We start from the raw sequence: 56,069 nt of genomic DNA on the forward strand, positions 1-56,069 counted from the left end.
GCGTCGTGGAAACCGTTGGTGTAATCGAACGCCATGGCCGCGATGATCACGGCCAGCACGCCGATAAGGGTGGCGTCCACGGTGCCTAGGACTCCTTGACCGCGATGGTCTCGACGGTGTTGGCGACATGTTCGAAGGCGTCACAGGCGGCTTCGAGCTCGTCGGCGACCTCCTTCATCTTCAACACGGTCAGCGCGTCGTACTCGCCGGAGAACAGGCGGACGAGGAGCATGCGGTAGGCGCGGTCCCCGTCGTTTTCGAGACGGTTGATCTCGATCCAGTACTCTTTGAGGTTGTTCATCCCCTTGAGGCGCGGGAGTGCCTCGGCGGTGACGCGGGCCTGCGCGTTGAGGACGTCGAAGAGGTCGATCATCTCGCGCGGCGGCGCGGGGAGCTCCGAGAGGCCGTAGAGGTAGACGAGGTTTCCGGCGGCTTCGATGTGGTCGATCACGTCGTCGAGCTGCGAGCCGAGGGCGTACATGTCCTCGCGGTCGAGCGGTGTGACGAAGGTCGAGTTGATCTTGTTGTACAGATCATGGGTGAGCTGGTCGTTGTCGTGTTCGACCTCGACCAGGCGCTCGGAGACCGACTGCGTGTCGGCGCCCGCCACGGCCAGTTCGGACAGGATCTCCATGCCGCGGACCAGGTTCTGGCCCGCCTGGCTGAAGAACTGGTAGAACGCGTCGTCTTGCGGACGCAGCGAGAATCGCACCTCGTACCTCAATGGCTATAAGAACGACAGATGAACTGACACGGTTGCGCAGTCACCATACCCGCACTGAGATCAAACGGCGCATCACTCTGCTGGCCGATCGCTTCGCTCACCTTTGCTCGCCGCGCTCCCCCTCTGCTCGCCGGCGCTCGCACCTGGGGGGAGACTTCGTCTCCGCGCCGCTCCCCCCTCAGCTCGCTGGCGCTCGCGGCTGGGGGGAGACTCCGTCTCCACCCCAGACCCCCCTCTGGCCTGGGGCGCGGTAGGGAAGGTGCCCGGGGCCGGGTCCGGCCATCTGGGTGGATTCGGTTAGCCGATCCGGCGGGGTCCGTCGTCGGGCGTCGCCCACCACAGGCCGTCGGGTTCGAAATCGGGTGCGTACCCGACGACGAGCTGGGCGCCCGGTGCCGGGGCTTCGACGCCGAGGGTGAGGGCGTGTTCGGTGAGGGTGGCGGTGTCCATGCCCGGGGCGGCGGCTTCAAGGAGCTCGCGGACGTCGACGCGGGCGAGTGCGCCGGGTACTTCGGTGAGGGTCTCCTCGTCGGTCCACTCGCAGACGAGGAGCGGCGTGGCGAGAGGAGGGAGATCGACGGCGACGTGATCGTCGGGAAGCCAGCGGACGGCGGCGCGGTCGGTGTCGGGGTCGATGTCGATGCGCAGGGGAAGGTCGGCCAAGTCGGCGTCGTCGGGGCCGAGCCTGACGGTCGTGCCGCGAGTGCCGTGGGGGTTGAACATGCGCAGGTGGTCGGCGAACCACTGTTCGACTTCAGCGGGTGTGGCGGCGGTTGTGATGCTCGCGTCCCACTGCACGGTGGTCATGCGATCCCCTCTCCGGTTCCACGATACGTGCGGTGCCGCTCGGGGCCTTCGTCGCCGACGACGTAGATCGTCACCGTGGCGTCCTTGGGGATGATGTGCGGCAACGTGCGATCACATCCAAGGTCGCCCGGGCAAGGTCGCTTCGTGATGACAAGGGTCTCGTGTTGCCGCGTTCTCGGCCGGTCAGCCGTCGAGGCGGCCGGCCTTGACGTCGGTGGTGAACGCGGTCCAGGCGGTGGCGGGGACGGTGAGGGTGGGGTAGGCGCCGAAGTCGCCCGCGCAGTCCTTGGAGTCGCGGAGGACGACGGTGTCGTTCCAGGCGCCGACGTCCACACAGTTCGCGCCGGAGCCGTTGGAGTACGAGGAGCGACGGAAGACCGGCTCAGAACTCATGGTCGATTCAGTCCTTTCCCTGTTTCCTGAGATTGTCTCTCGCGTCGCCGATCATGCCAATCGAGCGCGACGGAGAGATGGCTGCGGCCCGCGTCCTACCGAAGGCGTTGACGAACTTGGCGACGTCCACGGCCTCCTCCACGAAGCTGTCCTGCCAGTGCATCTGTTCGAGGTAGACCGTGCCGGGGTCGGACGAGTCGGTGAAGCGCAGGACGGTGAACCGGGATGCCAGTCCGGCATATGCCCCTTCATCGAAGGGCAGGATCTGGATCTCGACGTTGGGACGGCTCGCCATCCGCACCAAGTGGTCGAGCTGCTCGGCCATGATGGCGGGCGTACCGACGATGCGATGAAGCACGGATTCGTCCAGGATCACCTGGATTTCAGGTGGGGCGTCGGCGCGGTCGAGGATTGCCTGGCGTTCGAGCCGAACAGCGGCACGGCGCTCCAGTTCCTCGTTCGAGGCGGCCGGCATTTCGATGCTCGCGAGGGCTCGGAAGTAGTCCGGAGTCTGGAGCAGGCCGGGCACCATCGCGGTTTCCAGGCACCAGATACCCGACGCCCCGTCCTCCAAGCCGATGTAGACGACGTTCATCAGGTCGCCGTGCCGGACCCACCACCCGCGTTTGCGACCTTGGCGGGCGAGTTCCAGGCATTGGGCGCGCTCTTCGGCGTCGGTGACCTCGTAGTAGTCGAGCAGCCTTTCCACGATCACCGGGTTGAGGGCCTGCTTGCCGGCTTCGGCGCGCGACATCGAGCTCGTCGCCATGGAGACGACCTTGGCGGCGTCGCCGAGTTTCGAGTTCTGGTGCGCCGCACGGAACTTCCGCAGCCGGAAGCCGAGTGCTCGCAGACTCGCCGTCGGGTTCATGGTGCCCATCTCGCGTGACTCCTTCGGCCAGGGGCTGGGGCTCCCAGAGGTTCGTGCTGCCCGCCCCACCCCACCGACTTTGCGAAGGGACTACTTCCCATGCCTTCTGTCAACCGCGAGTGGGCCGCCTACTGGCGCTCGCTTCTCGCCTGGCACGTCAACAACCCCCACGACGACATGTGCGCCTGCGGCGACCGCTCCACCGACTGCCGCATCCGCCGCGTCGCCGTCAAGAAAGGCATCCTGCGAGACATCACCCAAAATCTCGACCACATGAACGCCGGCCCCGGGAGCGGGCTATGACCGTCCTGACTCAATGGCAGCCGACCTACGTCCGGCCGGACGTTCGCCCCGAACCCCGCAAGCCCCGACCGGTCCCCCGGCAACGCGTCGCCTCACCGGTCGAGTTCCACCTCAACCTCGCGCTGATAAGGCACCGACGTCAGGAGTCCATCCTGCGCGAACACCGCCCCACCCGCCGACGTTTCCGCGTCGTCCGCTTCGCGGGGTTCCCTATCCCGGCCCTGGTGACCCGATGCCACTGCTGCAACGCCATCTGGCCCTGCCGCGAACTCATCACCGTCCTACGCCACCGCTACGGCTGGACCCGCAAACTCGACCGCGCCCTCGCCCTCGTCCGCAAGAACGTCGAGCTCACACCCTCGGCGCTGGACGACCACCCGTGACCCTCAGGCCTCCGACGCCGCCCGCAGCCTCTTCAGCGCGGCCTCGACCTTGTCCTTGTCCGTCGTGTACCAAAGCGGCGGCAGCGACTCGCGCAGGTACCGCCCGTACGACCTGGCGTTCTCCAGCCGCGCGTCCAGCACGGCCACGACGCCCTTGTCGGAGGTGCTCCTGATCAGCCGGCCGACGCCCTGCGCCAGCCGGATCGCCGCGTACGGCACGCTGACCTGCGCGAACCCCGACCCGCCCGAGTTGTCGGCGGCGGCACTTCGTGCGGCCATCAGCGGTTCGTCGGGCCTGGGGAAAGGCAGCCGGTCCACCACGACCAACTGGCACGAGTCCCCCGGCACGTCGACGCCCTGCCACAGGGACATGACGCCCAGCAGGCAGGTCTCGGGCTCGGCGCGGAAGCGCCGCACCAGCGGCGGCAGCGACTCCTCGCCCTGGAGCAGGATCGGCAGGTCGGTGCGCTCGCGCAGCACCTCCGCGGCGCGCTCGGCGGCCTTGCGCGACGAGAACAGTCCCAGGGTCCGCCCGCCGATGGCGTTGACCAGGCGCACCAGCTCTTCGGCGGCGGCCTCGGACAGGCCCGACATGGTCGGCTTCGGCAGATGCGAGGCGACGTAGAGGATGCCCTGCTTGCGGTAGTCGAAGGGGGAGCCGACGTCGAGGGTGTCGGCGTGGTCCTGGTCGATGCCCAGCGACCGCGCCACGGTGTCGAACTTCCCGCCCAGCGTCAGGGTCGCCGAGGTGACCACGACCGTCCGCTCGGCGAACAGCTCCTCGCCGAGGATCCCGGCGACCGACAGCGGCGCGACGGCCAGCTGGCGCCGCCTTCCTTCTCCATCCGCCCAGATGACGTCGTACTCCGACTCCTGCAACATCCTCTGCACGACGTCGCGGAGGTCGCCGACGCCGGTCTTGGCCTGCTGCTTGAGCAGCGACTCGTCGTCCTTGCCGACGGTGATCTCCGAGAACGCCTCGCGGCAGGCGCCCTCCAGCAGGGTCAGCGCCTGCCGCAGGTGATCGGGAAGCTGGACGAGGCGCGTGGCGGGGAGGTTGTCGAGGGAGGCGTCGAAGGCCGCGCCGCCGTCGGTGAACTTCTCCTTGGTCTCCCGGGAGATGAACTGCCCGGCCCGGCGCATGGTCCGCTCGATCCCGGTGACGCTCAGCTCGGCCTGGGCCGCACCCGTGGCGCGGTCGGCCAGCTCGTGGGCCTCGTCGACGATGAGGAGGTCGTGCTCGGGGAGGACCTTGCGGCCGTTGAGCAGGTCGATGGCCAGCAGGGAGTGGTTGGTGACGACGATGTCGGCCTCGCGGGCGGCGCCGCGCGCCTTCTCGGCGAAGCACATGTCCCCCTGGGGGCACTTCTGGGCGCCGACGCATTCGCGGGAGGACACCGACACGCCGCGCCAGACCGCGTCGGGGACACCGGGGTCGAGTTCGTCCCGGTCGCCCTTCTCGGTCTCGTTCGCCCACTCGTGGACGCGCTTGACGTGCTTCTCCATGCGACCGGCCTGCCCGAGCCAGGCGCCGCCGTCGAGGCTGTCCTGCTCCTCCTCGGGCTCGGGTTCGGCGAGTTTGGCGGCGCAGAGGTAGTGGTGGCGGCCCTTGAGCACGGCGAAGGTCGGCTTGCGGCCCAGCACGTCCTCGGTGGCGGTCGCCAGGCGCGGAAGGTCGGTGTCGACGAGCTGTGCCTGGAGCGCCAGGGTCGCGGTGGAGACCACGACGGGGCGGTCGGACAGCAGGGAGGGCACGAGGTAGCCCAGCGACTTTCCGGTGCCGGTGCCGGCCTGCACGAGGAGGTGTCTGCGGCTGGTGCGGGCCTTGTCGATCGCCTCGGCCATCTGCTGCTGACCGGGGCGGATCTGTCCGCCGGGGACCGCGCTGACGGCCGCGTCGAGCAGTTTCGTCACGTCTTTCTCGGCACCGGCCACGTGGCGACGCTACCGGTCCGGTGTGACAATCCGCCCGCCGCACCCCCGCCTTGTAACGCTTTCGCGCCGGGTGGCCAATAACTCTCGTAAAGCCCGAACGACAAGAAGGGAGACCGAGACTCGTGAGCTATTCAGCGCCCGTCGACAGCACGACGCGCATCGGCACCGACCCGGCCGCGTTCGAGTCCTTCTACCGGGCGCACGTCACCGCCGTGCAGCGCTTCGTCGCGCGACGCGTCGCCGAGCCTTTCCTGGCCGGCGACCTGGTCGCCGAGGTGTTCCTGGCGGCGATCGGCTCGGCCAAGAGCTACCGGCCCTCGCGGGGGACGCCCCGCAACTGGCTCTACGGCGTCGCCCGCAACGTCATCGGCGCCGAGATGAAGCGCCAGGCACGGTCCCTGGCAGGGGCGAGCCGGGCGTTCGGCATGCGCCGGCTCGACTCCGACGACCTGGCCCGCGCCGAGGAGCGCATCGACGCCGAGGCTCGCGGCCGCGAGCTGTACCGGGCCATGGACGGACTTCCGCGCGGCGAACGGGCCGTGCTGGAACTGGTCGCGCTCGAAGGCCTCGACGTGGCCGAGGCCGCGCAGGTGCTGGGTATCCGTCCCGGCACGGCGCGTGTGCGACTCCACCGGGCCCGGCGCCGTCTCGGCGTCGAGCTCTCCTCCCACGCGCCCGTCGCGGCGCACCCCTAGAAAGGCAGTGTCATGAAGGAAGAACTGGGCGGGTACGAGACCCGTCTGCTGGCCGAGCTGACCGAGGTCGTCGAGGAGCGGGCCGCCAAGCGCGCGAGCTGGTTCACGATGCCGCGACTGGCGATGGGCGGAGTCGCGCTGGCGGCGGTCGCCGTGGCCGCCGGGCTGACCATGCCGGTCTTCGGCGGGGCGAGCGAGCGCTCACCCGACGGCGGCGCGGTCGCGGTGGCCTCCGAGGACATCCAGCCGGCCGGGTTCTCGATGGCGCTGTCGAACGACGGCAAGTCGGTCACGGTGACCATCGACGACATCAGGGACGACAAGGGCCTTGAGGCGGCGCTCAAGGAGAAGGGCGTCGACTCGAACGTGGTCGTCCTCGACGGCGTCCACTGGGACTGCCAGTGGCCTGAGTACGAGCCCCTCTTCGCCAACTTCGGCGGCGGACACGACGACAACGGCGGTGCGTTGTTCACCTTGACGCCATCGGATCTCGCCGGAAAGGTCCTGCTGATCGCCGTCTACAACACCATGGACGATGACGGCAACACGGTCGAGAGGCCCCTCGTGGGCCTGTCGGTCTCGAAGAGCGACCCGGGCGACTGCGTCGGGATCGACAAGCCTTAAAGCAACTCACCACGCCGGGTCCGCATGGTGTCGCGGGCCCGGCGCCTTCGTGCGTCGGCGGTCAGGGCGTGGTCGCCCTGTTGCCGTAGCCCAGCTCGGAGACGGCGTTCTGCGCGGTGTCGCGCAGGACGGCCTTGTCGCCCTTGTCGTTCCAGATGGGCCGGTTGCTCCCGTAGGTGAATCCGCCCCACTGCGGGTGGACCTGGTTGGTGTAGATCCGGATCCGCTGGCCGGGCTGGAGGACCGTGCCCGGTGGGAAGGTGTAGTCCTGTCCGGCGTCGTCGGCGCCGAGGACCCAGCCGGAGATGTTGCCCGCGACGGTTCCCCGGTTGACGATCTCCACGTACTCGTCGGCCTGCGTGTACTTCACCTGCCCCTTGTGGCTGACGGCGGTCAGGACGATGTCGGGCTTACCGGCGCGGGCGAACATGGCGACGACCTCGGCGCTGTTCGAGCCGTTCTCGGGGCTGATGAAGGTCTGTACGACCTGGCCGCCCTGCTTGAAGCCGCTGATGACGACGCCGTACTCGTCGCCGTCGATGGTCACCGTCTGCGGCGAGACGAACATCGGCAGGTTCACGATGTCCTCGGGCGCCGGGCCGTCGTTGGGGGTCTCGTTGTGGTGGAACCGGAAGGCGAAGTCGGCCTCGGTCCCGTCCTCGAAGGCCACCCGCACGCTCAGGTCCACGTCGAACTGGGGTTGGGGCATTCCCTGGATCGGGAAGTTCTCGTGGGTGTAGGTGCCCAGCGTGAACTCGCTGCCGTCGGTCTTCACGGGGACGGTGCCGCCCTGGAAGATGTAGCCGCTCTTGCCGCCGCCGGCCGGAACCCCCCACGTGACGTGCTGGGAGCCGAGGCCGCTCAGATTGGGGGGAGTCGTGCTCATGGACGGCCAGGAGCCGGCCGTGGTCGCTGTGCTCATGGAGTCTCCTCGCGTCGAAGGGTGCTCGCGCACTTACCGAACGAATATCCGGTCGGGTGGATGCTAGGCAGCCGAGGACATTGATCGGAAGCCTCATTCGTCGACAAAGGACGTTCAACGGAGATATTCACTCGAAAGTGGTGTAACGGCCCATCAACGAGGAAAATCGCCGTTGCCCAACAGTGGGCCGCGACGATCTGTGCCGCCGACGCCTCAGCCGCTCGCGGGACCGGTCCCCCGCCGCCGGTGGTGTGCTCCTCGCATGGGTTTCCCCGGCGGCGAGCGCGAAATAGCATCGCGTCATGCCCGGAGTTCGGCCGTGACCGCCGACCGGGAGCGTTTCAGCGCCGAGGTCCCGGCGCGGATCCTCGACGTGTCGATCCAGGTCGCCCGCGGTCTCGCCCACGCTCATCGGCGCGGTTTCGCGCACCTGGACGTCAAGCCGGACAACATTCTGGTGGACCTCGACGGCGTCGCGAAGGTCGCCGACTTCGGGTTGGCCCTCGCCCAGTGCCGCGACCACGGCCCCTCGCGCTCGGGCCCGCCGCCGCTGTGGATCGGCCCGGACGGCCGGACCGCGGTCTGGGAAGTCGCGAGTGGACGGTGCCTGGGCCTGCTCGAACGCGGAGGAGCGGGCGGCCCGGCGCTGTCGGCCGACGACGGCACGGTGCTGGCCGCCGGTGGCACGGCGGCCCGGATCTGGCAACTCGACGGGAATCTCGACGTGGGAGGAGACGGCGGATGAGCACGCCCGAAGAGGAGTACGAGAAGGAGTTCTGGAAGAGCTTCGAGGAGAGTCTCGACGACGACCTCGCCTCGACCATCGTCCGGCACGGCGCCGCCGAGACCGGCGTGCGCGAGCTGGCGAAGGACCTCACCGAGCGCATCGCGCAGGAGCTGGCGCGGATCGGGCCGCAGGGCTGGGTGGCGATGTCGGCGACCTTCGCGCTGACGGTCGGCCACACGGCGGCCGAGGTGGTGTTCACCGACGGGGAGCGGTCGGTGCGCTTCGACCCGCAGGCGGTGCTGCCCCTGGCGCGGGAGCTGCGCGAACTGTCGGCGCGGCTTGCCGAGGGCCCCTGGTGGCGGCTGCTGGTGAACCTGTCGAGCGAGGGCCGCCTGGAGACCGTCTACGACTACGGCGACGAGCCCTTCCCCGAGCTGTTCCCGCCCGAGGCCTACCGCGCCGACCTCGCCGCCTACCCGCGCCGCACGCTCCCGGTGTGGCTGGCGGCCTACGTCGGCCACGGCGACCGGCAGCGCCGCACCCCGCGTCAGGCGGTCGAAGGCGCCCGCGCCGACCGTGCCGCGCGGATCCGGCCGGTCGAGTCGGAGGGCGACTTCCCGACCCCGTCGATCACCTGGGCGCGGTGGGCGACGATCGCCTCCGCCTTCGTCGCGATCGGCTCGGAATGGGGCCCGCGCATGAGCGTCTCGGTGGCCGGCTTCGAGGGCGCCAAGCGCGGCGGATCGAACCTGGCGCGACTGCCCGGCGACCGCTTCGTGCTGTCCGGCGGCGTGTGGAACGCCCCCGAACTCGACGCCGCCTACAACGGCGGCGCCGACCTGCCCGCCCTCTTCGCCGGCGCCCCCGACTGGATCGCCGACGCCGTGCTCAACCACCGGGCCGGCACCGGGATGCTCACCTTCTGCTACTGGTCGCAGGGCGACCGCTGGTACCGCGGCGAGTCGCCGCCGGCCACCGCGCTCGCCGACGCCGTGCCGGGCGTGTGGACCGCCGACACCGTCGTCGACATGATCGCCGCGATCACCGGCGACAAGGCCGACACCCGCCACCGCGACGCCGTCGCCACGCTGCTCGGCGCCGCCGAGGCGTCCGCGGTCACCCGCGAGCTGCTGGAGGTCGCCTACGGCGAGGACGCCGACCTCGACGGCGCCCACTACGAGCTGGTCCTGGCCGGTCTCACGGTGACCGCGCCGGTCGAGGAGCTGGACGAGCAGGAGGCGATCACCCGCGTCCGCGACCACATCCTCGCCGCCGGGCTCGACACCCGCGGGTACCCGCTCTCGGAACTGACCGCCGACCGCTTCAGCTGCGGCTGGCTGGTCTTCGTGCCGACCAGGCCCGGCGAGATCGCGATCGGCCGCGCGCTGTTCTACATCGGCGACGACGGCGTGCTGGAGCAGTCGTCGTCCTCGGTCGCGCCCTCGCGCCACATCGCCGACTTCGAGCGGCGCTACGCCGAACGGCACGGGGGTCAGCCGGCACCCCGCAGGTAGGCCAGGACCGCGAGGACCCGCCGGTGGTCGTCGCCGGCGGGCGGCAGTTCCAGCTTCGACAGGATCCCGCGCACGTGCTTGCCGACGCCGGCCTCGGTGAGGAACAGCCGCCGCGAGATCGCCGCGTTCGACCGGCCCTCGGCCATCAGCGCCAGGACCTCCTTCTCCCGTGCCGTCAGCCGCTGGAGGGGGTCGCGGCGCTGGGCCAGCAGCTGCCGCACGACCTCCGGGTCGACGACCGTCCCGCCCGCCGCGACGCGTTCCAGCGCGTCGCGGAACTCCGCCACGTCGCCGACGCGGTCCTTGAGCAGGTAGCCCACGCCCGCGCCGGTCGTGGAGTCGAGCAGCTCGACGGCGTAGGTCTGCTCGACGTAGAGGCTCAGCACCAGCACCGGCAGCCCGGGCGTCTCGGCGCGCAGCGCGAGGGCGCCGCGCAGGCCCTCGTCGGAGAAGCCCGGCGGCATGCGTACGTCGGTGAGGACCAGGTCGGGCCTCTCCCGGCGGGTGGCGGCGATCATCGCCTCGGCGTCACCGACGGAGGCGACGACCTCGTGGCCGAAGCGCCCGAGGATCGCGGTGATCCCCTCGCGCATCAGCACCTCGTCCTCGGCGAGGACTATTCGCAGCGGCACGGCAGCTCCACTCGCAGCAGGGTCGGGCCCCCTTCGGGGCTGGAGATCATCAGTGTGCCGTCGTGGACGGCGACGCGGTCGGCGAGCCCGGTCAGGCCCGAGCCGAGCTCGGGGTCGGCGCCGCCGCGCCCGTCGTCGCGGACCTCGATCCACAACGTGTCCTCGACGACGCGGCCGCGCACCTCCCCGCGGGTCGCACCGCTGTGCTTGGTGACGTTGGCCAGCGCCTCGCTGACGATGAAGTACGCGGTCAGCTCCACCGGCGGCGGCAGGCGCCCGGGCAGGTCGAGGTCGGTGGCGACCGGCACGACGCTGCGCCCGGCGAGGTCGCGGACCGCGGCGGCCAGGCCCCGGTCGGACAGCACCTTCGGGTGGACTCCCCGGATGAGTTCGCGCGTGTCGTCGAGGGCCAGCCGCGCCTGCGCGACCGCCTCTTCGAGGGAGTCCGACAGCGGCGTGCCGGGCGTGACGTCGAGGCGCATCAGCCCCAGCCGCATGATCAGCGCGGTGAGGTGCTGCTGGGCGCCGTCGTGGAGGTCGCGCTCGATCCGGCGGCGCTCCAGCTCGAAGTTGTCGACCAGCCGCGCCCGCGAGCGCGTCACCTGCACCAGCCGGTCGCCGAGCTCGGCGTCGCGCGGCGCCAGGACCGCGCGGGCCAGTGCCCCGCGCGCGCCAGCCCAGGCCGCCAGGACGTACAGCGAGCACACCGCCAGCCCGAGCCCGAAGGGCAGGCTGATGAGGAACATCCAGCCGGGGTTGTAGCTGTCCCACAGCCCCAGGATCGCCACCTGCACGGGCACGTAGGCGCACAGCCCGACGACGCCCAGGTCGACCCAGCACAGCACCAGCACCGACATCGCCGTGTAGGCCAGCTCCCGCCAGGTCGCCGCCTCCTTGACCCGCGTCAGCAGCCACGCCCGATAGCCCGCACGGGTGGGGCGGCGGTGCGGCGACTCGATCGGGTCGCGGTCGACGAGTCGCAGGCGCCAGCGCTCGAAACCGCCCACGAGGATCCCCGACAGCGCCACCGCCACCAGGATCGCCGCGCCCAGCAGCACCACGAGCAGCAGCAGGCCCGCCAGTACGAGTCCGGTGAACACCAGCATCAGCAGCCCGCCGACCACACCGCCCAGGAGCAGGTAGGCCGCCGACCGCCATGGCCAGGCCGAACGCAGGAACACCGAGGGGCGCTGCGTCATGGCCTGCAACGGCGTCCGGGCGATCATGCGGCAACGCTAACCGCGCGCGTTGAGGGAAACAGTAGGGCTTGCCATACCCTTTTAGTCCGGCCCGCCGCACTGTCGTTTCCCGCGTTCCGGGCTTGGGTTGGGCCATGACCATGACACCCGCGCCCCCGACCCGGCTCCGCGAAGCCGTCTCGCTGTGGGGCCTGACGAAGACCTACGGCACCGGCGAGCACGCCGTGACCGCCCTCGACCACGTCACGCTGTCCTTCCCGCGCGGGACCTTCACCGCGATCATGGGCCCCTCGGGTTCGGGGAAGTCGACCCTGCTCCAGTGCGCCGCCGGCCTCGACCGGCCCAGCGAGGGCGCCGTCCTGGTCGGCGCGACCGACCTGGCGAAGCTGCCGGAGAAGGCCCTGACCCTCCTGCGACGCGAGCGCGTCGGCTTCGTCTTCCAGGCCTTCAACCTGCTCCCGGCGTTGACCGCCGCGCAGAACGTCGGCCTCCCGCTGCGCCTGGCGGGGCAGCGGATCGAACCTGGCCGGGTCGAGTCGGCGCTGGGCGAGGTGGGCCTGCGCGACCGCGCCGGGCACCGGCCCGGCGAGATGTCGGGCGGCCAGCAGCAGCGCGTCGCCATCGCCCGCGCGCTGGTCACCCACCCCGAGGTGATCTTCGCCGACGAGCCCACCGGCGCCCTCGACACCAACACCTCACGCGAGGTCCTCGGCCTCCTGCGCCGGGTCGTCGACGCCTTCGAGCAGACGGTGATCATGGTGACCCACGACCCGATGGCCGCCGCCTACGCCGACCGCGTCGTGTTCCTCGCCGACGGCCGCATCGCCGACGACTACCTCGCCGTACGCGACGCCACGGCGACCACGCTCGGCCACCGCGCGCAGAAGATCGCCACCCGCATGGCCCACCTGGAAGGCGCGGCCTGATGCACACCTGGGCCACCATCAAGACCCGCTGGACGAGTTTCCTCGGCACCGTCGGCGCGCTCGCCCTGGGCGTGGCGATCGTGACGGCCGCGCTGCTCGTGCACGTCTCCGCCGAACCCTCCGTGCCCGCCCGCTACGCCGAGACCGGCGTGCTCGTACACGGCGCCCTTGCCGAACCGGGCTCCGACGGCTACCGGGCGCCGGTGCCGTGGCCGGCGGAGAGGACGGCCGAACTGAGCGGGAAACTCGCACGTGTCGACGGGGTTTCCCAGGTCGTCGCCGACCACTCTTTCTACGCGCAGGCCGTCCTCGACGGCGAACCCGCCGGCGACCCCCGCGCCGACCCGCAGGGCCACGGCTGGTCGAGCACGCTGCTCGGCGGCCACGGCCTCACCGAGGGCTCCGCGCCCGCCGCGCCCGGCGAGATCGCCGTCGGCGAGGACCTCGGCGTCGAGACCGGCACGGCCCTGACCGTCCTGACCGCGAGCGGCCCGGCCGTCTACGAGGTCACCGGCCTGGTCGACGGCGAGGGCTACTACCTCACCGACGCCGAGGCCGCGAAACTCGCCGACGGCGTCACCGTCCTGGGCCTGCTCACCGCGCCCGGAGCCGACACCGCGGCCGTCGACGACGCGGCGACCGCGCTGGTCGGCGGCGACGGCGCCGCCCTGCACGGCGACGAGCGCGCCGCCTTCGAGCCCGAGTCGCACACCCGCACCCGCTGGCTCGGCACGCAGCTGCTGACGGCGATGACGATGCTGTCGGCCTTCGCGGCGGTCTTCGTGGTCGCCTCGACCTTCGCCTTCGGCGTCGCCCAGCGCCGCCGCGAACTGGGCCTGATGCGCACCATCGGCGCCACGCCCGGCCAGATCCGCCGGATGCTGTTCGGCGAGGCGCTCGGCGTCGGCCTGATCGCCAGCGCCATCGGCGTCGTCCTCGGCCTCGCCCTGGCGCCGGTGCTCGGCGGGCTCCTCGTCGACGCCGAACTCGAACCGCCCGACTTCGCGATCCACGTCGAGGCGTGGCCGCTGCTGACCGCCGGCGGAGTCGGCATGGTCGTGGCCTTCCTCGGCGTGTGGGCCGCCTCCCGCCGCGCCGCCCGCGTGCGGCCCATGGAGGCGCTGCGCGAGGCCGCCGTCGACGCCAGGCCGATGACACGCGGCCGCTGGATCCTCGGCGCGCTCGCGCTGGCCGGCGGGGTCGTCTCGGGCGTCGTGGCATCCAGCGCGTCGGCCGAGGACCTGCTGAACTACTCGATGCTGTCGGCGGTGGCGCTGATCGTCGGGCTGACCCTCTACTCGCCGGTGATCATCCCGCCGGTGGTGCGGCTGGCGGCCTGGCCGTTCACCGGCGCGAAAGGCGCGACCTGGACGGTCGTGCGGGAGAGCACGCTGGTCGCGGTGCGGCGGGTGGCCTCCACTGCGGCGCCGGTGCTGGTCACGGTCGGCTTCGTGGTGCTGCTGGCGGGGATGGTGCAGACGATGAAGGGCGCCATGGGCACCGACCTGGCCGCCAAGCTGCCCGCCGAGGTCGTCGTGCAGCCCGAGGGGACGCCGGGCCTGTCCGACGCGGCGGTCGACGGTTTGCCCGGCGAGGCGCTGCCGGTGATGACCGTCGACGCCTTCCACGAGGGCGAGCCCTTCACCGTCACGGGCCTGGTGACCGACCTGCCCGCCGACGCCGTCCGGATCGCGCGGCCCTACATGGAGACGCTCGGCCTGTCGGAGGGTGACCCGGTCACGCTGACCTTCCCCGACGGGGAGGCGACCACGCTGAAGGTGGTGGCCGGCGACGACGGTGAGACCGACGGTCCCGGCGCCGAGGAGATGTACCCGACCGCGGTCGTCGTCGAGCGGGAAACCCTGCGTGAGCTGGCGCCCAACGCCCTCACGGAGGTCGTCTACCTCAACGGCGTCACCGTCGGCGACGCCGAGCCGGCCCTGTCCGGCCTGGGCGCGATCGCGCTCGACACCGAGACCTTCGCGCGGCACGCCGACGAGCGCGAGTGGGAGCTGCTGCGGGTGTTCATGCTCGTGCTGCTGATCATGGCGATCGGCTACACCGCGCTGGCGATCGCCAACACGCTGATCATGGCCAACGCCGACCGGCTCAAGGACTTCGCGGTGCTGCGCCTGTCGGGGGCGGGGAACGGGCAGGTGCTCAAGATCGTCGCGGTCGAGACGATCCTGGTCGTCGCCGTCGGCACGGGACTCGGCCTGCTGGTGGCCGTCGCCGCCCTGGAGGGCGTGCGGCGCGGGCTGGAGTCGCAGATCGGCGCCGACGTGTCGATGGCGATCCCGTGGGACTACGTCGGCGCGGTCATCGTCGCGTCACTGGTGCTCGCACTCGGCGCGAGCCTCCTGACGGCCCGCACCGCCCTGCGCGTCCCCGCGGTGAGACTGGCCGGGATGAAGGAGTGAAAGGGGGGTGGGGCCGACGTGCCGGGCCCCACCCCGACTCCACCCCACCGCGTACCCGCACGCTCACACCAGTCACAATCTCCCCTCCCGGACGGATATCGCCTGATCGACGCGTGACCCCCACCCGTCGTCGGCCGTTGAACACGGCGGAGGGATTAGACACATGCCGCGATCACGCACGCGCAGCGCCTACAGTCCACAGGAACCGCCCCCGCTGGAAGCACCGCCGCAGGTCGTCGAGGTCGTCGCCTGGCAGATCGCCTCGCGCATCTGGTGCTCGCACCTGCCCGACGCACTTCTGGGCGTCCAGTGCGACGGATGTGGCGAGCACTGGCCCTGCGACGCCTGGCACGTCGCAGACGACGTCATCACCGACTGCCTCGACCACCGACCCCAGGAGTCGGATGTTCCGCGAACGATTCCTTGAAGCCGTCGGCGAGGGCGTCATTCGTCCGGAAATCATCATATAAGGGTTGCTTCACGCGCTTTGGCCGGATAGTTCGGCCGGCGAGTGGGCACACCTGCGCGATGGCCGACTCACAGAGTTGCGCGCATCTCACTCAACTTCGCCTTGACAGTGGCCGGATGCCGAGTCAACATTGAGTCCGGTCCACTCAACTTTCATTGACTCCAACTGGGGGAGCTTCACCATGGCACGTGCGGTCGGTATCGACCTCGGGACGACGAACTCCTGTGTGGCAGTACTCGAAGGCGGCGAGCCCACGGTAATCACCAACGCCGAAGGTTCGCGCACCACCCCGTCCATCATCGCGTTCGCCAAGAACGGCGAGGTCCTGGCCGGCGAGGTCGCCAAGCGTCAGGCGGTCACCAACCCCGACCGCACGATCCGCTCGGTCAAGCGCCACATGGGCGAGGACTGGTCGGTGGACATCGACGACAAGCACTACACGCCGCAGGAGATCAGCGCGCGCACGCTGATGAAGCTCAAGCGCGACGCCGAGGCCTACCTGGGCGAGTCGATCACCGACGCCGTCATCACGGTCCCCGCGTACTTCAACGACGCGCAGCGCACCGCGACCAAGGAGGCCGGCGAGATCGCGGGCCTCAACGTCCTGCGCATCATCAACGAGCCCACCGCCGCGGCGCTGGCCTACGGCCTCGACAAGGGCGGCCAGGAGCAGACGGTCCTCGTCTTCGACCTCGGCGGCGGCACCTTCGACGTCTCCCTGCTGGAGATCGCCGACGGCGTCATCCAGGTCAAGGCCACCAACGGTGACAACCACCTCGGCGGCGACGACTGGGACGACAAGGTCATCGAGCACCTCGTCAAGACCTTCAACGGCCAGTACGGCATCGACCTCGCGGCCGACAAGATGGCCATGCAGCGTCTGCGCGAGGCCTCCGAGAAGGCCAAGATCGAGCTGTCGGCGGCGACGCAGACCTCGATCAACCTGCCCTACATCACCGCCGGCCCCGAGGGCCCGCTGCACCTCGACGTCAACCTGACCCGCGCGGAGTTCGAGCGGCTCACCGCCGACCTGCGCGAGCGCTGCCGCAAGCCCTTCGAGTCGGCCGTCAAGGACGCCGGCATCAAGCTCTCCGAGATCGACCACGTGATCATGGTCGGCGGCTCGACCCGCATGCCCGCGATCGCCGCGCTCGTCACCGAGATCCTGGGCCGCGACCCGCACAAGGGCGTCAACCCCGACGAGGTCGTCGCCGTCGGAGCCGCGCTCCAGGCCGGTGTCCTCAAGGGCGAGGTCAAGGACGTCCTCCTGCTCGACGTGACCCCGCTGTCGCTGGGCATCGAGACCAAGGGCGGCATCTTCACCAAGCTCATCGAGCGCAACACCACGATCCCGACCAAGCGCTCGGAGATCTTCACCACCGCCGACGACCACCAGCCGTCCGTGCTGATCCAGGTCTTCCAGGGCGAGCGCGAGATCGCCGCCTACAACAAGAAGCTCGGCACCTTCGAGCTGACCGGCCTGCCTCCGGCGCCGCGCGGCGTCCCGCAGGTCGAGGTCACCTTCGACATCGACGCCAACGGCATCGTGAACGTCTCGGCGAAGGACATGGCGACCGGCAAGTCCCAGGCGATGACGATCACCGGCGGCTCCTCGCTGCCGAAGGACGACATCGAGCGGATGATGCGCGACGCGCAGGACCACGCCGACGACGACCGCAAGCGCCGCGACGACGCCGAGGCCCGCAACCTCGGTGAGACCTGGCAGTTCAACACCGAGAAGCTGCTCGCCGAGTCCGGGGACAAGCTGCCCGAGGACAAGAAGGACGAGATCAACGGCGCCCTCTCGGAGCTGAAGTCGGCTCTCGGCGGTTCCGACGTCGAGGCGATCAAGACCGCGACCGACGCGCTGATCAAGGTCTCGCAGGAGGCCGGCGCGGCGATGTACGCCGCCCAGCAGGCCGCGGGCGCGCCCGACGCCGACGGCGCCGAGGCGCCCGGTGCCGAGCAGTCGAAGGCCGACAAGGGCGACGACGTCGTCGACGCCGAGATCGTCGACGAGGACGACAAGAAGTGACCGATCCGAAGCCCGACGCCGTTCCGGCGGAGGAGGAGACTCCTTCGCCGGGCACCGGCGAGAGTTCCGGCGCGCCCGGTGAGGAGGGCGCCGACGAGCTGGCCAAGCTTTCGGCCGAGCTCGACGAGCGCACCAACGACCTCAAGCGGGTGACCGCCGAGTACGCCAACTACCGCAAGCGCGTCGACCGGGACCGCAAGCTGGTCGCCGACCAGGCGACGATCTCGGTGATCACCGGGCTCCTGCCGGTTCTCGACGACCTCGACCGCGCCCGCACGCACGGCGACCTGAACGGGCCTTTCGCCTCGGTCGCCGAGCAGCTGACGGGTGCGCTGTCCCGGCACGGGCTGGTCGCGTTCGGCGAGAAGGGCGACGCCTTCGACCCCAACCGGCACGAGGCCGTCGCGCACATGCTGTCGCCGGAGGTCACCGAGCCGACGTGCATCGACGTGATGCGCCGGGGCTACGAGCTGGGCGACCGGCTCGTGCGGGCCGCGCTCGTCGCGGTCGCCGACCCGGCCGAGGCGCCGGCGGAGGCTGAGAAGGAGGCGGCTGAGGCCGTCGCCGAGCCGAAGCCGGAGACCGCGCCCGAAGCCGAGCAGGCCGAGGTGAAGGACGAGCCGGAGACCACCGGTGAGACCGAGACCGCGAAGGCCGAGGCGGCCGAGCCCGCCAAGTCCGAGCCCGAGTCGAACGGCGACGAGGAGCCCGCGGCGGGCAAGCGCAAGCCGAGCCCGCACCCCAAGCCCAAGCCGCCGCCCGAGCGGGCGAAGGACGAGGGCACCGACGCCGAGACCGAGAACGGTACCGGCGAAGCGAAGTAGGGCTCGATCGAGCACACTGGACAAAGGGAGGGGAGGCGTCCGATGGTCTCACGTGACTGGATGGAAAAGGACTTCTACAAAGTTCTCGGGGTTCCCAAGGACGCCCCCACCGCCGACATCAAGAAGGCGTACCGGCAGCTCGCCCGCGATCTCCACCCTGACCACAACCCCGGCAACACCACCGCCGAGGACCGGTTCAAGGAGGTGTCGGAGGCCTACACCGTGCTGGCCGACGACAAGAAGCGGCGCGAGTACGACGAGATGCGCTCGCTGCTGGGCGCCGGGGCCTTCCGCCGTGACGCCCGCATGGGCGGCGGCGCGACCCCCTTCGACCTGAGCGACCTGCTCAACCAGGCGCGCGGCGGCGGTGGCGGTTTCGGCGGTACGCCCACCGGGGACGCCGGCGGCTTCACCGACATCTTCGGCAACCTCTTCGGGCAGGGCCGCCGTCGCGGTCCGGCGAAGGGCCGTGACGTCGAGGCCTCGGTCGTTCTCGACTTCGCCGACGCCGTCAAGGGGACGACGATCCCGCTGACGCTTCGCGCTCCGGGCGTGTGCGACACCTGCCACGGCAACGGCGCCCGTCCCGGGACGATCCCCGAGACCTGCCAGACCTGCCACGGCCTCGGCATGGTGACCACCAACCAGGGCGCGTTCAGTTTCTCCGAGCCCTGCAAGGACTGCCAGGGCGTCGGCACGATCGTTCGCGACAAGTGCCCGGAGTGCAAGGGCAGCGGCGGGGTCACCAAGACCCGCACGCTGACCGTGCGCATCCCGCCCGGTGTCGACAATGGACAGAAGATCCGCCTGGCGGGTCGCGGTGAGCCCGGTGACCGGGGCGGCCCGACGGGCGACTTGTTCGTGCTGATCACCGTGCGCAAGCACGAGGTCTTCGACCGCAAGGGCGACAACCTCGTGCTGCGGGTTCCGATCACCTTCCCGGAGGCCGCGCTCGGCACCGACGTGCGAGTGCCCACTCTGGACGGTCCGGTGACCGTGCGGGTCCCGGCCGGCACCCCGAGCGGGCGGACGCTGCGCGTTCGCGGCCGGGGAGTCCCGCTGCGGGACGGATCGCCCGGTGGGGACCTGCTCGTCACCGTCGAGATCGAGGTTCCGCGGGATCTGTCGCCCGAGGCGCGCGAGACGCTGGAGAAGTTCGCCACGCAGGTCCCGCCGGCCGGTCGGCATCGCCTAGAGGACCGCATTCCGGACGAAACGGGTTGACGTCCACCGTCGCGGTGGGGGACATTGACCGGCGACGAGCGGATGAGGAGGTGTAGCGCTCAATGGCCGACAGACATGACATCACACCGGACTCCAAGGTTCTGGTGATCTCGGTGGCGGCCAAGATGGCGGGGATGCACCCGCAGACCCTCCGCCAGTACGACCGCCTCGGGCTCGTGCAGCCCGACCGCACGCCGGGCGGTGGACGCCGCTACAGCGTCCGGGACGTGGCGCTGCTGCGCGAGATCCAGCGCCTGTCCCAGGAGGACGGCGTGAACCTGGCCGGCATCAAGCGCATCATCGCGCTGGAGAACCAGGTCAGCGAGATGCGCGGGCAGCTCACCGAGCTCGTCGCGCACCTTGAGGAGGCACGCGCGCACCTCGACGAGCTGGAGGCCATCGCGGGCCCGTTCGCGCTGCGGCGGATGTCGCGGATGCCCGGCAACGCACTGCTTCCCTGGCCGATACGGCAGTAGGGCGCCACCCCGTCGCGCGGCCCGGCGGCGCGACGCCATACTCGGTCGTTATGAGGGCCGGTGTCTGTTCGGAGTGCGGTGCCAGGGACGGCCACGACGCGCTGTCGGTGCTGTGCGGCCGATGCGGTGCGCCGCTGGGGATCCCCGACTCCGCGCCGCTGACCGGTGGTGACTTCTACCTGCCGCCGCTGCTCGACCGCGCCCAGGCCGTCGAGGCCCTGCGCGACTGGATCGGTTCGCGCCGCTTCGCTCCCGGTGCCCTCAAGCTAGTCGAAGGCCCCGAGCACCTGCGCCTGACGATGGTTCCACATTGGAGTGTCGACGCCCGCGCGGTCGCCGCTTACCAGGGCGAGCGCGGTGAGTCGTACACCGAGACCGAGACGGTCAAGGACTCCGACGGCCGCCGTTCCACCCGCACCGTCACGAAGACGCGGTGGCACGAGGTGAGCGGCGAGGTCGAGTCCTCTTTCAGTGACCTGCTGATCGTCGCGGCCGAACCGGCCTGCCGTCCCCGCGTCGCCGGACTGGCTCCCTGGCCGCACGACGGGGCCCGGCAGGTCCGCACCGAATCGCCGCCCGAAGGGCAGATCCTGGCCCGCCATGTCGGTCCCGACGACGCCTTCGCCGAGGCGAAGGGGCTGATGAACCCCGAGATCCAGCGGGCCTGCCGCGAAGCCGTCGGCGGTGACGACCAGCGCGTGCACCGGATCGAGACGACCTATCCCACCGTCGCCCGACGCTCGCTTTCCCTGCCGGTGTGGACCGCCGCCTACCGGCACGGCGGCCGGGCGTGGCACGTCCTGATCAACGGCGCGACCGGCGAGGTCCTCGGGCGCCGCCCGTACAGCGCGTGGAAGATCCTGGCGACCGTCGGGGTCGCGGCCGCGGTGGTCGCGGCGGTGATCGTGGCGGTGACGATGGGGTAGCTGATGCCCCCGCATCCCTTTCACCCCAACACTTCCCGTCACTTCACTGACGCATATCCGACACCCCTCTTGCGATCCGAACGTTTGTCCGGGGACCTTGATTGTTTCCGGGAAGAGGGGGGAGACCGGCTCATGGACACAGTGGCCGCGTTCGCGACGGAGACCGCCGGGAGAGTCGTCGAGGCCGCCGAGGCCCCGGCCGGGCGGTGAGCGGACGCCGCGGTCTCGGCCCGCCGGACTTCTTCGGTGGGAAGGGCGAGGACGCCGACCTGGATCTCGACCGGCACCTCGGCGGGCCGCCGCGCCATCGGACCGTCCTGCACGTTCCGCACCGCGCGCCCAGTCTCGGTGCGCTGCAACTGATGCGGGACCGCCCGAGTCGGCTCCTGGCCGCTCGGCACCAGGTGGTCCCCTTCGCCGGCCGCGACCGCGAACTGAAGGAACTCACCGCCTGGCGTGACTCCCGGCCGGCCCGCGCGGCGCTTCTTCTGCACGCCCGCGGCGGCCAGGGCAAGTCGCGGCTGGCCGAGCGGATCGCCGTCGAGGCCGCCGAGTCGGGATGGCGCGTCGCCCGGGCACATCACGTCGGCGAGCCCACCGATCCCGGCGACCGGGAGCCCGGCGACCTGTTCGTCCTCGTCGACAACGCCGACCACTGGCCCCTCACCGAACTCGTCCGCCTCCTCCACCGCCACTCCCGGTGCGGCGGCAGACTGCGGCTCCTGCTGCTCGCCCGCACGCAAGGCTGGTGGCCCGCCTTCGCACGCGAACTCGCCCGCGCGGGCGCCGCCGCCGAGGCGGTCCCGCTGTCCCCGCTCGCGTCCGATGTGGACGCGCGCGCCGAGCACTTCGCCACCGCCGTCGCCCGCTTCGCCGCCGTGTACGAGACCGGCGTCCCGGCCGACGCCCACCCGCCCGGTGGCGTCGGCGACCGCGCCTACGAACTCACCTTCGCCCTGCACGCCGCCGCGCTCTGCGTCGTCGACGCGGCCTCCCGCCGGGTACGCGGCCCGCGCCACCCCGCCGACCTGTCGGAGTACCTGATCGACCGGGAACGCGAGCACTGGCGCCGCCTCTTCGGTGCCGAGCGCGTGCCCGACGTCTCCCGCATCGCCTTCACCGCCGCCGTCACCGGCCCCCTCTCGATGGACGAGACCATCGAGCGTCTCGCCGCCACCGGCCTGCCCGAACTGCACCGGCTCATCGCCGAGCACACCCGCTGCTATCCGCCGTCCCGTCCCGGCACCGCGCTCGAACCCGTCCACCCCGAACGCCTCGCCGAAGACCTGCTGGCCCTGAGCATCCCGGGACACCCCATGGGCCACGCCGACATCTTCATCCCCGGCCTGCTCTCCTTCCCCGGCGAGGCCGGCGCCCGCCGTCTCGGGCCGCTCTTCCGCCGTGACGAGACCGGCGGAGCCCCGCGGCACGCCGCCCGCGGCATCATCGCCCTGTCGGCCGCCGCGAGCCGCTGGCCGCACGTCATCTCGGCCCTGCGCCGACTCGTCCGCGCCGACCCCGCGCTCATCGCCGACGCCGGAGCCGCGGCCCTCACCGCCGTCCTCGACCACCTCGACGCCGACACCGCCCTCGCCCTGGTCACGGCCACGGCCGCGAACACCGACCCCGACCTCGCCGCCGCCACGGCGGCCCTGACCCGCCGCGCGGTCGCCCTGCACCCCAAGGGAAGCGTCCGGCTCGAACTGCTCACGCCGGCCGTCGAACGCCACCGGGCGGTGCGGGCCTGGGCCGAGGTCGAGCAGTACGCCCGCGACTTGATCGCGCACGGCGAGGACGCCCCCGGCCACGACCTGGCCCTGTCGCGGCTGGCCGAATGCCATGCCAGGCGCGGCGAGCGCGGCGAGGCCTGCGCGCTTCTGGAACGTGCCGCCGAGGGCCACCGGATCCGGGCCGTGGCGGGCGATCCCGAGGCGGCGCTGCGGCTCGCCGAGGCGATCACCGGGCTCTCGCTCGTCCTCGACGGCAGCGGCAACGGCTACGACGCCCTCCGCCTCCAGCGCCACGCTCTCGCCGGGCTCCGCGACAGGCGCGGCGGCGACCCGGACGAGCGCGCGCGGCTCACCGTCGGCATCCTGCTCGTCCACGCCGAAACCTTGCGCGACAACGGACAGAGCTTCCGTGCCGCCCACACCGCCCTGTCCGCCCTGGAGATCGCGCGGCGGCACGATCCGGGCGCCGGCGAGCGCCTCGCCGGTGTCCTCGCACGCGTGGGTGAGCACCTGCCCGGCCGGCCGGGCGTCGCGGCGAAACGCGAGGCGGTGGCGATCCTGCGCGGTCTCGGCGCGGCCCACCGCGTCCGGTTGGGCGTGGAGTCGGGCGCGCTGGCAACCGCTGTCGACGATCCGGCCGAGGCCGTCGCGCTGTCGCGGGAAGCGCTGGCGCTACTGGAGGAGGCGACGTCCGACCGCGAGCTCCTCGCCGGTGAACGAAGCCGGCTCGGCGGCCTGCTGTCCACTGTGGGCGAACACGCCGAGTCGCTGCGGCTCAGCGGCGAGGCCGTCGACGCCTGGCTGGAGATCGACCGTCCCTCGCGGCCGCTCGAACTCGCCCGCGCCCTGAAGGTCTTCGCCGACGTCCGGCTCGCCGCCGGGCGGGAGGCGGCCGAGGCCCTCGAAGCCGCCGAGTGGGCAGTGCGGATCCGCGAGTGCGAACCCACCGGCCGCCGTCACGACCGCGTCGCGCTCGCCGAGACCCACGCCGCCGCGCTCGACACCGTCGGACGCGAGCAGGACGCGGCGGCCGTGCGGCGAAGGCATCGCCGGACGGCCGGTGGGAGCCTGTTCCACCGGCTGTGGGCGCCGGTCCGGCACCTGCGCCGGCGGTCGGTCGTCGCCCGGGCGGCGAAGGCGGGGTTGTGAGTGTGCCGACCCGTGCAGAGGACGGGTTCGGCCGCGAGGTGTCCGCCCGGCGGCCGAGCTGTCTCGACCCGCCGGCGACGCCGACTCCCGTCAGGGCGCCGGAAGCGCCGCGTCAGGGCCCGAACTCGACGGCGTCGACCGCCGCCTCCGAGGCATCCAGAAGCTCGCTGTCGTCACTGGTGTCGCGCAGATCGGTGTAGATCGCCCGGGCCAGGATCAGGTACCGGTGGTCCGCGGCGATCTGGCCGCGCTCGCTGGCCGCACCGGCGTCTCCTTCGCAGGGGTTCCAGCCCGGGCCGGTGCTCGGGCACCACCTGCTCCAGTCGTCGACGTAGGCGTCGTTGACGCGCTCGTAGGCGGCCTCGGCGGCACCGTCACTTTCGAGCGGCATGATCATCAGTGTGACGAGGACGTCCGCGCCCTCGTCGAGGTAGGTGCCGATCGCGGCATCCTCGCAGCCGGCGTCGCGCAGCGCGTCGGCGATCTCGCCACCGTCGGGGCGCACGTCTTCGCAACCGTGCATCCTGGCGCTCTCAAGTTCGTAGTCCTCGACGTTCTCGGTGTCGGTGTACAGGTTCGGGAGCAGCGCCTCGGTGGTCATGGGGGTCTCGTCGGTGTCCTCGTCGTCGAGGGAGCCCCAGTCGAAGGACGGTTCCTCCTCGGTCGTTTCCTCGACGGGAGGCGTATAGACCTCGGCGGGCGGGGTGTACACCTTCTCCGGCGGGGTGTAGGGCTCCTCCGCGGGCGTTTCGTACGAGCCGGTCGACCCGCCGTCGTCATCCCCGCCGGTCTCGGAGACGGCGGCGCCGACGATCCAGAAGACGAGCAGGAGGACGCCCACCAGGACGGCTCCGCTCTTGACGCGCGCCCACTCTGCCGGATCCGATCCGATGCGCCCGGCCGGGTCGAGGGCGGGCCCCTTCGGTCGGGGAGGCGGGGTGTCGACGACGGGCCGTGTCTTCGGACCCGCCGGAGGCTTGTCCTCGGTCGGCGGTGCTTTTGGGGGTGGCGGGCGCGTGTCGGTCACGGGCGGCGGATCGGCCGGCCTCTTGGCCTTCCCGGAGGAGTACTTCGGTCCCGCCGGAGGCTTGAAGCCCTGGGTGGCGAAGCGAAGCGTCGTACCCTTGTCGATCAGCGTCGTGCCGTCGCCGGCCTCGGCCAGCAGATGCAGCAGTTCGGCTTCCTGCGAGCGGATCAGCGCGCGCACGGGCTTCGGCCACCGCGGCGGGACCTCCGGGACCGCCCCGAGCGCCTGCAGGACGGTCGAAGGAGAGGGCCGGGCGGCCGGATCCTTGACCAGGCACATCTCGATGATCGCGCGTACCCGCTTGGGCACGGCACCGAGGTCGGGTTCGGTGTGCACGACGCGGTAGAGCGCCTGCGATGTCGAAATCCCTTCGAAGGGCCCGGTTCCGGTCGACGCGAAGGCCAGTACTGATCCGAGCGAGAAGACGTCGCTGATCGCCTCGGCCCTTTCGCCCTCGGCCTGCTCGGGCGACATGTAGGGGGCCGTGCCGATCAGCCAGCCGGAGCGGGTGAGGTCGGTGCCTCCGTCGGTGGCGCGGGCGATGCCGAAGTCGATGACCTTCGAACCCCGCTTGGTGAGCATGACGTTGGAGGGCTTGAGATCGCGGTGGACGATGCCCGCGCGGTGGATCTCGGCGAGCGCCGAGGCGAGGTCTCTCGCCAGCCACAGCACCGACTCCTTGGGAAGCGGCCCGGTCTTCTTGACGGCGTCCCGCAGTGACGGCCCCGGTTCGTAGACCGAGGCGAACCATGGTGTGCGGGCGTCGGGGTCGGCGTCGAGGATCCTGGTGATGTCGGCTCCCGAAACCTTGCGCGACGCGGCGACCTCGCGGGCGAAGCGGGCACGGAAGTCCTCGTCCGCGGTGAACTGCTCGCGCAGCAGCTTCACCGCGACCAGTTTCCCGTCGGGGGCGTGTCCCAGCAGGACGCGGCCCATCGCGCCCCTGCCCAGTTCGGCGAACACGGTGTAGCGGCCGACGCGCAACGGGTCGCCCCCCGCGAGTTTCTTCATTGGTCGCCTCCCCGCATCCGAACTAGAGAATATCTCTAGAACCGGCTCTCGGTCCATGAAGGACGGTCGGCCGCGGACACGCACGGCCGCGACCCTCCGAGATCGCGGCCGTGCGCGGATCAGCGTCCGTAGGTGAGCCGCCGCAGCAGAGACTCCAGCGGTCCGCGCGAACCGGCCCTCTCCAGCGCCACCGCCACGAGCACAGTGGACAGCCACACCGCCACGGCGATCCCGGAGGCCGCCGCGTCGCCGACATCGTCGCCGAGGCCCAGGACGAAGGGTGTGAAGATCACCGTGAAGGCCACCGACTGGAGTACGTAGCAGGTCAGCGACCGCTGACCGCACGCCGCCAGCGCCCGCGCGACGCGTCCCGGCGGCGACGTTCGGGCGGCGAACAGCCCCGCCAGGGCCGCATACCCGGCTCCGGCGGCGATCCCGGCGACGCTGTGCAGCGCGTAGGCGCCGATCGACACACCGTCGGCCGGTGCCCACACGCCCAGGTCGACCGCGGTGAGCGGAAGGCCGCCGAGGACGCCGATCGCGATGCCCGCCACGGCCACGCGGCGCAGGAACGGGCGGTGGGCGGCGGGGTCGTCGAGCACCCGCCGCCGTCCCGCCCACACGCCGAGGAAGAAGGTCGGCAGTGCGCTGACCAGGAAGAAGGTCGGCGTCATCGCCGACCACACGGCCAACCGCATCCCCACGGCCTCAAGGGGATCGGCGATCACGGTCGGGGAAGGAGCGTGGCCGCCGGTCACCGTCGCGAGGCCGAGGAGCGCGAGCACCAGAACGTGCAGCGGGATCGTCAGCGCCGCCGCTCGCAGCAGGGCGCGATCGCCGCGCCGGAGCATCCCGGCGAACAGCAGCGCGACGATCCCGTAGGCGGCGAGGATGTCGCCGAAGAAGAGCAGCAGGGCGTGGGCGAAGCCGAAGGCGAGGAGCAGGAGCCCGCGACGGCGGACGACCCGCCGGGCCTCGGCGGGGTCGGGGCGGCGGGCGGTGAGCCGGGCGAGTCCGTAGCCGAAGAGAGCGGCGAACATCGGCAGCGCCCGCCCGTCGACGAACAGGATCTGGACCCCGGCGACGAGCCGGTCGAGCGGGGCGCCGTCCAGGGCGTAGCCGCGGAAGCCGGCGTCGTCGTAGGAGAGGTACATGTGCGCGTGGGCGACGGCGATGAGCAGGAGCATCGCCCCACGCGCCAGGTCGGGCGCGAGGGAGCGTTCGGCGACCGGTAAAGCCGCGGGTGCGGTGAGCACGGGGGTGGACATCGGGCCTCCTTAAGATACACGTGTGTAGCTTAAACGCCTAAGCTACACTGCTGTAGCTAAGTCGGGTAGGGGAGGCGATGACCGGGACCTGGTCGAGAAGGCGCGGCCGCGAACTGGTCGACGCCATCCACGCCGCCGCCCTCGAAGAAGTCGCCGAGGTCGGCTACGGACGGCTGACCATGGACGGCATCGCCAAGCGCGCCGAGACCGCCCGGACCTCCCTGTACCGGCGCTGGCCGAGCCCGGCCGAGCTGCTGCTCGACGCCCTCGCCGAGGCTCATCCCATGGAGCGGCCCGCCCCCGGTGCCGACGACCTGCGCGGCGACCTGATCGCCTCGCTCCAGCTCATGGTCGACTGGATGCTCAGCCCCGCCGGACGCGCGGTGCAGGGCATCATGAGCGACCCCCGGCGCGACCCGGTCCTGGTGCGGGGCCTCTTCGAGCGCGTCTTCTCCGCGCACGGCGGCACCTTCACCAAGACCGTCCTGCTGCACTACGCCCGGCACGGCCACTTCGACGAGGCGCTGGTGACGCCGGTCGTCGCCGACATCGGCGAGGCCCTGGTCGTCAAGCACGCGATGGACACCGGCATGCCCGGCCCCGACGTGCTCGCCGCCATCGTCGAGCAGGCGATCCTTCCCGCGATCGGCCTCGGCCCGCCGCGTCCGTAGCGCCGCGAAACACGCCCGCAACACCGCGGACCTACCCTCCCCACATGATCAGCGCCCTCACCCCGGCCGCCGTCGAAGACCACCTGCCCGGCCTGTCCGCCCTCCTCGCCGACACCGTCACCGGCGGCGCGTCGATCGGCTTCCTCGCCCCCATGCCGCCCGACGCGGCCGCCGCGTGGTGGCGGGCGGTCGCCGGCCGCCTCGGCGAGGACCACCTGGCGTGGGCGGCGCACGACGGCGACCGCGTCGTCGGCACCGTCCAGCTCGTCCGCGCCACCGCGCCGAACAGCCGCCACCGTGGCGACGTCGCCAAGCTGATGGTCCACCCCGACGCGCGGGGGCGAGGCCTGGCCCGTGCGCTGCTTGAGGCCGTCGACTCCCGCGCCCGCGAGCTCGGCGTGACCCTCCTCGTCCTCGACACCGAGACCGGCAGCCCCGCCGAGACGCTCTACGAGAAGGCGGGCTGGACGCGCGTCGGCGAGATCCCCGACTACGCGCTCGACCCGCACGGCCGACCGCACCCGACGACGGTGTTCTGGAAGCGGCCCACCGGAAGTAGGCCTAATCTGGGCGCATGACCCACGCGGAGCACCACCGGCACGAGCACGGCCCGGCCGACCAGGCGGAGCTCCTCGACCTGGACGCCGACGTCCTCGCCGGCCACACCGCCTCCATCGTCGCCTCCCTGCCCGTCGAGGCCGACCCCCGCACCATCGTCGACCTGGGCTGCGGGACGGGCACGGGCGCGCTGGCCCTGCTGCGGCGCTTCCCGAACGCACGGGTGACGGCCGTCGACTCCTCACCCGCCCACCTCGATCGCCTGCGCCACAAGGCCGCCGACGAGGGCGTCGCCGAGCACGTGGACATCGTCGAGGCCGACCTCGACGCCCCCGAGTGGCCCGATCTCGGCACGCCGGAACTGGTGTGGGCCTCGGCGTCCCTGCACCACTTCGGCGACCCCGACCGCGCGCTGCGGCAGGTCCACGAGCTGCTGGCGCCCGGCGGCCTGCTCGCCGTGGTCGAGCTGGCCGGCTTCCCCCGCTTCCTCCCCTCCGGCGCGCCCGATGAGCGCCCCGGCCTCGAAGAACGCCTCCACACCGCCCTCGACCACCGCCACGCCGAACACGTCCCCCATCGCGGCGCCGACTGGGGATCCCGGCTCACCGAGGCCGGCTTCACCGTCGAGGGCGAACAGACCCTCGACGTGTTCATCGCCGGCGCCGGCGACGAGACGGTCGGCCGCTACGCCATCGCCGGTCTCGCCCGCACGCGTGAGGCCGCCGCCGACCTGCTCACCGCCGAAGACCTCGCCGCCCTCGACAGCCTCCTCGACGTCCGCGGCCCGGGCAGCATCCTCAGGCGCGGCGATCTCGTCGTGCGCACCCAGCGCAGCGTCTGGACCGCCCGCCGCAACTGACCGCGCCCCTCGATCAACCGTCACCCCTCCGGGTTAGCATCGCCGCCACCCCCCTGGAGGCCCCGTGACCACCGGCAACGACGAACTCGCCACCTTGACGCGCTACCTCACCTGGCAGCGCGAGCACATCCTCGGCGCCGTCGACGGTCTGTCCGAGGCCGACCTGCGCCGCCCCGTCCTGCCCTCCGGCTGGTCCTGCCTCGGCCTGATCCGGCACCTCGCCCTCGACGTCGAGCGCTTCTGGTTTCGCGCCGTCGCCGCCGGGGAGTCGGTCGAACTGTCCGACTCCGCCTGGCAGGTCGACCCCGCCATCCCCGTCGAAGAGGTTCTCGCCCTCTACCGTGACGAGATCGCCCGCGCCGACGCGATCCTCGCGCGCACACCCCTCGACGCCGACCCGATGTGGTGGCCCGAGCCCGGCCCTCCCCGCCGCAACCTGCGCGCGACGATCCTGCACGTCACCGTCGAGACCGCCACCCACGCCGGGCACCTCGACGCCGCCCGCGAACTCATCGACGGCAAGGCCTGGCTGGTCCTCACCTAGGGACCACTGGCCGAAACGCGGTACCCTCGCCCACCACACCCCCCGTGAGGAGCCGTCGTGGAAGTCTGGGACACCCTCGTCAAGGTCCAGCCGGCCCCGCCGGTCGCGATCATCATCGCGACCGGTCTCGTCGCGCTCGCCCTGGTCGCCGTCCGGACCCTCTGGCGCCCCACCCGCAACATCATCACCATCGCCCACGAGGGCGGCCACGCCCTGATCGCGATGCTGACCGGTCGGCGGCTGCACGGCATCCGGCTGCACTCCGACACCTCGGGTGTGACCATGACCTCGGGCAGCCGGGGCGGCCCGAGCGCGGTGTTCACGCTGCTGGCGGGCTACCTCGCGCCGGCGCTGATCGGCCTCGGCGCGGCCTTCCTCATCTCCGAGGGCCTGATCGTCCTGCTCCTGTGGGCGCTTCTGCTGCTGCTGGTCGCGATGGCCCTGTTCATCCGCAACTTCTACGGCTGGCTCGCCATGATCCTCACCGGTTTCGGCGTGTTCGCGCTGGTCTGGTGGGCGCCCTCGCACATCCAGACGGCCGTCGCCTACGGCGGCGCGTGGTTCCTGCTGCTGGGTTCGGTGCGGCCGGTCGCGGAGACGTGGACCCTGCGGTACCGCACGACCGAGCGGACCACCGACCCCGACCAGCTCGCCCAGATCACCCGCGTCCCGGCGCCGGTGTGGCTGGTGCTGTTCTTCCTCGGCACCATCGGTTCGCTCGCCTACGGCGCGGGGCTGCTGATCTCCTTCACCTGGTAGCGCGGGGAATCGCCAGCACCGGCAGCCACGAGACGGTCGCCGCGATCGCGCCTACCCACATCGCCGTCTCCACGCCGGCGAGTTCGCCGATGAGTCCGCCGAGCCCGGCGCCGACGGCGAGCGCGCCGGTGAACAGGAAGCGCATGGTGGCGTTCATGCGGCCCAGAAGCGCGTCGGGGGTGACCTCCTGGCGGTAGCTGACGCCGACGACGTTGTCGACGCCGTACTTAGCGCTGTTGATCAGCCACGCGGCGGCAACGGCCCACAGCCACCAGCCACCGTCCAATGTGGGCACGGCGAGCACGAAGGGCATGCACACCAGGGCGACCCCGGCGAGCGTCCGGCGGCGGCCGAAGCGCGCGACGAGCCTGCCGGCCAGGGTCGCGCCGATGAGGGCCCCGACGGCCCCGACGGCGAGGAAGACGCCGAGCAGGCCTTCGGACAGCTTCCGCTCGCCGACGAAGAAGACCGGCAGCATGGTCAGCAGGATGGACGCGGAGATGTTGCCCAGCGTCCCGGCGGTGGCGATCGGCCGGAGGACGGGATGCCGTGCCACGAAGGAGATCCCGGCCTTGACCTCGCGCGGGAGGGAGGTCCGCGCCGTGCGTTCGGGCAGGACGTCGGGAGTCTTGACGCGGGCCACGAACAGCGCCGACCACAAATAGCCCACCGCGTCGACGAGCACGGCCGCCGGCGCCCCGACGATCGAGACCAGGCCGCCCGCGCCCGAACGGCCGCCGACGGCGAGGACCGAGTCGGTGCCGACCAGGACGGAGTTGGCCGCCGTGAGGGATTCCCGGCCGACGACCGATGGCAGCAGGCTCTGGTTGGACACGTCGAAGAAGACCGTGGCGATCCCGGCGAGGAAGACCACGAGGTAGAGCTGCGTCAGGGTCAGTCCGCCGAGCCACCAGGCGACGGGGATCGACGCGAAGAGGGCCGCGCGCACGAGGTCGGTGACGACCATGACGCGCCGGCGGCGCATCCGGTCGATCCAGGCGCCGGCGGGCAGGCCGACCAGCAGCCACGCGACCGTCCCGGCGACGCCGAGCAGGCCGACCTGCCCGGGTCCGGCCGACAGCGTGGTGACGGCGACCAGCGGCACGGCCAGATAGCTGACCTGGGTGCCGAACTTGCTGATGACGCCGGCGAGCAGGACGCGGCGGAAGTCGGCGTTGTCGCGCAGACGGGGGGCGGTCTCGACGAGTGCTGTCACGTTGATCAGGTTCTCCTCCGGACGGGGATGTCGCCCAGGATTTAGTCTTCGCTAAATCGGACTAGGATGAGGTCATGCTCGAACTGACGCTGACGGCGCGCGACCTGGCCTACGTGCGCTTCGCGTACTCGCCGCTGTGGGAGGTCGTGGCCAGCGTTCGGGTGCTCAAGAGCCCGCCGGGCGGTTCGCGGCATCGGGCGTGGATCGACGCGGTGGCACCGCGACTGAGGTCGGCGCGGCTCGACCTGACACTGCTCTCGGATCTGATTCCGGTGCCGACACGGATGATCCCGGCGTTCCTGGCGCCGCCGCCGACGACCTCGGCGCCCGACCTCGGGGTGGAGCTGGCGGGGCTGCGCGCCCAGTCGGCGGAGGCGATCCGGGTCGGGCTGGACATGCTGCCCACGCCGCGAACGGCGGCGATCGCCGAACTCCACGACGATCCGGCGTCGGTCCTCCCGCACCTGGCCGAGACGATCGAAGCGTACTGGCGGCTGGCCCTGAGCCCCTACTGGGCCCGGATCCGGGGCCTGTGCGAGCGCGACATCCTCTACCGCGCGAGGCTTCTGGCCGAAGGCGGCGTCCGGCGGCTGTTCGCCGACCTCGACCCGATGGTGTCCTGGGACGGGGAGCGGCTGCGCGTCGACCACAAGCACGTCTCGCGCCGCGACGACGCCGCCGGCCTCGGCCTGCTCCTGACACCCTCGGTCTTCGTGTGGCCGACGGTGTTCTCGCTGACCACACCCCCGTGGCAGCCGACACTGCGCTACGGGCCGCGCGGGATCGGGATGCTCTGGAAACCCGAGCCGCAGGCCGTCCCCGAGGCGCTCGCCGCCGTCCTCGGCCGCTCGCGCGCCATGCTCCTGTCCACTCTGGACGAACCGGAGTCGACGACCGCCCTGGCGATGCGGACCGGGCTGACCGCCGGCGCGGTCTCCCAGCACCTCGGTGTACTCAAGGACTCCGGTTTGGTCGGCGCCCACCGCTCGGGCCGCTACGTCCTCTACGCGCGAACCGAGCTCGGCGAGAGCCTCGTCACCGGCGGGAAGGACTGAAACGGACTCCGGATGGGTATCCACCAGCATGTTCTTCGAGGGCTTCGAACTGCGGTACGTGCCGGTCGGAACCGGCCGCGTGCGCGTCCGCGTCGGCGGTGAGGGACCACCGGTCCTGCTGCTGCACGGGCATCCTCAGACGCACGCCATGTGGCACCTGGTCGCCCCGCGCCTCGCCGAGGCCGGGCACACCGTGGTGGCCGCCGACCTGCGCGGATACGGCGAGTCGGTACCGCCGGCGGTCGCCGGTGAACGGCACCCGTACTCCAAGCGCGCCATGGCCGCCGAACTCGTCGCCGTGATGCGGACACTGGGGCACGAGGAGTTCGCCGTCGCCGGCCACGACCGCGGCGGCCGCGTCGCCTACCGGATGGCGCTCGACCACCCCGAGACCGTCACCCGCCTCGCCGTCCTCGACATCGTCCCCACCTCGGAGACGTGGGCCTTCGCCGACCGGCACGGCCGCGCCTTCGGCCGCGCCTTCCCGCACTGGTTCTACCTCGCCGAGCCCGGCGACCGCCTCGAACGGCTCGTCAGCGCCGACCCCGACAGCTGGTACTACCTCAAGGAGACCGAGCAGTTCCACCCCGACGCGCTCGCCGACTACCGGCGCTGCCTGCACCGACCGTCCACAGTGCACGCCATTTTCGAGGACTACCGTGCCGGGGCGGGGATCGACGACCTCCTCGACCGCGCCGACCGGGCCTCGGGGCGGCGGATCGCCTGCCCGGTGCTGTCGCTGTGGTCGGCGCGCGGCGAACTGCCCGGCTGGTTCAACGTCCGCGCGGTGTGGCGCCGGTGGGCCGACCAGGTCAGCGGATACGGCATCGACTGCGGTCACTACCTCGCCGAAGAGGCCCCCGACGAGACCGCCAGCGCGCTCACCCAGTTCCTCGCGGAGGAACCGATCTAGGCCGTTGCCACGCTGAGTCCCAAGTGGAACACTCTGGGCAGACCTTGACCCGGAGGTGAGCGGTGAACCGCACGACCATCGACATGCTCGCCGAGAAGTCCGGGCTGGGCGCGGTCGGACGGCTCCACCGGATCCGCGACAAGGCGCTCATCGGAGTCAGCGTCGGGATCGCCTTCCCGGCGCTGATCTGCGTTTTCGTGCTCGACGACCCCATCGCCGCGACGGTCGCCTTCGTCGCGGCCTTACTGCCGATCTGGGCGCTGATCGCGCTGCCGCGCCTCGGTGTGTCGGCCAAGGACTTCATCGCCGTGTGCGACAAGGGAGTGCTCGTCGGCGACCGCTACCTCGGCGTCACCTCGATCACCTGGCCGCGGATCATCTACCCCATCGAAAAGGGCGACCCGCTGTCGCCGATGGCCATGAAGTTCCTCTACGCCGAGCCCGACGGCAGCCCGGGACTGGTGGCCTTCAACGACCACGCCGACGCCTTCACCCTCACTCTCGAACTCGCCGACCGCAGGCCGGTGCCGAAGGTGCGCGGCGGATCGGTCGTCGGCGCCGCGGTCGTCGGAGCGGTCGCGGTGGCCCTCGCGCTCGTCGCGGTCGTGCCGAAGTACGCCGGCCTGGGCGCGGCCGCCGACGCGGCCCCCTTCCCCTCCGCGTCGGCGCCCGGCCGCCACGCCATGGAGAGGCTGGGCGGGATGTGCGTGTCGCCGGGACCGCAGCCGGGAACCGCCGCGTACCAAGGAAAAGGGCCCCACGGGATCGTCTTCTTCGAAGGCGGTCCCGCGTGGACGCCGTCGGACAACGAGGAACTCACCCGGCTCGCCGACGGCTGGGCCGCGGTTTCACCGGCGGAGGCCGAACTGATCGTGTGCACCACCATCAGCACCGGCGCCGAGGTCGCCGAGTGCGGCGCCGGCGAGAACACCTACGACGTGCTGGAGGCCGACTACGCCTTCCGGGTCCACGAGGCCGCCACCGGCAGCCTCGTCGGAGAGTTCGCGCAGGTCGCCACCGCCCACGAGTGTTCGACGGGCTCGGGTCTCGGCGCGGCGCACCCCGCCGTGCTCACGCCGGCCGTGGTCTTCGACCTGTTCGACGAGTGGGTGCTGGGGGACGTGGGGTAACCGCCCATCGTTAACAAACCGTGATGATCTTTACCTAGGCTGTCGCCATGCCACCCCGCTACAGCATGACCGCCGTCGAGTTCGTCGTCGCCGACATGGCCGCGTCCCTTGCCTTCTACCGCCAGATCGGCTTCGACATCCCCGCCGAGGCCGACACCGAGGAGTCCGTCCACTACGACCTGGGCAACGGCGTGGAACTCGTGTGGGACGACCTCGCCATGATCCAGGGCGACGGCTCCAGCTACATCCCCGCCACCAACGGCCCGGCGATGACCGTCGCCTTCGACTGCGGCTCGCCCGCCGAGGTGGACCGGATCTACGCCGAGCTCGTCGCCTCCGGGGTCAAGGGCTCGGTCGCCCCCTATGACGCCCCTTGGGGCCGCCGCTTCTCCCTGGTCCTGGATCCCGACGGGAACGGCGTCGCGCTCTACGCCGAACTCTAAGGACCACAGCGAAACGGGGTCCTCCACAGTGGAGGGCCCCGTTTCGGCTACTTCGTCTGCGCGCGCAGCAGCGGTTCGGCCGCCGTGCGCAGCTGCTCATTGAACGCCTTGGGGCGGCCGGTCTCGCGGTCGATGGAGACCTGCACCCGCTTGCCCTCGGCGTGCACCACGGTGTGGTCGGCCGACAGGATCCGGAAACCGTAGACGATGCTGGAGTTGCCCACCTTGTCCAGCCAGAAGTGCACGGCGACCTCGCCGAGCTCGCTGATCGGGACGTGGAAGGTGATGGCGAACTCCCGCACCGCGAGGATCACGTCGCCCAGCTTGGAGCGCACCGGGTCGAAGTCCCAGCCCTGCGAGAGCCAGTACCGGGTCAGCGCGCGCTCCAGCAGGACGGCGTAGCGTCCGTTGTGGACGATGCCCATCGGGTCGAAGTCGTCGAAGTGGACCTCGGCGGGCTCGACGCGGCCGGCGAGCGGAAGTGCTTCGGTGGTCACGTTGGTTCTCCGTTGCGTTTCGGCTCGTCGAGGAGCGAAGGGTCGATGGCCAATGCCCGCAGGCGGTCGAGGATCGCCTGCCGGGAGTACTGGTAGGCCGAGGCGGAGGCCAGCAGCCGGGAGTGCGTCACGACCGCGACGCCGATCGCCTGCATCTCGAAGGCGAGCTGCTTGGGGTCGGTTTCGTCGCGCAGTTCGCCCATGGCGACGGCTTCCTTGACGGTGTTGCGCAGCAGCCGCAGCCAGTGGCGCAGGGCGTCGAAGATGCGGTCGCGGACCGGACCGGGGTGGTCGTCGAACTCGTGCACGGCGGTGGCGAAGAAGCACCCGCCGGGCAGTACCCGCCGCTCGTAGAAGCCCATGCGCTGTTCGTGCAGGGCCCACAGCTGGCGGATGCCGCGCGGAGCGGCGAAGGCGGGCCGCACGACCTCGTTCCACCACTGCTCGCGGGCGCGGTCGACCACGGCGAGTTGCAGGTCCTCCTTGTCGCGCCAGTGCGCGAACAGGCCCGACTTGCTGACGCCGTGGCTGGCGGCGAGCTGGCCGAGCGTGATGCCGTCGAGGCCGTCGACGGAGGCCAGCGCGACGGCGGTGTCGAGCACGGCCGCCCGCGTCCGCTCGCCTCGCGCCTTGCGTCCGTCGGTCATCCGCCGAGGCTAACAACAAAGCGACCGATCGGTCGCTTTGTTGTCGCCGATCTCACACGCCCGCGTCTGGCAGGGTGGTGCACATGGCTGAGTTCACGGTTGCGGAGGCGAAGGCGCTGATCGGCGAGGTCCGTGAGCGGGCGGCGGTGATCGTGCGGCTGCGCGCGAATCTGGCGGAGCTGACCCTGGCGCTGCACACGGGCGGGCCGGGCAACGGCGGCGTCCCCGAGGCGAAGGCGCTGGAGGCGCACCTCAACGAGGCCGTCGCCTGGTTCGGCGCGCACGGCATCGAGGTCAAGGGCGTGGCGCCGCTGCTGATCGACTTCCCCGCGACGCTCGACGGCGAGAGTGTCCGCCTGTGCTGGCTGGAGGGCGAGGAGAGCCTGGAGTGGTACCACCGCACCGAGCTGGGTTTCGCCGGAAGGCGACGGCTGGAGTGAGTTGTGCGGCTGTGTCACCATGAATTCCATCCGCATCGAGCGGAAGGAGGTGCGGTGACACAGGGCACGGGGCACCTGGTCGGCGGGCGTTACCGGCTTGAGCGGCGACTGCGCTCAGGCGGGTTCGGGCACGTCTGGAAGGCCCGCGACCTGCAGCTCGACGTCGACGTCGCGGCCAAGCAGGTCCAGATCCCACCCGGAATTCCCGACGGCGAGCGCGCCGAGCGCATCGCCCGGGCCGCGCGTGAGGCGCGCAACGCCGCGAAGCTGCGCGACCATCCCAATGTCGTGCCGGTGCACGACGTGGTCGTCGACGGCGGGGCGCCCTGGATCATCATGCGGCTGGTGCGCGGGGATTCGCTGGCCGACCGGCTCTCCCAGCGCGGGCCGCTGTCGGTCGCCGAGGCCATGCCGTTGGCCAGGGGCCTGCTGAGGGCCCTCGACGCCGCTCACGAGCAGGGCATCCTGCACCGCGACGTCAAGCCCGACAACGTGATGCTCACCGAGTCCGGCGAGGTCCTGCTCACCGACTTCGGGACCGCCGTGCATCTGGCCGACACGCCGGTGACCTTGGCGGGGGTGCTGATCGGCACGCCGGAGTACACCGCGCCCGAGCGGCTGCTGGGCGCCGGCGACCGGCCCGTGTCCGACGTGTTCTCCCTCGGGGCGACGCTGTACCACGCGATCGAGGGCACTTCGCCGTTCCACCGCGACACCCACGTCTCGTCGATGACCGCCGTCCTGCACGACCGGCCGCGCACGCCGCGCCGGGCCGGGGCGCTGGGCGGGCTGGTCGCGCGGATGCTGGAGAAGGACCCCGACCAGCGTCCGACCGTCACGCAGGCGCGCAACGAGCTGCGGGCCGCCGCCGGTGGTTCGACGAAGTCCGGCAAGCGGGACAAACGGGAGAAGCGTGCCGCCCGGGCCGCCACGAAGCTGGAGCCGCGGCCGACCGCGGTGTGGCCGAAGACCCGCCCCGAATGGGTCGCGCCGCCGGCCCCGCCGACGCCGAAGCCGGTGGCCAAGCCGCCAGCCGTGCGGCCGAAGTCGGGCAAACCCGTGCCCAAGCCGCCGACCCCGCGCCCCGCCAAGCGCGGCCTGGGCGGCTGGGTGTGGCTGATCGTGATCGGGGTGGTCGTGCTCGCGGCGGGGTCGTTCCTGTGGAACCGCAGCGCGCGCGACGCCGCCGTCGACGACTGCGTCTACCAGGACGGCGAGGAGTGGCTGCGGCAGCCGTGCGGCTGGGCCTGGTCGGGCGAGGGGAACTACCGGGTCTTCGTGCGCATCGAGGACGACTCCGAGGAGTGCCCGTCCTCGACCGACGAGGTCGCCCGCTTCGAGGCCGACGCCGAGGAGCCGTCGGTGACGCTCTGCCTGGCCGTCGCGGATTGACAAAGCGTGTCAAGGTAGAGCGATGTCCGATTCGAAGACAGTGCCCGCACGCTGCGGCGACACCGACTTCGCCGTCGCGGCCGTCGAGCCCTACCTGAGCGGCACCGAGCCCACACCGAACGGCGTGACCTGGGAGCACTTCAAGGGCCGCGAGTACCGAGTGCACCACTTCGGCCACGGCACCCTGGGCATCGTCTACGCCCTGGCCGTCATCGGCGAGGCCACCGGCCGGCCGGACATGTTCGAACCGGCCCTGGCCGGTGCCGCCGACGTCGTCTCCCGCAACGAGGACGAGCACGGATTCCTCGCCCCTCACTCGGATCCGCAACAGGAGTACCCCGGCCTCGGCCGCTACGGCTACGGCTGGTGCGCGGGCCCCACCGGCGACGCCGTCGCCTTCCGGGCCCTGGCCCGCGTCACCGGGGATCCGAAGTGGACGGACCTGGTCGACCGCTGCTGGCACACCGTCACCACCTCCGGCCTCCCCGAGCGGCTTGAGCCCGGCTTCTGGGACAACAGCGCCCACTGCTGCGGCACCGCCGGCGTCCTCGGCTTCGCCGGGGACATGATGGTCGAGCGCGGTGTCGGCGGCGACTTCGCACGGATCCTCGTCGCCGACCTCGACGCGCGCGCCACCGTCGAGGACGGTCTGGTGTCGTGGTCGAACCACGAGCACCGCGAAGACCCGCCCGAACTCGCGCCCCGCGTGCCCTGGGGCATGGGTTCGTCCGGGATCGTCCGCGAACTGCTGCGCTACTCCCGCGTGGCCACCGGCGGCGACCCCGCCTACGCGCAGCCGCTGCCGGAGGAGTCGGCGCCGCGCCAGGCGTAGTATCCGGCCATGGACCTGCACTTCGACGCCCTTCTATGCGACATCGACGGAGTCCTGCGCATCTGGGACCCCGAGATCATGGCGGGCGCGGAAAAGGCGCACGGACTGCCCGCCGGGACGCTGCCCGCTGCGGCCTTCGCGCCGCACCGGCTCGTCCCGGCGATCACCGGCGAGGTCACCGACGAGCAGTGGCGCGCCGCCGTCGTCGAGGACCTTGCCGCCGAGCACGGCGAACAGGCCGCGCGGGCGGCGGTGGCGGCGTGGACGGCGGGCGCCGGAGTGGTCGACGCCGAAGTCCTCGAACTGCTGACGGCGGTGCGCGAGCACGCCAAGGTCGTGCTGGTCTCCAACGCCACCAGCCGTCTCGAAGACGACCTCGCCGCGCTGGGGCTGGCCGATGCCGTCGACGCGATCGTCAACACCTCGCGCATCGGCTGGGCCAAACCGGATCCGCGCGTCTACGAGCACGCCGCGCGGGTCGCCGGTGTACCGCCGCAACGATGCCTCTTCGTCGACGACACCGAGAAGAACGTGATCGCCGCGCGGGAGACCGGGATGCAGGGCTTGTACTACCGCACGCCCGCCGACCTGCGCGCGATCCTCGAAGCGGCCGGCTGATCGCGGTGGACTTCACCTACCCGCACGTCGGCATCACCCGCGAGGAGGGCTTCGACCTGCCGCAGGGCTACGACCGGCTCGACTACGCCACCGAACTCGCGGTGCCCTTCGCGCCCGCCGTCGAGCTGCTGTTCTCCTGGGAGGTCCACCGGCGGGCGGGCCTTCACCCGGAGCCGACGGCGGCGCGGGTGGCACCGGGAGTCGAGGTGGTGCAACGGTTCGGGCCGTTGCGGGCACCATGCCGTGTGGTGTGGGCCGTCGAGGAGCCGACCCTCGCCGGTTTCGGCTACGGCACCCTCCCCGGGCACCCCGAGCAGGGCGAGGAGGCCTTTCTGCTGACCGAGATCCCGGGCGGCGTGCGCTTCACGATCAAAGCGGTCAGCCGCCCGGGAACCTGGTACACCCGGCTGGCGCGCCCGGTGGCGCGGGCCGCGCAGATGTTCATCGCGCGCAAGTACGCACGTGCGCTGGACGTGACCCGCGCTTAGGTGAGCTTCTCGAAGAGGAACTCGTGCTTGAGGAACGAGGTCTCGTACTCCGCGCCCGGGTACGGCGGGATCAGCGGCGAGACCTGGAAGAGGCGCCAGCCGTCGAGCAGGGCCTCGACACCGGTCTCGTAGGGCGGTTCGTCGCTGTCGCCGGCCGCCGGGTTGGTCTGGCCGGTGCCGTCGTAGCGCGACCAGGCGATGACCTTCGCGTCGAGCGCCGAGGTCGCCAGGTACAGCACGAGGACCTGCTGTCGGGTGGTGGAAGTGGTCACTGTTCCTCCTGTTCAGACGCTCGGCAGCACGCGCTGCGGGCGGTTCTCGACGCGGGTCATCCAGTAGTCGAGGTCGAAGGCGGGGTCGCCGGTCAGCGCGCGCCACAGCCGCGTGCGGTTGACGTACTCGATGCGCCCGGAGGCGTTCTCGTGCCAGGGAAAGCGGACCCGCAGTTCTTCGAGGACGGCCGGGTCGTGGAGGTCGTCGGTGTTCCACAGCAGGCGCTGGCGGACGGTCGGGTTGAAGCGGATCTTGAACATGTAGCGGGTGGTGTCGCTGTCGTTGCGGCGCCCGCCGTGCCAGATGCCGTGGTGCAGGAACTGCACGGTCCCGGCCGGGCAGACCAGGCGGGTCTGGCCGCGCATGTTCTGGTAGCGGCCGGTGTCGGACTCGTTGATCCGGCGAAGGTGCGTGCCGGGGACCGAGAGCGTGCCGCCCATGTCGAGCGTGACGTCCTGCGGGTAGTACATGAGCTGCACGTCGAAGGCGTCGTCGCGGGTGTCGATGATCGCGTCGGCGTGCAGCGGCTGCGCCGAGCCGTTGCGGGCCTCGCGGATGTGCACCGCGTGGTGGTCGATGAGCGGCGACGGCCCGACGAGGCTGTGGATCGCGCCGGCCACCTCGGGCAGGTCGAGCAGCTCGCGGACGAAGGACCCCTCGGGGTACGCCTCCTCCAGCGGGGCTCCGGCGTAGGCGCGCGCGACGCCCTCGTCGAAGACGGCGATCGCGCGCTCGTTGAGGGACGCGGGCACGACGCCGTCCATGCGGAACGCGCCGTGCGCCACGAAACGGGCCATCTGCACCGAGCTGAGCAGATGCTTCTTTTCGGGGTGTTCGGTCATGGCCTCTCCATGGGAGTACTGGTCGCTGTACCCCAAGGTTAGGGGCGCCACCAGGCACGACGCGTTGGTTTCATTCCCCATTACTGGTAGATTCTCACCATGACCGAGCGGGTGTCCCTGGCCCTGGCCGAGCCGCCGCGCCTGCGCAACCTCGGGGTGAGCACCCACGGCACCGGCGGCCGTCTCGTCGACCGCTTCCGCCTGCCCGACCTGTGGCAGCTGCACCTCTACCGCTACGACGCCGAGCTGACCGTCGACGGCGCCCGGCACCGCATCCGGCCCGGCCGGGTCAGCCTGATCCCGGCCGGCGCGACCTCGCAGTACATCTACACCGGCCCCTCGGAGCACCTGTACGTCCACTTTCGGCCGACGGCGACCGTTGCGGGGCAACCGATCCCGGTGATCCAGGACGGCGGCGCGGAGGTGCCGGTGCTCACCGCGCTGCTGTCCTCGGCGATCGCGGTGTGGCCGACCTCGCCGGCCCGCGCGACGGCCGAGGTGTGGGCGGCGCTGCACCGGATCGCCGCACTCGGCGAGCCCGGCGGCGGGCGGACCCACCCGGCGGTCGCGGCGGCCATGGCGCACATCGAGTCGCACCTGGCCGCAACCCTTGAGGTGCCGAGGATCGCGGCTGCGGTCGGGGTCTCGCACAACCACCTGACGCGGCTGTTTCGCGCCGAGACGGGCGACACCGTAGTCGCCTACATCCGCCACCGGCGCATGCACCGGGCACGCCACCTGCTGCGGGAGTCGACGCTGCCGATCCCGACGGTGGCGGCGGCCGTCGGAATCCCCGATCTCCAGGCCTTCAACAAGGTCTGCCGCCGCGAGCTTGGCGCCGCTCCCCGGGTGTTGCGGGCCTAGACGAGCCTCGGCGCCTTCGTCCGCCGGTGGTACGACCAGGTCAGCGCTCCCAGCATCGGCCCCCACAGCAGCAGCGGCGCGTAGCAGGCGAGCATGACCACCGCGTACACGCCGGTCAGGCCCATGGCCGGCTGGAGGAAGACCGCGACGCAGCCCTGGTAGATCCACAGCAGCGTGAGCAGGCCGGTGCCGATCCCGGCGGCGGTGACCGCGGCGGTCGGGTGCACGCGTTTGCCGCCCATGAACGGGATCCAGCGCGGGGCGACCAGGCCCCAGCGGTGGACCAGGCCCATCGACATGAAGGCCGCGAGCTCGGCGAGCACGCACAGCGCGAGCATGTAGACCGTTCCCCAGCCCGGCGACTGGTAGTGGGTCCGCATGACCTCCTCGCTGAACCCGACGTTCACGCCGAGGGCCATGGCCGCACGCCAGATCGTCGACGGCGCAACGCACAGGAGGATGAGGTGGGCGGTGCGGACGGCCCAGCGGGGCGCCTGCGGGATCGGTGCGGTGTCCATGCTCTCCAGACTCGGGGAGAAACGGCCGCGACCCCTCCCGCTGCGGAGCGGAAGGGGTCCCCCGAGCGGGGGATCAGCCGGTGAGCGACCACTCCATGTCGTAGGCCTTGAGCGAGTCGAGGAACTCCACCGGCGCGAACAGCTCGGCGGTGCTGTGCGCGCCGGGCTTCCCGGCTCCGGCGACCAGACGCAGGGCCACGTCCACCGACATCTGGCCGCTGTTGCGGTAGGTGTCGGGGCCGCTGCCGATGCCCCGCAGGCGGTGCCCGTTGCGGTATACGTCGACGACCATCTGGTACGCGGCGGGCTTGTCGGGGGCCTCGGGCGCGGCGGCGAGGTCGGCTTCGGTGACGTCCTTGACCACGTCGAGGATCGCCGTCGCCAGCACCCCCTCGACCGCGCCGGCCTTGGTGTGCCTCGGGATGGTGACCACGCCCGGCTGCGGGAACTTTCGCACCGCGACCGTCTCACCGTCGGGCAGCTCGAACTCCTCGCGCCGCGCCTTGGGGCCGGACACGAAGCCGCCCTCGGACCAGGACAGCCCGCCGGAGAGGAAGACGTCGAGGTTGTTGAAGACCGTGCGCATGCTCCCGCGCGAGCCCTCACCGGAGGCGACGTGGCTGAGCACGACCTCGTCGGCGCCCCCGAGGCGTTCGGCGGCCACGACGGTGAGCAGGTCGGCGAAGACCCCGGCCTCGGTCACGGCGGTGACCAGCGTGACGCCGGCCTTCGCCGCCGCCTCGCCGTACTCGTCGAAGATCTTGCGGACGAACAGCTGCTCCCCGGCGACGTCGACGTAGTGCGCGCCGGCCGCGATCGCCGCCCGCACAACGCCTTCGCCGTTGCCGGTGTAGTCGGGCAGCGTGCTCACCACCGCGTCGACGTCGGCGAACGCGGCCGTCAGCGCGTCATGGTCGTGCGCTCCGGCGACGCGGATCTCGGCTCCGGCGGCCCCGGCCCGCTCGGCGGCGGCCTTCAGGCGCTCGGCGTCGCGGCCGACCAGCACGGTCGCGACCTCGCGGCGGCGCAGCTCCTCCACGGCGAAGCGGCCGACGTGGCCACTGGCTCCGTAAACGGCGATCTTCATGACGACTCCTCGGTTTCGGTGTTGAACCCACCGTATGAGGATTCGGCGAGACTTCCCATGCCTCAGAATCCTCTCTACATGTCCAAGCGTCTTCAGGCATAGACTCCAGGTATGGACGTTCTCAGCGACGTGCTCGCCACCACCCGCACCGGCCGCCCGGTGTCCGGCATGTTCATCCGCCACGCCCCCTGGGGCCGCCGCTACGGACGCGTCGAGTCCGCCGGCTTCCACGTGGTGCTCCAGGGCTCCTGCCACCTGCTCCGCGAGGGCACCGAACCGCTCGCCCTCGGCGTCGGCGACGTCGTGTTCATGCCGCGCGGTTGCGAGCACGAACTGGTTGATCAGCCGGGCACGCCCATCACCGAGACCGCCGGCCCCGGCGAACCCCGCGAGATTCCCGGACCGGGCCCCGCGACGAGCCTGCTGTGCGGCTCCTACGAGCTCGCCGCCGACCGCACCCACCCTCTGCTGGCCGAGCTGCCCGAGGTCGTCCACATCCCCGCCCGGCTCGGTACGCACCCCGCGCTGCGCGGTGCCGTCGACCTCCTGGCCGCCGAGCTGGCCGAGTCGCGCCCGGGCGGCGACGCCGCCGTTCCTCCGCTGCTGGACCTGCTGCTGCTCTACATCCTGCGCGCCCGCCTCGCCGAGTCGGCGGAGTCGGCCGAGACCGGCTGGGCGGCGGCATTCGCCGACCCGCCGATCGCCGCCGCCCTGCGCGAGGTCCACGCCGACCCCAGTCGACAGTGGACGGTCGAGTCGCTGGGGACGGTCGCCGGGCTCAGTCGTGCGGCTTTCGCCAAACGCTTCACCGCGACCGTCGGCGAGGCGCCCCTGGCGTACCTGACGCGCTGGCGGATGATCACCGCGGCGAGGTTGCTGCGGGAAGGCGATGCTCCACTGTCGACGGTGGCGCGGCACGCGGGATACGGCTCGGAGTTCGCCTTCGGCAAGGCGTTCAAGCGCGAGTACGGGACGGCGCCCGGCCGGTACCGGCGGGATGGGCTGGTGCTGGCCGGAACGGCTTGAGCCGAAACAGGACCGGGGTGTCGTAGTCTGCGTGCATGCCGGGGTTTCGTCTGGCCGTCGACTACGGGACCGCCGACACCGTCGCGGTGCTGGCGACGCCCGACGGCGAGACTCGGCCCCTGCGCTTCGAGGACTCGGAGTTCCTTCCCTCGGCGGTGTACCTCGCCCCCGACGGCAGTCTGCTCACCGGACGGGACGCCGTGCGCGCGGGGCTTCAAGACCCGGCCGGGCTGGAGCCGCATCCCAGACGGAGGGTAGGTGAGGGGCGCGTGCGCCTGCGCCGGATCGCCTACCCCGTCGAGGATCTGATCGCGGCGACCCTGCGGACGGTATGGGCCAAGGCCGTCGAGAGCGCGGGCACCCGCCCGGACACCATGGTCATGACGTATCCGGCCGAGTGGGACGAGAAGCGCCGGACGGTCCTGCGCTCGGCCGTGCGCAAGGCGCAGGAGGTTGCGCGCACTTACTACGTGACCGAGGCGGTCGCCGCCGCCACTGGCTTCGAGACCGCGGGCGACCGTGTGCCCGTCGGTCTGCACGCGGTGCTCTGCGACGCTGGCGCGGAAGGGTTCGCGGTGAGCGTGCTTCGCCGTGACGACAAGGGATTCGCGCTGGTGAGCGGCGCCCGCGAGGACGTCGGCGGCCTCGCCTTCGACCGCGTGGTGCTCGATCTCGTGAAGCCTCGGCCGCCTCGCGGTGAACTGCTCGCCCGCTTCTGGCGCGAGGTGACCTCGCCCGAACGCGGCGCATGGCACCGTGCGCGGCCGGAACTGTGGGAGAAGGCGCGCAGGGCACGGGAACGGCTGTCGAGCCGCACGGCGGTCCAGCTCAGCTTCGACGGCATGGAGACCCGGGTCGGACGCGAGGACTTCGACCGCGAGGCGGCCGGCCTGTACGAGCGTGCCGCCGTGACGGTGACCAGAACCGTCGCCGAGGCGGCGGTCGAGTGGGGCCGGGTCTGGCGGCTGTTCCTCACCGGCGGCCTCGCGGAGGATCCCTGTCTGGCGCGGGTGATCGCGCAGGAGTGCGGCATCACGCCGACCGTCGCCGGGAAGCCCCGGCGGACCGTGGCCGAGGGTGCGCTGGGACAGGTGCCGCCGGTCGCACCGCTCACCGTCCTTTCCCCGCGCGTCGCCGGGCTCGTCGAGCAGGCGGCCGAGACCGCCCGCTCGATCGTCCGCCGCAGCTCCCGGATCCTCGCCGGGCACGACCTCGTCGAAGGTCTCGTTCTGCTCGATCCCAGCCGTGCCACCGGATACGCGTACTCCTTGCGCGACGACTCCGACAAGAAGGAAACCCTCACGCATCTGGTCGAGTCCCTCGCCGAGACCGGCGTCGAGGAGGCCGCCCGCTTCGCGCTGACCTTCCCCGCCGACCGGGGCGAGCTCAGCGCGACCGTGCTGCTGGCGGGGACGTCCGCCCTGGCCGGGACGCAGCCCGGCCGCGCCGAACACGTCGCCCGCCTGCTGCCTGAGGAGTTCCCCGAGTACCGGGCGGCGGCGCTGCTGGAGGTCGCCGGGGCGGGTGCCATCGGCGCTCACCGCGCGGCGAGGCTCGTCGCGGAGGCCGAGGCGATCCTGCGCCGCTTCCCCGACCGCGCCGACGATCTCGGCAATCTCGGCAGGACGGTCCGCGCGCTGGCCTGGTTCGACCCCCACCGGGCCGGGAGGCGGATCGGCGAGGCGCCCCGCGTGAGCGCCCGCGACCTGGCGAAGCTCGCCGAAGCGCTCATCCCGGTCGATCCCGCGTTGGCTGAGCGCGTCGCCCACCTGATACCCGCCGAAAGCGCCGACCTCAAGGCAGGCCTGGTCGGCGGGTTCGCCGCGGGCGACCCGGCGCGAGCGGTCTCGCTCGCGCGATCCCTCGCCGAACCCCAGCGCGAGCGGGCTCTGGTGGACGCGGTGGCGGCCATCGCGGCCCACGACCCCGACCGCGCCGAAACCGTCGCGGCAACGATCACCGATAGGCAGCGCCACGCCGACGCCCTCGGGCGGATCGCCGCCGCACTGGCCGCCACCGACCCCGACCGCGCCGAGCGGCTCGTGCGCACCCTTCCCGGCGGGTTCCTTCTGACCGACGAACTCGGCGTGCTCGCCGAAGCGCTGGTTCCCGTGGACCTCGGGCGGGCCCTTCGCCTGGTGGGCGACATCCCCGTCGGCAGCTTCAACCGGTTCAACGCGTTCGGCAGGCTCATTCCCGCGGTCGCCCCTGTCGACCCCGACCTGGCGGAGTCACTGCTCGCGCAGCTGGGCCCCTTGTCAGCCGGTGCGAGGTCGACGGCCCTGATGAAGATCGCGGGGGTGGTCGCCCCCACCGACCCCGCCCGCGCCGAGCGCCTCGTTGGCAGGGCCGAGGAGATCCCGGCCGCGCTGCGCGGCGGAGACCAGTCGACGTCCGTGGCCCGCTGCATCGCCGAGGGACTGCCCGAGGTCGCCGCGGCCCTCGCCCCCACTGATCCCGCGCGCGCCGAGCGCCTCGCCGGGCGCATCCCCGACGACCATCCCCGCGAAAAGGTCGCCGCCCTCGTCGCCGTCGCCCTCGCCGTCCACCGTCGCGCGACCTCCTGAACGCGTTCGAAATCACAACCGGACACCCACCCCCGCAACGCCCGAAACCCCGCAATCCGCCCCACCGGCCACGCCTCGGAGGCATCGATCCCTAACTCTGCCGAAATCCTGTGAGATGAGGGTCGCTTTACGCGCTCGAATCGGGTAAGCAGGGTCAATGCAGGTACGTGATTTCGACCCGGCCACCGCCGACGGCGACGCGTTCACCGACTGGCTCGCGGTCCTCAACGAGATGACCGAGGCCGACATGCCGGGTGAGCCGCGCTGGTGCGAGGACCGGCTCGGTGACTACCTGTCGGTGACCATGCCCGATGAGTCACGGGTGGCGTGGACCGCCTACGACGACGCCGGCGCGATCGCCGGGCACGCGAACCTTCTCCTCTTCGGCGGCGACTTCGCCCACACGGGCGTTTTCGAGATCTTCGTCCGGCCGAGCGCGCGCGGCCTCGGCGTCGGCCGGGCCCTGCTCACCGAGCTGGCCAAGCACGCCGCCGCCGACGGTCGCGAGACGATCAGCACCGAGGTCATCGCGACGACTCCGGCGGTCGGTTTCTACGAGCGCCTCGGGTTCAGCAGGGCCGTCGTGGAGTGGCGCAGCCTGCTTCCGATGTCCAGTGTGGACTGGACGCGCACGTCCCAGCAGGCGCGCCAGGTCAGCGCCCCCTACCGGCTCGAATACCACCGGGGCGGCCTGCCCGACGGTCTCCACGAGCGTTACGCCGCGACGAAGGCGAACCTGCGCACCGCCGGCCCGCAGGCCTCGGAGTGGCGCGGCTCCTCCGACGCCGTCCGGCTGCGCGACAGCCTCGCGACCCTGCGCGGGCGCGGCATGCGCACGCACCTCGTGGTCGCCGTGCACGAGAAGACCGAGCAGGTCGCCGGGCTCACCGAACTCGTCGTCGCCGCGCAGCGCCCGACCCGCGGCGACCAGTACGACACCGTCGTCGCCCCCGCCCACCGCAGCTACGGCCTGGCGCTGGCCATGAAGGCCCGCATGCTCACCGAGCTGCGCTCGGCCGAACCGCAGCTGCGCGACGTGCAGACCTGGACGGCGCTGGAGAACTCCCCCCTGGAGCACGTCAACTCCCAGCTCGGCTTCAGTCCCGACGTCCACTGGTTCGAGTACGAGGCCGCGGTGCCGGACCTGCTGGAAAGCCTGCGCTGACATTTTATCGACAATGACTCTCATGATCGCGACACACCAGGGAAGATCATGACATCGGCGGTCACGGACCGCTACCGTGCAAGGCATCTGCGTCCCCGCGCGCCGGTGGACGACCCCACCCCGAACTCATAACCGCACAACAATCACATAAGGACCGAACGAAGCGACCCGGGGGAAGAAATGGCCGCCGTTCAGCCCAACCCATTGTGGTGCCATTGCCACAGTCCGCCCGCGCCCCGTGCGCGGGTTCGACGGCGTCTCCTCCGCGGACGTGAGGAGGGGACACACCGATGAGTTCCATGTCCACAGTGGTCAAGACGGCGGCGCGAGCCACGTCGCGGGGATTTCGCGACCTGCTGCCCCGCCGCGACGACCTGCTCCAAGTCCGCCGCCATCCCCGGCGCGACCTCCTGGCCGGCGTGACGGTCGCCATCATCGCGCTCCCGCTGGCACTGGGCTACGGGGTCGCCTCGGGACTGGGTGCCGCAGCCGGGCTCACCACGGCCATCGTGGCCGGCGCGATCGCGGCCGTCTTCGGCGGCTCGAACCTCCAGGTGTCCGGCCCGACCGGCGCCATGACCGTCGTACTCGCGCCCATGGTCCTCTCCTACGGCCTCGGCGGCGTGTTCACCGCGTGTGTAATGGCCGGGATCATCCTGATCGTGCTCGCCGCGACCGGCGTCGCCCGCTACGTCCGGCTCATACCGGCGCCGGTGGTCGAGGGCTTCACGGCGGGCATCGCCGCGATCATCTTCGTGCAGCAGATCCCGGTCATGCTCGGGGTTCCCGCACCGCCCGACCAGAAGGTCCTGGTCGGCGCGTGGCAGTCACTGCGCGAGTTCACCGCGGATCCACAATGGACCGGGGTGCTCATAGCCGCGGCCGTCGCCGGCGTGACCCTGTTGGGCGCGCACTGGCGGCCCAAGATCCCGTTCTCGCTGCTCACCATCATCGGCGCCACCATCGTGGTCGAACTGACCCCGATCACCGCCGCCGAGATAGGCGCGCTGCCCGCGACACTTCCCGCGCCGTCACTGGACTTCCTGGAACTGTCGGCGATCCCGTCGCTGGCCTGGTCGGCGGTCACCATCGCCGGCATCTGCGCACTGGAGAGCCTGCTGTCGGCGACCGTCGCCGATCGTATGCGCGGCAAGGGAGAACGGCACGACTCGAACCGGGAACTGTTCGGGCAGGGCCTGTCCAACATGTTCGCGCCGCTGTTCGGCGGCATGCCCGCCTCGGCGGCGATCTCGCGAACGGCCGTCAACGTGCGCGCCGGCGCCGGATCACGCCTCGCGGCCTTCACGCACGCCGCCGGGCTCGCCGTCATCGCGCTCGCGGCGGCGCCACTGGTCGCGCACATCCCATTGGCGGCACTGGCCGGGGTACTGATCGCCACGGCCGTGCGGATGCTGGAACTGGGCGTGCTGCGCACCTTCGGGAAGGTCTCGCGGGCCGACGGGATCATCATGCTCGTCACCGCGATCCTCACCCTCGCCCACGATCTGCTCGCCGCGATCGCCGTCGGTGTGGCCGTCGCGGGCATCTCGGCGATCCGGCAGATCGCCGGCGCCACCCGGGCCGAACGCGTCGGACACGAAGGGGACATCGCGACCTTCCGCCTGGACGGTCCGCTGTTCTTCGCCGTGACCCACCGGCTCCTGCACACCTTCACCGACCCGCACGGCTTCAGCGCCGTGGTCTTCCGCTGCGCCAAGGTGTCCACCATCGACTCCTCCGGCGCGCTGCTGCTCCGCGACGTCATCGAGACCCTGGAGTCGGCGGGCAAGCACGTCCACCTCGCGGGCGTGCGCGAGGACCATCAACGCGCGCTCACCGCCGTGGGAGTCCTGCCGAGGCTGGCCGCGACCGGACGGGTGCACCCGCACACTCCGGCGGCACTGGCCGCGGCCCGAGAACAGCTCGCGGCCGCGGCTTTAGGCTGCGCCCCGGCCCGGAAGGGCTTCGGATCGGCGACCATAAGAGGTCGCCGATCCGCCGTCCCCCACAAAGGCGCTGGCGGTCAGCGACGGTCCGGGACAGAAGTGCCCACCAACTTCACACATGCGGTAGCGCGGCGTCCTCACAGCGGACGACGAGGACGGCCCGTTGAGCGACCGGGTACGGCCACCTCCGCGCATGCCACCAGCGCGCGTCGGTGACTCCGTCTTCGCCGGGTCATCGCCTGCCGGAACGAACTGTCCGAACCGTCGCAACCTTCGTCGCGACGGGCGACTTCACCCGTTCGTGCTACCTGTGTTCTCGCTGTCCCGTTTCCGTTCGTGCCTTTTGGGTTCGGAGTGGTTAGTTTGTAACTTCAAGCGATTGAACGCAGCTCAGAAGCGTCTCGCCGGACGGGTAGCGAACAATCGCCGATCAATGACCCGAACAACTTGTTGTGCTGGGGGAACATCGTGGGCAGGCCGCAACGACCGATCGACCGCAACGGCGGGCCGGTGGCGGAGTTCGCCGGCGCGCTGCGACGACTCCGCGACCGCAGCGGAGCCCTCCCCTACCGGACCCTCGCACGGCGCGCCAACTGCGCACCGTCCACATTGTCCGACGCCGCCGCCGGACGCCGGCTGCCCAGCTGGCCGGTGGTCGCCGCCTTCGTCAGGGCCTGCGGCGTCACCGACGAATCCCCGTGGCTCGCCCGCTGGCAGGCCGCCGCCAACCGCACCCCCACGCCCGCGCCCGTCGGCCGCATCCCCGACGATCCCGCCTCCTTCCTCGGCCGCGACGACGAACTCGACGGCACCGTCCGCCTCCTCGACACCGCGCGGATGGTCACCATCACCGGCCCCGGCGGGGTCGGGAAGACCCGCCTCGCCCAGCGCATCGCGGCCTGCGTCCAGATCGACTACCGCAGCGGTGCCCGCTGGGTCGAGCTGGCCGACCTCGACGACCGCGCCCTGATCTCCCGCAAGATCCTCGCCGCGCTCGACCAGCCCCCCGACCCGGTCCGCGACCCCGAGGAGCAACTGCTCGCCGCCCTCAGCGGGCGGCATTTACTGCTGGTGCTCGACAACTGCGAGCACCTGGCCGCAGGAGTCGCCCGCCTCACCCGCGAGATCCTCACCAACACAACGGGTGTGACGATCCTGGCCACCAGCCGCCGGGCGCTGGGACTGCCCGAGGAACATCTGTCCACTGTGGGCCCGTTGACCGGTCCGCAGGCCGTCGGACTTCTCCTCGAACGCGCCCGAGCCGTCCTTCCCGGCTTCGACCCGAGCGAGGCCGAACTCGAATGCGCCGCCCGCATCTGCGAACGCCTCGACGGGCTCCCCCTCGCCATCGAGTTCGCCGCCCGCCGGCTGCGCACCTTCTCGCTGGCGCAGCTGTACGAGTACCTGGCGGTCCCGTCGGCCCCGCTCGCCGACGACTCCGGTGTGCGGCATCCGCGCCAGGCCTCGATGGCCGCGACCCTCGACTGGAGCCACGAGCTCTGCTCGCAGGCCGCGCGCCGGCTGTGGTGCGACCTGTCGGTCTACCTCGGCGGCGCGCCGCTCGAAGCCGTGACGTCCGCCGGCGGCGCGGAGGCCTTCGGTGCCGTCTCCGAGCTGGTCGACCAGTCCGTGCTGGTCAACGCGGGCCAGCGGCTGCGGATGCTGGAGACCGTGCGGGAGTACGGACTGCGGCGGCTGACCGCGTCGGGTGAACTCGACGCCGCCCGCGAACGCCACCTCGACTGGTGCCTGTCCTACATCGCCCGCGCCGACACCGAATGGTACGGACCCAAGCAGCTCGACGTGCTGCGCCGCGTGCGCGCCGAGATGCCCAACTTCCGCGTCGCGATGAAGTACGGCATGGAGGCCGGCGGACCCGCTTCCGTTAGGGCGCTGAGGATCGCGCGCACCCTCTGGTGGTTCTGGCTGGCGTCGGGGACGGTCGACGAGGGCCGCCGGTGGCTGGAGAAGGGCATCGAGGCCTGCGAGGACCCCGCCGAACGCTTCGACGCCTACTGGGCCTGCGCCTACGTGTACGTCCTGATCGGCGACATGAAGCGTGTCGGCGAGCTGTGCGACCTCGCCGTCGACGGCGGCGGAAAGGCCACGATCGCCTGGGCCACCCTCGTTCGCGGGCTGATCGCGCTGGTCGCCGGACCCCTCGAAGAGTCCGTCGAGGTCTCCGAACGGGCGCTGCGGCTCTTCCAGGCGATCGGCGAGGACCAAGGCGCGCAGCACGCGTTGAGTCAGCTCGGCATCGCCGAAGCCTTGCGCGGCAAGGAGAAAGAAGCCATCGCCTGGCTGAGTCAGGGACGCGCCATCGCCGGTGAGCACGGCGAGCGCTGGCACCGCACCTATCTGCTGTGGGGGCTGGGCATCCTGGGATCGAAGAGTTCCGACCCCGCTTCGGCGCTGCCGATGCTCAGGGAAGGGCTGCGCATCCAGGAGGACTTCGGCGACCAGCGGGCCGTCGGCGCCAACCTCGAAGCCCTCGCCTGGGTCGCGGCGGCGACGGGCAGGTCCCTGGAGGCCGTGGTGCTGCTGGGAAGGAGCTACGCGGCCTGGCCCGAGGCGGAGTCGAGGCTGTTCGGCTTCAGCGCGCTGCTGGGGATCGGGGAGCGCTACGAGGCGGAGTTGAGGGCGGCGCTGGAGCCCGAGGACTTCGAGGCGGCGTACGACCGGGGTGGACTGCTGTCGCCGGAAGAGCTGTGGGACCTCGTGGACGATCTCTAGCGGGGGAGCCGGCTCCACGCCGGACGGTCGGCGTGGTCGGCGCGGACGGCCACGTCGGCGGTGTTGAGCGGATCGGTCTCCTCGTCGTAGCGGGCGAAGGCCGGCAGCGTCCACTGTGCGCTCTCGTCGGTCTTGCGGCGCAGCGCGCCCGCCGAGAGGTGAATGTGGACGGACAGGTCGAAGGGGAACCACCGGTTGAGGATCATCGTGCCCACCACGATGACGACCGTCCCGGCCGCGAGTTCTACGTAGGGGCTGCGCGTCGCGCGGTCCCGCACGGGATCCCACAGGTCGGGGAGGATCCGGCCGGACCCCTTGGCCTCCAGCGGATCGAAGACCTCGCGGAACATCGCCCCGGAGTCGAGCCACAGGTCGAGGAACGCGTCGGCGTCCCGCTTGCCGTGCTCGAAGCGAAGAGAAGCCGGCTTCAAGAAGCCCTCGGCAGGGACCACGATCGCTTCGCGCCCCAACGGCCGAAGTTCAAGGGCGATCGCCTCGGCAAGGTCGCGCGGCTTCGCCGCCGGCGCACCGTCGATGCCGACCCGCACATGGCGGGCGTCCTCGGCGGGCGTCAAGCCGGCGGCATGGCGCGCGAGGTCGGCGGCGATGGCGGGCCAGGTGGCGGGAGCGGTGGCGCGTGGTGACACGGGGATAGTGTGCACGGGGGCCGCAGCGGGCGGGGCGCTGGCTCGCCGTGGGGTGGGGCGGGGCGGGGCGATGCACGCGGCCAGGGTCCGCCGAGCCGTCTCGTGTGCCGCTGCCGCTCGAAGCAGCTCGTGCGCGGCCGCTGCTTAAACCATCCCCTGCGCGGCTGCTGCCGACGCCTTCAGTGTGCGCGAGCCGTGCGAAGCACGGCAGAAACCTCGCCTGGAGGTGTGTTTCCGTCGGTCGGCCGGTGATTGGATCTTCCTGGGGGTTCTGTCGGGGTCAAGGGCGCACTTTCCCTTGACCCCGACAGGTTCGCCAGGTGCCCTTGAACAGGCCGTGAGACGGAAACACCCCAAGCACCCAACCCCAAGCCTTCAGCGGGTGAAGCGCCAGTGGGGCTCAAAAGCCCAAGGGCGAGGCACCCCAACGTTTCCGGAGTGAGGCCCGGGGTCTGGGGCAGCGCCCCAGGAACTTACGCCAGGCAAGCGACGCGGCCACCTGCGATGGAAGCAAGCAGCGGCGGGCAGAAGAGCGCTGCCCAGCCACAACGCGCGGGGTGGAAACGGGGTGGAGGTGCCGGGCGGTGGAAGGCGAGGTGGGGGTGGAGCGCGGCGGTGGGAGGCGAGGTGGGGGTGCCGGTGAGGCGGAGGCGCCGGGCGTGGGAAGCGAGGTGGGGCGGAGGTGAGGCGGAGGCGCCAGAGCGGAAGCGAGGCGGCCAGCGTTGCAGGCATGAGCGGCGGGCGGCGAGAACGGGTGAGGTGGAAGGGAGCGGCGGGAGAGGCGCCCAGCGCGGCGGGACACGAAGCCCCGCGAGCCACGAAGCCCCGGTGACACGTGAGGCGACAGAGCGATGGGCACCGAGGCGGTGCGACCACCAGCGCGCGGCGCGACCACCAGCGCACGACGACGCCGCCGCCAGCGAGCACGTGCCGCGCCGCGCCCTCCCGCGCCGCGCCGTGCCGAAACAAGACCAACGCCCCCACCGCCCCCACCGTGCCCGGCGAACCTCCGGGCCGCTTCACCGCGCCAACCGCTCCGCGCTCGCCAGGTACCCCGCGCCCTCATCCCCGAGACCGAGGTCGGTGAGGTGCAGCCCGGTGGAGACCCGCTCCAGGTACCCCCACTCCCAGATCGCGTCGTGGTCGACGTCCGACCCCGCCGACAGCCGCGCACACCAGTCGCGGGCCAAAGCGCCCGCGTCGCCGCCGAGAAGCCGTTCGGGCCAGTCGCGCAGGATCACCCCGAGGTCGTAGGCGGGGTCGCAGCGGATGCCGACGGGGTCCACGAACGCGAAGCCATCACCACGCCGCAGGGCGTTCCCCGGGTGCGGGTCCCCGTGCACGACGACTTCGGCGCCGGCACCGGCGCCGGCGCCGGCGGACCGGCGGCGCGCGTATTCCAGCGCCAGCTCCACGACGTGGCGGGGGCAGGGCTCACGAAGCTTCCCGTAGAGGTCCTCGACCAGCGTCGCGAGGAGCGCCGCCGTGTCCTGCACACGTCCGACGGCCGTCGGCAGCGTCCACGCCTCCCGGAGGGTCGCGCACAGGGCCGTGATGGCTTCCTCCGGCGGCATGCCGAGGGCGACCATGGACGGACCCAGCTCGGGCTGGAGCATCGCCAGGCGAGCCGGGTCGGCCTCCAGCAGCCGAACGTAGCCGCGCCCGCCCGCCGCGGTCAGGACGGCGATCTCGTTGGCGGCCTCTTCGTCGGGCACCGCGATCTTCAGGACCGCCGGAGAGCCGTCGCGCAACCGCACTCGCGCGACCAGCGCGGCGGTTCCGCCGGCCAGCGGCTCGGGGTCCGCGAAGCCCCAGTCGCGGCCGAGTTCTTCGACGAGCGAGGGGAGCTCCGCCAGCCATCGGCGGCCCTTCTCGCCGAGGGTGTTGGCCCTGGTCCGTACGACGGGTGCGATCACCGGCGGATTCTATGGCCCCGCCACCCGCGTGCTGCCAAGCCATCACGGCGAAACGGACCGGGCGCCGACGCCCGGTCCGTCCACAAAGCCCTTCGGCGCTACTTCACCTTCGCCGTGTCCAGGATCCACGCCAGCGCGAAGGCCGCCTCTTTCCACGCGTCGTAGCGCCCCGACCGACCGCCGTGGCCGGCCTCCATCTCGGTCTTCAG

General features: G+C 71.6%; 55 protein-coding genes and 2 pseudogenes (2 of these 57 running past the window's edge). 35 read left to right on the forward strand and 22 right to left on the reverse strand.

The genetic code is table 11. The annotated features are described in order from the left end of the window. From AB0I28_RS22645 to AB0I28_RS22670, 6 genes and pseudogenes are all read right to left on the reverse strand, one after another. Positions 1-80, reverse strand: the 5' portion of a protein-coding gene (locus tag AB0I28_RS22645; RefSeq protein ID WP_357496266.1) for an inorganic phosphate transporter. The gene continues 925 nt to the left of window position 1, outside the view; 80 of the gene's 1,005 nt are visible here — the first part of the coding sequence; it begins with the start codon at positions 78-80; its stop codon lies beyond the left edge, outside the window. A 5-nt stretch (positions 81-85) separates the two neighbouring features. Then, positions 86-712, reverse strand: a complete 627-nt coding sequence (locus AB0I28_RS22650; RefSeq protein ID WP_357496268.1) for a DUF47 family protein — start codon at positions 710-712, stop codon at positions 86-88. 309 nt (positions 713-1,021) lie between these two features. Then, positions 1,022-1,531 carry a hypothetical protein gene (locus AB0I28_RS22655; protein WP_357496270.1) on the reverse strand — a complete coding sequence of 170 codons (510 nt, stop codon included), beginning with the start codon at positions 1,529-1,531 and terminating at the stop codon, positions 1,022-1,024. Continuing rightward, positions 1,528-1,755, reverse strand: a pseudogene (locus tag AB0I28_RS22660) (DddA-like double-stranded DNA deaminase toxin); the annotation flags it as partial. The pseudogene AB0I28_RS22660 and the gene AB0I28_RS22655, both read right to left, overlap by 4 nt. After that, the gene (locus AB0I28_RS22665) at positions 1,715-1,924 is read right to left on the reverse strand and encodes a DUF397 domain-containing protein (protein WP_357496272.1); all 210 of its coding nucleotides are present in this window, start codon (positions 1,922-1,924) and stop codon (positions 1,715-1,717) included. The gene AB0I28_RS22665 and the pseudogene AB0I28_RS22660, both read right to left, overlap by 41 nt. 7 nt (positions 1,925-1,931) lie before the next feature. After that, complete coding sequence (locus AB0I28_RS22670) at positions 1,932-2,795, reverse strand: DUF5753 domain-containing protein (protein ID WP_357496273.1); 864 nt, start codon at positions 2,793-2,795, stop codon at positions 1,932-1,934. A 99-nt stretch (positions 2,796-2,894) separates the two neighbouring features. Here AB0I28_RS22670 and AB0I28_RS22675 point away from each other — a divergent pair, with 99 nt between their 5' ends. Beyond that, positions 2,895-3,098 carry a hypothetical protein gene (locus tag AB0I28_RS22675; RefSeq protein ID WP_357496275.1) on the forward strand — a complete coding sequence of 68 codons (204 nt, stop codon included), beginning with the start codon at positions 2,895-2,897 and terminating at the stop codon, positions 3,096-3,098. Continuing rightward, entirely contained in the window at positions 3,095-3,481 is a 387-nt protein-coding gene (locus tag AB0I28_RS22680) for a hypothetical protein (protein ID WP_357496276.1), read from the forward strand. The genes AB0I28_RS22675 and AB0I28_RS22680 overlap by 4 nt, the downstream gene beginning before the upstream one ends. A gap of 3 nt (positions 3,482-3,484) precedes the next feature. On the opposite strand, the gene AB0I28_RS22685 is transcribed toward AB0I28_RS22680, so the two are convergent. Continuing rightward, positions 3,485-5,326: an ATP-dependent DNA helicase gene (locus tag AB0I28_RS22685; RefSeq protein WP_357496706.1), complete on the reverse strand. Its 1,842-nt coding sequence runs from the start codon at positions 5,324-5,326 to the stop codon at positions 3,485-3,487. Positions 5,327-5,538: 212 nt separating this feature from the next. Here AB0I28_RS22685 and AB0I28_RS22690 point away from each other — a divergent pair, with 212 nt between their 5' ends. Both AB0I28_RS22690 and AB0I28_RS22695 read left to right on the forward strand, forming a co-directional pair. After that, the gene (locus tag AB0I28_RS22690) at positions 5,539-6,111 is read left to right on the forward strand and encodes a sigma-70 family RNA polymerase sigma factor (RefSeq protein WP_357496277.1); all 573 of its coding nucleotides are present in this window, start codon (positions 5,539-5,541) and stop codon (positions 6,109-6,111) included. Positions 6,112-6,123: 12 nt separating this feature from the next. Then, a complete protein-coding gene (locus tag AB0I28_RS22695) occupies positions 6,124-6,735 on the forward strand; it encodes a hypothetical protein (protein ID WP_357496278.1) in 612 nt (203 codons plus the stop codon). A gap of 61 nt (positions 6,736-6,796) precedes the next feature. On the opposite strand, the gene AB0I28_RS22700 is transcribed toward AB0I28_RS22695, so the two are convergent. Next, the gene (locus AB0I28_RS22700) at positions 6,797-7,657 is read right to left on the reverse strand and encodes a lamin tail domain-containing protein (protein ID WP_357496279.1); all 861 of its coding nucleotides are present in this window, start codon (positions 7,655-7,657) and stop codon (positions 6,797-6,799) included. 319 nt (positions 7,658-7,976) lie between these two features. Here AB0I28_RS22700 and AB0I28_RS22705 point away from each other — a divergent pair, with 319 nt between their 5' ends. After that, positions 7,977-8,402 (forward strand): protein kinase, encoded by a 426-nt coding sequence (locus tag AB0I28_RS22705; protein ID WP_357496280.1) that lies wholly within the window; start codon positions 7,977-7,979, stop codon positions 8,400-8,402. Then, the gene (locus AB0I28_RS22710) at positions 8,399-9,898 is read left to right on the forward strand and encodes a hypothetical protein (protein WP_357496281.1); all 1,500 of its coding nucleotides are present in this window, start codon (positions 8,399-8,401) and stop codon (positions 9,896-9,898) included. The genes AB0I28_RS22705 and AB0I28_RS22710 overlap by 4 nt, the downstream gene beginning before the upstream one ends. Here the strand turns inward: AB0I28_RS22710 and AB0I28_RS22715 are convergent. After that, positions 9,877-10,530, reverse strand: a complete 654-nt coding sequence (locus AB0I28_RS22715; protein WP_357496282.1) for a response regulator transcription factor — start codon at positions 10,528-10,530, stop codon at positions 9,877-9,879. The two genes, AB0I28_RS22710 and AB0I28_RS22715, sit on opposite strands and share 22 nt — an antisense overlap. Further along, positions 10,515-11,756 (reverse strand): sensor domain-containing protein, encoded by a 1,242-nt coding sequence (locus AB0I28_RS22720; RefSeq protein ID WP_357496283.1) that lies wholly within the window; start codon positions 11,754-11,756, stop codon positions 10,515-10,517. Before AB0I28_RS22720 ends, AB0I28_RS22715 begins: the two co-directional genes overlap by 16 nt. 107 nt (positions 11,757-11,863) lie before the next feature. Between AB0I28_RS22720 and AB0I28_RS22725 the strand changes: the two genes are divergently transcribed. From AB0I28_RS22725 to AB0I28_RS22765, 9 genes and pseudogenes are all read left to right on the forward strand, one after another. Continuing rightward, on the forward strand, positions 11,864-12,655 hold the full coding sequence (locus AB0I28_RS22725) for an ABC transporter ATP-binding protein (protein WP_357496285.1): 792 nt from the start codon (positions 11,864-11,866) through the stop codon (positions 12,653-12,655). Further along, on the forward strand, positions 12,655-15,075 hold the full coding sequence (locus AB0I28_RS22730; RefSeq protein WP_357496287.1) for an FtsX-like permease family protein: 2,421 nt from the start codon (positions 12,655-12,657) through the stop codon (positions 15,073-15,075). Before AB0I28_RS22725 ends, AB0I28_RS22730 begins: the two co-directional genes overlap by 1 nt. A 163-nt stretch (positions 15,076-15,238) precedes the next feature. Further along, a complete protein-coding gene (locus AB0I28_RS22735) occupies positions 15,239-15,502 on the forward strand; it encodes a hypothetical protein (RefSeq protein WP_357496289.1) in 264 nt (87 codons plus the stop codon). A 223-nt stretch (positions 15,503-15,725) separates the two neighbouring features. After that, on the forward strand, positions 15,726-17,579 hold the full coding sequence (dnaK, locus tag AB0I28_RS22740) for a molecular chaperone DnaK (protein WP_357496291.1): 1,854 nt from the start codon (positions 15,726-15,728) through the stop codon (positions 17,577-17,579). A 101-nt stretch (positions 17,580-17,680) separates the two neighbouring features. Beyond that, positions 17,681-18,097, forward strand: a pseudogene (gene grpE, locus AB0I28_RS22745) (nucleotide exchange factor GrpE); the annotation flags it as partial. Between the two features lie 348 nt (positions 18,098-18,445). Next, the gene (dnaJ, locus tag AB0I28_RS22750) at positions 18,446-19,627 is read left to right on the forward strand and encodes a molecular chaperone DnaJ (RefSeq protein ID WP_357496293.1); all 1,182 of its coding nucleotides are present in this window, start codon (positions 18,446-18,448) and stop codon (positions 19,625-19,627) included. 62 nt (positions 19,628-19,689) lie between these two features. Then, positions 19,690-20,103: a helix-turn-helix transcriptional regulator gene (locus tag AB0I28_RS22755; RefSeq protein ID WP_357496295.1), complete on the forward strand. Its 414-nt coding sequence runs from the start codon at positions 19,690-19,692 to the stop codon at positions 20,101-20,103. 50 nt (positions 20,104-20,153) lie between these two features. Continuing rightward, a complete protein-coding gene (locus tag AB0I28_RS22760; protein ID WP_357496297.1) occupies positions 20,154-21,029 on the forward strand; it encodes a hypothetical protein in 876 nt (291 codons plus the stop codon). A 206-nt stretch (positions 21,030-21,235) separates the two neighbouring features. Further along, positions 21,236-23,908: a hypothetical protein gene (locus AB0I28_RS22765; protein ID WP_357496299.1), complete on the forward strand. Its 2,673-nt coding sequence runs from the start codon at positions 21,236-21,238 to the stop codon at positions 23,906-23,908. A 112-nt stretch (positions 23,909-24,020) separates the two neighbouring features. Here the strand turns inward: AB0I28_RS22765 and AB0I28_RS22770 are convergent, their stop codons facing one another. Continuing rightward, positions 24,021-25,946: a protein kinase gene (locus AB0I28_RS22770; protein ID WP_357496301.1), complete on the reverse strand. Its 1,926-nt coding sequence runs from the start codon at positions 25,944-25,946 to the stop codon at positions 24,021-24,023. Positions 25,947-26,065: 119 nt separating this feature from the next. Next, positions 26,066-27,214 carry a DUF418 domain-containing protein gene (locus AB0I28_RS22775; protein ID WP_357496303.1) on the reverse strand — a complete coding sequence of 383 codons (1,149 nt, stop codon included), beginning with the start codon at positions 27,212-27,214 and terminating at the stop codon, positions 26,066-26,068. 77 nt (positions 27,215-27,291) lie between these two features. Here AB0I28_RS22775 and AB0I28_RS22780 point away from each other — a divergent pair, with 77 nt between their 5' ends. From AB0I28_RS22780 to AB0I28_RS22800, 5 genes are all read left to right on the forward strand, one after another. Next, positions 27,292-27,885, forward strand: a complete 594-nt coding sequence (locus AB0I28_RS22780) for a helix-turn-helix domain-containing protein (RefSeq protein ID WP_357496305.1) — start codon at positions 27,292-27,294, stop codon at positions 27,883-27,885. Positions 27,886-27,929: 44 nt separating this feature from the next. Next, positions 27,930-28,463, forward strand: a complete 534-nt coding sequence (locus tag AB0I28_RS22785; RefSeq protein ID WP_357496307.1) for a GNAT family N-acetyltransferase — start codon at positions 27,930-27,932, stop codon at positions 28,461-28,463. Next, positions 28,460-29,302: a class I SAM-dependent methyltransferase gene (locus tag AB0I28_RS22790; protein WP_357496309.1), complete on the forward strand. Its 843-nt coding sequence runs from the start codon at positions 28,460-28,462 to the stop codon at positions 29,300-29,302. The genes AB0I28_RS22785 and AB0I28_RS22790 overlap by 4 nt, the downstream gene beginning before the upstream one ends. A gap of 64 nt (positions 29,303-29,366) precedes the next feature. After that, the gene (locus tag AB0I28_RS22795) at positions 29,367-29,846 is read left to right on the forward strand and encodes a DinB family protein (RefSeq protein WP_357496311.1); all 480 of its coding nucleotides are present in this window, start codon (positions 29,367-29,369) and stop codon (positions 29,844-29,846) included. A gap of 57 nt (positions 29,847-29,903) precedes the next feature. Continuing rightward, positions 29,904-30,605, forward strand: a complete 702-nt coding sequence (locus AB0I28_RS22800) for a M50 family metallopeptidase (RefSeq protein ID WP_357496313.1) — start codon at positions 29,904-29,906, stop codon at positions 30,603-30,605. Here the strand turns inward: AB0I28_RS22800 and AB0I28_RS22805 are convergent. Further along, positions 30,595-31,821, reverse strand: coding sequence for an MFS transporter (locus tag AB0I28_RS22805; protein WP_357496315.1), 1,227 nt, complete (start codon positions 31,819-31,821; stop codon positions 30,595-30,597). The genes AB0I28_RS22800 and AB0I28_RS22805 overlap by 11 nt on opposite strands. Before the next feature lie 74 nt (positions 31,822-31,895). On the opposite strand from AB0I28_RS22805, the gene AB0I28_RS22810 reads away from it, so the two are divergent. The 4 genes from AB0I28_RS22810 to AB0I28_RS22825 all read left to right on the forward strand — a co-directional run bounded on the left by AB0I28_RS22810 (position 31,896) and on the right by AB0I28_RS22825 (position 35,362). Beyond that, positions 31,896-32,876 carry a DUF5937 family protein gene (locus AB0I28_RS22810; RefSeq protein ID WP_357496317.1) on the forward strand — a complete coding sequence of 327 codons (981 nt, stop codon included), beginning with the start codon at positions 31,896-31,898 and terminating at the stop codon, positions 32,874-32,876. Between the two features lie 28 nt (positions 32,877-32,904). Then, complete coding sequence (locus AB0I28_RS22815) at positions 32,905-33,789, forward strand: alpha/beta hydrolase (protein ID WP_357496318.1); 885 nt, start codon at positions 32,905-32,907, stop codon at positions 33,787-33,789. 62 nt (positions 33,790-33,851) lie between these two features. Then, the gene (locus AB0I28_RS22820; RefSeq protein ID WP_357496320.1) at positions 33,852-34,919 is read left to right on the forward strand and encodes a hypothetical protein; all 1,068 of its coding nucleotides are present in this window, start codon (positions 33,852-33,854) and stop codon (positions 34,917-34,919) included. Positions 34,920-34,966: 47 nt separating this feature from the next. Next, positions 34,967-35,362, forward strand: a complete 396-nt coding sequence (locus AB0I28_RS22825; RefSeq protein WP_357496321.1) for a VOC family protein — start codon at positions 34,967-34,969, stop codon at positions 35,360-35,362. A gap of 47 nt (positions 35,363-35,409) precedes the next feature. Here AB0I28_RS22825 and AB0I28_RS22830 read toward each other — a convergent pair whose 3' ends face one another. Beyond that, a complete protein-coding gene (locus AB0I28_RS22830; protein ID WP_357496323.1) occupies positions 35,410-35,859 on the reverse strand; it encodes a thioesterase family protein in 450 nt (149 codons plus the stop codon). After that, entirely contained in the window at positions 35,856-36,506 is a 651-nt protein-coding gene (locus AB0I28_RS22835; protein WP_357496325.1) for a TetR/AcrR family transcriptional regulator, read from the reverse strand. The genes AB0I28_RS22830 and AB0I28_RS22835 overlap by 4 nt, the downstream gene beginning before the upstream one ends. Positions 36,507-36,589: 83 nt before the next feature. Here AB0I28_RS22835 and AB0I28_RS22840 point away from each other — a divergent pair, with 83 nt between their 5' ends. Genes AB0I28_RS22840 through AB0I28_RS22860 form a run of 5 tightly spaced genes read left to right on the forward strand, consistent with a single transcriptional unit; the run spans position 36,590 to position 40,276 of the window. Then, the gene (locus AB0I28_RS22840) at positions 36,590-36,946 is read left to right on the forward strand and encodes a DUF2203 domain-containing protein (RefSeq protein WP_357496327.1); all 357 of its coding nucleotides are present in this window, start codon (positions 36,590-36,592) and stop codon (positions 36,944-36,946) included. A 54-nt stretch (positions 36,947-37,000) separates the two neighbouring features. After that, a complete protein-coding gene (locus AB0I28_RS22845; protein WP_357496328.1) occupies positions 37,001-38,338 on the forward strand; it encodes a serine/threonine-protein kinase in 1,338 nt (445 codons plus the stop codon). Positions 38,339-38,360: 22 nt separating this feature from the next. Then, positions 38,361-39,170 (forward strand): lanthionine synthetase LanC family protein, encoded by an 810-nt coding sequence (locus tag AB0I28_RS22850; RefSeq protein ID WP_357496330.1) that lies wholly within the window; start codon positions 38,361-38,363, stop codon positions 39,168-39,170. 9 nt (positions 39,171-39,179) lie between these two features. Continuing rightward, positions 39,180-39,788, forward strand: a complete 609-nt coding sequence (locus AB0I28_RS22855; protein WP_357496332.1) for an HAD family hydrolase — start codon at positions 39,180-39,182, stop codon at positions 39,786-39,788. A 5-nt stretch (positions 39,789-39,793) separates the two neighbouring features. Further along, a complete protein-coding gene (locus AB0I28_RS22860; protein WP_357496334.1) occupies positions 39,794-40,276 on the forward strand; it encodes a DUF1990 domain-containing protein in 483 nt (160 codons plus the stop codon). On the opposite strand, the gene AB0I28_RS22865 is transcribed toward AB0I28_RS22860, so the two are convergent. After that, a complete protein-coding gene (locus AB0I28_RS22865) occupies positions 40,273-40,548 on the reverse strand; it encodes a hypothetical protein (RefSeq protein ID WP_357496336.1) in 276 nt (91 codons plus the stop codon). The genes AB0I28_RS22860 and AB0I28_RS22865 overlap by 4 nt on opposite strands. Before the next feature lie 12 nt (positions 40,549-40,560). Beyond that, positions 40,561-41,391 (reverse strand): phytanoyl-CoA dioxygenase family protein, encoded by an 831-nt coding sequence (locus AB0I28_RS22870; RefSeq protein WP_357496338.1) that lies wholly within the window; start codon positions 41,389-41,391, stop codon positions 40,561-40,563. Between the two features lie 99 nt (positions 41,392-41,490). Here AB0I28_RS22870 and AB0I28_RS22875 point away from each other — a divergent pair, with 99 nt between their 5' ends. Beyond that, entirely contained in the window at positions 41,491-42,255 is a 765-nt protein-coding gene (locus AB0I28_RS22875) for an AraC family transcriptional regulator (RefSeq protein ID WP_357496340.1), read from the forward strand. On the opposite strand, the gene AB0I28_RS22880 is transcribed toward AB0I28_RS22875, so the two are convergent. Both AB0I28_RS22880 and AB0I28_RS22885 read right to left on the reverse strand, forming a co-directional pair. Further along, positions 42,252-42,773, reverse strand: a complete 522-nt coding sequence (locus AB0I28_RS22880) for a hypothetical protein (RefSeq protein WP_357496342.1) — start codon at positions 42,771-42,773, stop codon at positions 42,252-42,254. The two genes, AB0I28_RS22875 and AB0I28_RS22880, sit on opposite strands and share 4 nt — an antisense overlap. Positions 42,774-42,846: 73 nt before the next feature. Then, on the reverse strand, positions 42,847-43,860 hold the full coding sequence (locus tag AB0I28_RS22885) for a saccharopine dehydrogenase NADP-binding domain-containing protein (RefSeq protein WP_357496344.1): 1,014 nt from the start codon (positions 43,858-43,860) through the stop codon (positions 42,847-42,849). Positions 43,861-43,971: 111 nt separating this feature from the next. Between AB0I28_RS22885 and AB0I28_RS22890 the strand changes: the two genes are divergently transcribed. The 5 genes from AB0I28_RS22890 (at position 43,972) to AB0I28_RS22910 (ending at position 53,297) form a co-directional block, all read left to right on the forward strand. Then, positions 43,972-44,886: an AraC family transcriptional regulator gene (locus AB0I28_RS22890; protein ID WP_357496346.1), complete on the forward strand. Its 915-nt coding sequence runs from the start codon at positions 43,972-43,974 to the stop codon at positions 44,884-44,886. Between the two features lie 35 nt (positions 44,887-44,921). After that, on the forward strand, positions 44,922-47,453 hold the full coding sequence (locus AB0I28_RS22895) for an Hsp70 family protein (RefSeq protein ID WP_357496348.1): 2,532 nt from the start codon (positions 44,922-44,924) through the stop codon (positions 47,451-47,453). Positions 47,454-47,610: 157 nt separating this feature from the next. Next, the gene (locus tag AB0I28_RS22900; RefSeq protein ID WP_357496350.1) at positions 47,611-48,618 is read left to right on the forward strand and encodes a GNAT family N-acetyltransferase; all 1,008 of its coding nucleotides are present in this window, start codon (positions 47,611-47,613) and stop codon (positions 48,616-48,618) included. Positions 48,619-48,908: 290 nt separating this feature from the next. After that, a complete protein-coding gene (locus tag AB0I28_RS22905; protein ID WP_357496351.1) occupies positions 48,909-50,780 on the forward strand; it encodes a SulP family inorganic anion transporter in 1,872 nt (623 codons plus the stop codon). 252 nt (positions 50,781-51,032) lie between these two features. Next, positions 51,033-53,297 carry a helix-turn-helix domain-containing protein gene (locus AB0I28_RS22910; protein ID WP_357496353.1) on the forward strand — a complete coding sequence of 755 codons (2,265 nt, stop codon included), beginning with the start codon at positions 51,033-51,035 and terminating at the stop codon, positions 53,295-53,297. On the opposite strand, the gene AB0I28_RS22915 is transcribed toward AB0I28_RS22910, so the two are convergent. The 3 genes from AB0I28_RS22915 to AB0I28_RS22925 form a co-directional block, all read right to left on the reverse strand. Continuing rightward, positions 53,294-53,944 carry a uridine kinase gene (locus AB0I28_RS22915; protein WP_357496355.1) on the reverse strand — a complete coding sequence of 217 codons (651 nt, stop codon included), beginning with the start codon at positions 53,942-53,944 and terminating at the stop codon, positions 53,294-53,296. The two genes, AB0I28_RS22910 and AB0I28_RS22915, sit on opposite strands and share 4 nt — an antisense overlap. A gap of 1,019 nt (positions 53,945-54,963) precedes the next feature. Further along, positions 54,964-55,860 (reverse strand): aminoglycoside phosphotransferase family protein, encoded by an 897-nt coding sequence (locus AB0I28_RS22920; RefSeq protein WP_357496357.1) that lies wholly within the window; start codon positions 55,858-55,860, stop codon positions 54,964-54,966. Positions 55,861-55,958: 98 nt separating this feature from the next. Beyond that, positions 55,959-56,069, reverse strand: partial view of a S9 family peptidase gene (locus tag AB0I28_RS22925; RefSeq protein WP_357496359.1) — the 3' portion only. Its footprint extends 1,974 nt past the window's final position; only the last 111 of its 2,085 coding nucleotides appear in the window; its start codon lies off the right edge, out of view; it ends in the stop codon at positions 55,959-55,961.

Source organism: Phytomonospora sp. NPDC050363, from assembly GCF_040655735.1.
Lineage (GTDB): Bacteria > Actinomycetota > Actinomycetes > Mycobacteriales > Micromonosporaceae > Phytomonospora.

Coding starts and splice junctions, on each gene's coding strand:
- dnaJ (WP_357496293.1), top strand. CDS start 18,446: ATGGTCTCACGTGACTGGATGGAAAAGGACTTCTACAAAGTTCTCGGG.
- AB0I28_RS22665 (WP_357496272.1), bottom strand. CDS start 1,924: ATGAGTTCTGAGCCGGTCTTCCGTCGCTCCTCGTACTCCAACGGCTCC.
- AB0I28_RS22655 (WP_357496270.1), bottom strand. CDS start 1,531: ATGACCACCGTGCAGTGGGACGCGAGCATCACAACCGCCGCCACACCC.
- AB0I28_RS22855 (WP_357496332.1), top strand. CDS start 39,180: ATGGACCTGCACTTCGACGCCCTTCTATGCGACATCGACGGAGTCCTG.
- AB0I28_RS22685 (WP_357496706.1), bottom strand. CDS start 5,326: ATGGCCGAGGCGATCGACAAGGCCCGCACCAGCCGCAGACACCTCCTC.
- dnaK (WP_357496291.1), top strand. CDS start 15,726: ATGGCACGTGCGGTCGGTATCGACCTCGGGACGACGAACTCCTGTGTG.
- AB0I28_RS22720 (WP_357496283.1), bottom strand. CDS start 11,756: ATGATCGCCCGGACGCCGTTGCAGGCCATGACGCAGCGCCCCTCGGTG.
- AB0I28_RS22735 (WP_357496289.1), top strand. CDS start 15,239: ATGCCGCGATCACGCACGCGCAGCGCCTACAGTCCACAGGAACCGCCC.
- AB0I28_RS22725 (WP_357496285.1), top strand. CDS start 11,864: ATGACCATGACACCCGCGCCCCCGACCCGGCTCCGCGAAGCCGTCTCG.
- AB0I28_RS22730 (WP_357496287.1), top strand. CDS start 12,655: ATGCACACCTGGGCCACCATCAAGACCCGCTGGACGAGTTTCCTCGGC.
- AB0I28_RS22900 (WP_357496350.1), top strand. CDS start 47,611: ATGCAGGTACGTGATTTCGACCCGGCCACCGCCGACGGCGACGCGTTC.
- AB0I28_RS22780 (WP_357496305.1), top strand. CDS start 27,292: ATGACCGGGACCTGGTCGAGAAGGCGCGGCCGCGAACTGGTCGACGCC.
- AB0I28_RS22675 (WP_357496275.1), top strand. CDS start 2,895: ATGCCTTCTGTCAACCGCGAGTGGGCCGCCTACTGGCGCTCGCTTCTC.
- AB0I28_RS22835 (WP_357496325.1), bottom strand. CDS start 36,506: ATGACCGACGGACGCAAGGCGCGAGGCGAGCGGACGCGGGCGGCCGTG.
- AB0I28_RS22890 (WP_357496346.1), top strand. CDS start 43,972: ATGGACGTTCTCAGCGACGTGCTCGCCACCACCCGCACCGGCCGCCCG.
- AB0I28_RS22785 (WP_357496307.1), top strand. CDS start 27,930: ATGATCAGCGCCCTCACCCCGGCCGCCGTCGAAGACCACCTGCCCGGC.
- AB0I28_RS22810 (WP_357496317.1), top strand. CDS start 31,896: ATGCTCGAACTGACGCTGACGGCGCGCGACCTGGCCTACGTGCGCTTC.
- AB0I28_RS22775 (WP_357496303.1), bottom strand. CDS start 27,214: ATGTCCACCCCCGTGCTCACCGCACCCGCGGCTTTACCGGTCGCCGAA.
- AB0I28_RS22850 (WP_357496330.1), top strand. CDS start 38,361: ATGTCCGATTCGAAGACAGTGCCCGCACGCTGCGGCGACACCGACTTC.
- AB0I28_RS22755 (WP_357496295.1), top strand. CDS start 19,690: ATGGCCGACAGACATGACATCACACCGGACTCCAAGGTTCTGGTGATC.
- AB0I28_RS22880 (WP_357496342.1), bottom strand. CDS start 42,773: ATGGACACCGCACCGATCCCGCAGGCGCCCCGCTGGGCCGTCCGCACC.
- AB0I28_RS22875 (WP_357496340.1), top strand. CDS start 41,491: ATGACCGAGCGGGTGTCCCTGGCCCTGGCCGAGCCGCCGCGCCTGCGC.
- AB0I28_RS22905 (WP_357496351.1), top strand. CDS start 48,909: ATGAGTTCCATGTCCACAGTGGTCAAGACGGCGGCGCGAGCCACGTCG.
- AB0I28_RS22770 (WP_357496301.1), bottom strand. CDS start 25,946: ATGAAGAAACTCGCGGGGGGCGACCCGTTGCGCGTCGGCCGCTACACC.
- AB0I28_RS22840 (WP_357496327.1), top strand. CDS start 36,590: ATGGCTGAGTTCACGGTTGCGGAGGCGAAGGCGCTGATCGGCGAGGTC.
- AB0I28_RS22680 (WP_357496276.1), top strand. CDS start 3,095: ATGACCGTCCTGACTCAATGGCAGCCGACCTACGTCCGGCCGGACGTT.
- AB0I28_RS22695 (WP_357496278.1), top strand. CDS start 6,124: ATGAAGGAAGAACTGGGCGGGTACGAGACCCGTCTGCTGGCCGAGCTG.
- AB0I28_RS22790 (WP_357496309.1), top strand. CDS start 28,460: ATGACCCACGCGGAGCACCACCGGCACGAGCACGGCCCGGCCGACCAG.
- AB0I28_RS22815 (WP_357496318.1), top strand. CDS start 32,905: ATGTTCTTCGAGGGCTTCGAACTGCGGTACGTGCCGGTCGGAACCGGC.
- AB0I28_RS22870 (WP_357496338.1), bottom strand. CDS start 41,391: ATGACCGAACACCCCGAAAAGAAGCATCTGCTCAGCTCGGTGCAGATG.
- AB0I28_RS22760 (WP_357496297.1), top strand. CDS start 20,154: ATGAGGGCCGGTGTCTGTTCGGAGTGCGGTGCCAGGGACGGCCACGAC.
- AB0I28_RS22825 (WP_357496321.1), top strand. CDS start 34,967: ATGCCACCCCGCTACAGCATGACCGCCGTCGAGTTCGTCGTCGCCGAC.
- AB0I28_RS22885 (WP_357496344.1), bottom strand. CDS start 43,860: ATGAAGATCGCCGTTTACGGAGCCAGTGGCCACGTCGGCCGCTTCGCC.
- AB0I28_RS22700 (WP_357496279.1), bottom strand. CDS start 7,657: ATGAGCACAGCGACCACGGCCGGCTCCTGGCCGTCCATGAGCACGACT.
- AB0I28_RS22895 (WP_357496348.1), top strand. CDS start 44,922: ATGCCGGGGTTTCGTCTGGCCGTCGACTACGGGACCGCCGACACCGTC.
- AB0I28_RS22710 (WP_357496281.1), top strand. CDS start 8,399: ATGAGCACGCCCGAAGAGGAGTACGAGAAGGAGTTCTGGAAGAGCTTC.
- AB0I28_RS22670 (WP_357496273.1), bottom strand. CDS start 2,795: ATGAACCCGACGGCGAGTCTGCGAGCACTCGGCTTCCGGCTGCGGAAG.